The sequence below is a fragment of the Sulfitobacter aestuariivivens genome (assembly GCF_014763045.1).
Lineage (GTDB): Bacteria > Pseudomonadota > Alphaproteobacteria > Rhodobacterales > Rhodobacteraceae > Sulfitobacter > Sulfitobacter aestuariivivens.
On the sequence record NZ_JACTAG010000002.1, the window covers coordinates 165666 to 220899 of the forward strand.

Here is a 55234-nt window from a genome sequence, read left to right on the forward strand (position 1 = left end):
TTGCATCCACGTCCCACAACGACAGCGCCAACTGCACGTTGGGTGGTGCCCTGTAGCTTTCCGAAAACCGGATATGGCGACGACGCTCGCGCTGACCACGGCCTGTCCACATCTCGCCGCCGTCTTCGTAGTCTGAGAACAGGACAACTTCGCCACTGTCCACGCCTACCGTGTGACTACGCAACTTCCTCATCTCAGAATTGTTTTTCTCAATGCCTCAACCCGCTTACGTAAAGTCTAGGTCGGAACCGGGCCAAGGGGAAGAGGCCATGCCCGCGGGCGAAGTTTTGGGCGGAAGATATGGTCTTGACGTCTGGTCGCCGGCGGAATTCTGCAGCTTGCAGTTGCATGTACGTACCCTGCCGCCTTAGCCTTGGGTAATTTGGTCTCCCACAGAACCGGAAAGGCGTCTGGATGTTTCGCACCCTCATCCGCATGTTGCTTGTGCTGCTGGTCCTCGCGATTGGCTATCTGCTGTTCTGGCCGGTGCCCGTCGCACCGGTGGCCTGGCAGGCCCCGAAAAGCACGGGCTACACGGGGGCCTATGTGCCCAATACCGCACTCGCCGATCTGCAAAAGCAGGCCATTCTTGGCCGTCACGGGCCCGAAGACGCAGCGATTTCCTCAAACGGAACCATCTATATCACCACCGAAGGCGGCGATGTTCTGGCCCGCAGCCCCGAGGGAAACATGATGGTTCATGCAGAAACTCAGGGCCGACCGCTGGGGATCGAGGTCGACCCGGACGGGGTGGTCTGGGTGGCCGACGCCTATCTGGGGCTGACCCGGATCGGGCCGGATGGGCCAAAAGTCGTCGCATCCCAAACAGTCGAAGGCGACCCGATACGTTATGCCAACAGCCTGGATTTCGCGCCCGACGGGGCGGTCTGGTTCTCGGATGCCTCGACGAAATTTGGCGCCAGAGAATGGGGCGGCACCCTGCAAGCCTCCTATCTTGAGATTCTCGAGCACGGATCAACCGGGCGCCTGCTGCGCTACGATCCCGCGACGGGCGATACAGCGGTCATGCTCGAAGGGATCAGCTTTGCAAATGGCGTGGCCATGGGGCCGACGGGGGAATGGCTGCTGTTCGTAGAGACAGGCGCCTATGCGGTGCGGCGACTTTGGATCGCCGGGGAACGCGCGGGCGAGGTCGAGGACGTGCTGACTAACCTCCCCGGTTTTCCCGACAACATCAAACGCGACACACAGGGCGGTTTTTTGCTGGGCCTCGTCTCCCGGCGTGCGCCAGCTGCCGATTTGGCGGCGCCCTACCCCTTCCTGCGCAAAATTTTGCAACGGCTTCCAGTGGCGTGGCGGCCCAAGGCGGTCAGCTACGGCTTCATCCTGCACCTTGACGAAACGGGACGTGTGACCAAGACATGGCAAGACCCGTCAGCAGGCTATCCGCTGACCACCGGGGCCGTGCGCGCGGTAGACGGGGGACTTTGGGTGACGTCCCTGAGTGCGGATTGGTTGGGACGTTGGGACGCGCGGTAACTCGAGCGATTTCGGCAAGCCGGAACGATCGCTCTTGTTCTGCTGCATATGACTGCCGCGCAAACAGAGCTGCCATTTGCATGACAATGGCTAAGGAGTGCTTTCAGAAAGGCTCCAACCGAACAACAGCTTTTGCCCATTATCGAGACTTACTTGATATTAACATTCATCCGGTCCACATATAGCAACGGAGACAAGCAACATGGCAGAACGCAAGAACGAAAAGGCTCAAGGCAAGAAGGTCGTGTTGGGCACCTACCAAGTTGCACGCGAGTCGAAGTCTGGTCAGGACATGGTGACAAAAGCGATGCCGCGACGCTCATTCAGTGGGGTTGACGCCAAGACGGATGTTGTTTCTGAGAAAAAGAGCGACCTTGCGGTCATCAAGGAAAGCTTGTCGCAAGCTGAAATGGACAAACTGATTGAGCTGGCCGGCGACGATATTCAAGACGTTCTGGACAGGCTCAAAGATCGTTAATGCCTCTATATCAGGTAACTTGGCGTGATACGCTAAGCGTTTACCGACGCGCAATGAAAGTCGATGACCCATTGCCCTATATCTTGAACGAGGACGCCATTCGTGGGGCCATAGCGCGGCCCTACGCAGAGTTTGCCGGGGTAGCACCTTATCCGACTCTTCACGAAAAGGCCGCCGCGCTAATGCACGGCGTTGCCAACGCACACGGTTTCGCTGATGGCAATAAGCGTACAGCTGTTTTGCTTACGTTGGTATTCATACGTGCAAGCGGCTATGAAATGGAACCTGCCGCAAGAGCAAAATTGGATGACGTTGTGGTCGATCTTGTGACCGGCGACCGCTCCCAAGAAAGCGTCGCGTTCTGGTTGAAAATCGTGGTTACATGAGCCGCCAACTGTCTATTGCAAGCTACCGAGCCGTAAGCAGCCTTAAGCATTGATCACTACGGGTTCAAAGCCGCCAAGCGAAGCATGAAATGAAAAAAGGCCCCGCCAAAGCGGGGCCTTCAATCTCTCAGTCAGCCAGCACTTACTGTCGCGCCGACAACCCGATCTCGTCGCCCATCGCGACCATGTCGGCCATCAGCTTGGCGGCGTCATCCACCGGGCCGGGCTCATTCTGGAAATTCTCCTGCGCCTTGGAGTAGAGGTTCTTGGCCTCTTCCATCATCTCGTCCATGTGCTCTTGCGTCATGTCGCCCTTGGGCAACGCGCGCTCTGCCAGCACCGAAATCCCACGACTGCTGATCTCGGCAAAACCGCCGGTCACGACATAGTCCATCGTGCCTTCCGGCCCCTCGACCTTCAGCACACCAGGACGCAACGTCGTGATGACCGGTGCATGGTCGGCCATGGCCGTCATGTCACCCTCAGCACCCGGAATAAGGACGCTGGTGGCCTCGGTTGAGGCCAGCCGCCGTTCCGGCGACACCAGATCGAATTGAAACGTGTCTGCCATTGGGTCTGCTCCTTAGGCTGCGTCTGCGGCCATTTGCTCGGCTTTCGCCTTCACTTCGTCGATGCCGCCCACCATGTAGAACGCACCTTCGGGCAGGTGGTCATATTCACCGGCCACGACCGCCTTGAAGCTTTCGATGGTATCGGCCAGCGGGACCTGCACACCGTCAGAACCGGTGAACACTTTCGCCACGTCGAACGGCTGAGACAGGAAGCGCTGGATCTTCCGGGCACGGGCCACGGTCAGTTTGTCCTCTTCGCTCAGTTCGTCCATCCCGAGAATCGCGATGATGTCCTGAAGCGACTTGTAACGCTGCAGGATCCCCTGAACGTCGCGGGCCACCTGATAGTGCTCTTCACCCACAACAGCCGGGTCCATCAGACGCGATGTGGAATCCAAAGGGTCCACCGCAGGGTAGATGCCCAATTCGGAAATCGCACGGGACAGAACCGTTGTCGCATCAAGGTGCGCAAAGGACGTCGCTGGCGCAGGGTCGGTAAGGTCGTCCGCGGGGACATAAACCGCTTGCACGGAAGTAATCGAACCGGCCTTTGTGGAGGTAATGCGTTCCTGCATCGCGCCCATGTCGGTGGCCAGCGTCGGCTGGTAGCCCACAGCGGAAGGGATACGACCCAGCAGAGCGGACACTTCGGACCCGGCCTGCGTGAAGCGGAAGATGTTGTCGACAAAGAACAGAACGTCGGTACCGGACTGGTCGCGGAACTGTTCGGCCAGTGTCAGGCCTGTCAACGCCACACGCATACGCGCACCGGGAGGTTCGTTCATCTGACCGTAAACCAGCGCCACTTTGGACTCTGTCAGGTTGTCAGGCACGATCACGCCGGACTCGATCATCTCGTGGTAAAGGTCGTTGCCCTCACGGGTCCGTTCACCCACGCCCGCGAACACGGAAAAGCCCGAGTGCACTTTGGCGATGTTGTTGATCAACTCCATGATCAGAACAGTCTTGCCCACGCCGGCACCGCCGAAGAGGCCAATCTTGCCGCCCTTGGCATAAGGCGCCAGCAGGTCGATCACCTTGATGCCGGTTTCCAGTACTTCGGATGTGGTGGACTGCTCTGCGAACTCAGGCGCGTCTGCGTGGATCGAGCGATGCTCGTCCGCCTCGACGGGGCCTTTTTCGTCCACGGGCTCACCCACGACGTTCATGATCCGGCCCAGTGTGGGGTTGCCCACGGGGATCGAGATCGGCCCGGCGGTGTCAGTGACCTTTTGACCGCGCACGAGCCCTTCGGTGGCGTCCATCGCAATGGCGCGCACGGTGTTTTCGCCAAGGTGCTGAGCCACTTCAAGGATCAGCGTCTTGCCGTTGTTGTCTGTGGTCAGCGCGTTGAGGATCTCCGGCAGGTTTTCCTCGAACTGCACGTCAACGACAGCGCCGATGACCTGGGTGATTTTGCCGACTGCGTTTGCCATGTCGTTTCTCCGATTTGTCTTACAGCGCTTCCGCGCCGGAAATGATTTCGATCAGCTCGTTTGTAATGACGGCCTGACGGGAGCGGTTGAATTGGATCGTCAGGTTGTCGATCATTTCGCCCGCGTTGCGTGTCGCGTTGTCCATTGCAGACATCCGTGCGCCTTGTTCAGACGCGCCGTTTTCCAACAGCCCCGAGAAGATCGCCGTGGCCACGCCACGCGGCAACAGATCCGCAAGGATCGCTTCTTCGCTGGGTTCATAGTCGAACACGGTTGATACCGCATCGCCCTCTTCCGCGCCGTCCTCAAAGGATGCGGGGATGATTTGGTGCGCTGTCGGGATCTGGGTGACGACGTTCTGAAACTTGGAATAGAACAGTGTCGCCACGTCAAACTCACCGGCGTCAAAGCGGCTCAGGATGTCCTTGGCTATGCCCTGCGCATCGGCATAGCCGACACGCTTAACATCGGTCAGGTCAACATGCCCGATCAGGTGATCGCCAAAGTCGCGTTTCATCTGATCGCGACCCTTCTTGCCAACGGTCAGGATTTTCAGTTCCTTGCCCTCGGCCAGAAGCTTCCTCGCGCGTTCCTTGGCCAGCTTCACGATATTGGTGTTGAAACCACCGCAAAGCCCGCGTTCAGACGTCAGGACGACCAACAGTTGCACCTTGTCCGACCCGGTGCCCGACAAAAGCTTGGGCGCGCTGTCGCTGTCGCCCACCGATGCCGCCAGCCCTGCCATCACGGCATTGAACCGCTCCGTGTAGGGCCGCGAGGCTTCTGCCGCTTCCTGCGCACGGCGCAGTTTCGCGGCGGCAACCATCTGCATCGCCTTGGTGATCTTGCGCGTGGATTTCACGCTCTCGATCCGGTTTTTAAGGTCCTTGAGACTTGGCATTTGCCTATCTCTCCTTAGCTGAAGTCAGAGGCGAACGAGTCGACGGCGGCCTTCAGTTTATCGGCAGCGTCGTCCTTGATCTTGGGGTCCTCATTGGTGATCCAATCCAGCACATCCTTGTGCTTGGACCGCATGTGGTTCAGCAGACCGTCCTCGAAACGCTTCACGTCCTTCACAGCCACCTTGTCGAGATAGCCGTTCACACCCGCAAAGATGACAACAACGATTTCGGCATTGGTCAGCGGCGAATACTGCGGCTGCTTCATCAGCTCGGTCAGACGCGCACCCCGGTTCAGCAACTGCTGGGTCGAGGCGTCCAGGTCGGACCCGAACTGGGCGAACGCGGCCATCTCGCGGTACTGCGCCAGCGACAGCTTCACCGGACCTGCAACTGACGACATCGCCTTGGTCTGGGCGCTTGAGCCCACACGCGACACCGACAGACCGGTGTTCACGGCAGGACGGATGCCCTGGAAGAACAATTCCGTCTCAAGGAAGATCTGGCCATCGGTGATCGAAATCACGTTAGTCGGAATAAACGCCGACACGTCGCCACCTTGGGTTTCAATGATCGGCAGCGCCGTCAGAGAGCCATTGCCCGCATCATCGCCCAGCTTCGCGGAACGCTCCAGCAGGCGGGAGTGCAGATAGAAAACGTCGCCCGGATAGGCTTCGCGGCCCGGCGGGCGGCGCAGCAGCAAGGACATCTGACGATAGGACACAGCCTGCTTGGAAAGGTCATCATAGACGATCAGCGCATGGCGGCCGTTGTCGCGGAAATGCTCTGCCATCGCGGTCGCTGAATAAGGTGCCAGGAACTGCATAGGCGCAGGTTCGGACGCGGTCGCGGCCACAACGATGGAATAGTCAATCGCGCCGCTCTCTTCGAGACGCTTGACCAGCTGCGCCACAGTGGAACGCTTCTGACCGATGGCGACATAGACACAATAAAGCTTCTTGCTCTCGTCGTCGCCTGCGTCGTCGTTATACGATTTCTGGTTCAGGATCGCGTCCAGCGCCACAGCGGTCTTGCCGGTCTGACGGTCGCCAATGATCAGCTCACGCTGGCCACGGCCGATCGGGATCATGCTGTCCACAGCCTTAAGGCCGGTTGCCATGGGCTCGTGCACGGATTTACGCGGGATGATGCCCGGCGCCTTAACGTCGGCCACGCCGCGCTTTGTCGCGCCGATGGGGCCCTTGCCGTCAATCGGGTTGCCCAGACCGTCGACAACGCGGCCCAGCAGTTCGTCACCGATCGGCACGTCCACGATAGAGTTGGTACGCTTGACGGTGTCGCCTTCTTTAATATCGCGGTCGGAACCGAAGATCACGACGCCCACGTTGTCGGCCTCGAGGTTCAGGGCCATGCCCTGAATGCCACCGGGAAATTCGACCATTTCACCGGCCTGGACATTGTCCAGCCCGTAAACGCGCGCAATACCGTCACCGACGGACAGCACCCGGCCCACTTCGGCCACTTCTGCTTCCTGACCAAAGTTCTTGATCTGGTCTTTCAGGATCGCAGAAATCTCTGCAGCTTGGATACCCATTTATCCGACCTCTTTCATTGCATTCTGGAGGGAATTGAGCTTCGCGCGGATCGACGTATCGATCATCTTGGAGCCCACTTTAACGATCAAACCACCGATAAGGCTTTCATCGACGGTTTCATTGATGGTGACAGTCTTGCCTGTCGTCGCTTTCAGCGACTTGGCAAGTTTTTCCGACTGCGCCTTGGTCAGCGCCTTGGCAGAGGTGACCTCTGCCGCGATCTCGCCCTTGTCCTCGGAAATGGCGTCGCGCAGGGCGCGCACCAGCGCGGGCAGCACGAACAGACGGCGCTTGGACGCCATCAGCTTCAGCGTATTGGCCATGGTCTCGCTCAGGCCCATCTTGGCGGCGATGGCGGCAATGGCACCGGACTGCTGTCCACGTGTATATATAGGAGACTGGATGAGGGCGCGAAAATCATCGCTGTTGGCAAGCGCGTCCTGCAAGGCATCCAGATCGCCCTCAAGCGCTTTGACGGTGTTGGACTCTTTGGCAATCTCATAGACCGCAGATGCGTATCGTTGAGCGATGCCGGTGGAGATCGAAGCTGGTTCGGACACGTCCATCCTCTCGTATCAGTCTTGCCGGACTGCGCGCAAAGTCGCGTCACCCAGCGTGTTGGCGCGGCTTGAAGGTATTCAAGACGTCTAAATCAGGGGCGATGTAGCAGAGAGGTTCCCTGCCCGCAACACAGTATAGTGCGGCGATGTGATGCGGCGAGAGGTTTAATTACAAGGGCTTTACGTGCACAGGTCGCGATGGGGCCCGTCCCTCTGTCTGCCAAGCCCGGCATTTTGTTCACTATCTGGCGAATCTGCTGCATTGCGACCCGGTACCGCCGCCAGGCGATCTTTGCGTTCTTGGCCCCTGAGATAAGACCACAATAAGGCAACTTATACGGGAATGAGGCGACATTCCCATCGGACCAAGGAACAATTGACAGCCCGATTTTGCATTGTTTCGTGTTAGCGCCCCAAACATGGCTGAAATTTGACTTAAATCAGGCATCCGCCCAGACAGGGATCGTAAATGTTTTTTGGTGTAATGATGTCTGTTCTTTTTTCTATTTACGTTCTTGGCTTGTCTTCTGTGATGTTGATCACCGACCCCGCTGATTCCGACACGGCCATCTGAACTCCTCTTCATCGTCAATTATATGCCTGAATGTTGCGATAGGCTTTGAGGGATCCGGCGTTGCCGGTGGTGAATTCAAAGAGGAATCCGTCGCATGTCACCCTTTCTGCTTCTCGGTTTGATGGCGCTTGGCCTCTCCTTGCCGCACTTCGTCAACGACGATGATCTGGACGACACCGATACCCAAGAACCAACCGACCCCGCCGAGACGATTGTAGGCACCGCAGGCGATGATGCCTTGGTGGCCCTTGATAACCAGATCCTGAATGGGTTGGACGGCAACGATATCCTCAGCACAGATGATCTTGCGGGTGCCGCGACCCTGGACGGCGGCCTTGGGACCGACACGTTGACCGGGTCAGGCACCGACATCCTGCTTGCGGGCGGCGGCGGCGCCGATGTCCTTACCTTGGAAACCGCATTCGATCCGGCGACCGAGGTTTCTTCCAGCGCAAACGGCGGGGACGGCGACGATACGATCACAGCGACCGGCATTGGCGGCAGCGTCGACGGCGGCGGCGCGGATGACGTCATCAGTGTGCAAGGAGCTTTTGAGACCATCACCGGCGGCAATGGCGATGATACCATTGTATCAGACAGCGCCGACTTCGGCGGCGGCACCCCGGTCGACGGCGGGGCCGGAAATGACGACATCACCATTTCAGACAACGCCGGCACAGGGTTCAGCACACAGATCAATGGCGGGGACGGGAACGACGCGATCCGCTCGATGGTCCTGTGGGGCGACGCTACCAGCGCAGACGTGCTGACGGGCGGTGCTGGAGCTGACAGCTTTACCGTGGGCTTTATCCAATTAGGCGCCAATGACGGCACCCTTGGTCAGGTTATGGAAATCACCGACTTCGATCCGGCCGAAGACCAACTGGCAATTGATCTGTCAGGCTTCGACATCTTCGGCGACGACAACAGCGCCCTCAATTCCCTGAACTTCGATCTGTTGGAACGGGCCGATGGCACCGGAACCGACCTTGTCTTCACCGTGCAGAACGGCGCTGCGACCGGCGATCTGACAGGAAACATTTTCCTGTCCAATGCCACTGGCATCGACCCGGCCGCAATTGTCTTCACGATAGCTGACGCGGCCTGACCCGGCATCCAACGAGCAACGGCAGCCCGCTTATAACAGGTCCTCTTCCTCATCCAGAATGGACAGCCCCAGCGCCTCCATTCCGGCCTCAAGATGGTCAGCAAAAAGAGGCGTTCCAATCAGGTAATCGGCGGTGGGTGTATTGGCCTCCTGCCGGGCCGTCATCAGGGCCTCGGCCAGATCGTCAGGCTCAAAACTGCCGCGTCCGATCCACATCACTGCAATCAGGCTTTGCTGTTCTTCTTCGTTCAGCGTTTCAAGAAAGCCGCGCAGTTCGTTTTCCGCCCGGTCGACCTCGTGACCGTAAAGAATGACCTGAGCGACCTTATGGGTAGGAATATCAAGCATGGGTCGCGTCCTCTTGTTCTGCGCCCCCTGTCTGGCACGCAAGCCGCCGCAAAACATTGAGACAGATCAAACAGCCCGACAGTCCGGCGAAACAATTCCCTCAAAAAGACCCAATTGTTGCCCCCATTCGCCTCAGAACAGCCGGAAAGCGCCGCCATACGGGAACAAGTTATCTAAAAAGGCCCGCGTAAATGCGGCCAATAAGCGAGGATGCAGCAGTGCTATCAATTGGAATTATCGCGCTCCTGGTTGGAGCGATCGCCATGGGCGGCGGCGGCGACGATGACGTCGAATTCGAAGAAGTCCCCGTGACACCAGAACCCGAAGACGATGCCGTCAATACAGGCAACTCCGACGCCGAGGCCCTGTCGCTGGTCGCAGCAGACCGTGCGGACGGCTCGGTGGTCGACAGTCAGTCAGTGGTCGCGCAGGGCCCCACATTCGATGAAGAGGACGAACGCGACTATATCGTACGTCCCTACGCAACCGGGGCATCGGAATTCGATATTGGCTATGATCCCGATATCTCTTTCCGGCTCGATCTTGTCACCGACATCAGCTCCGCAAATGTCGGACTGAACACCGACATCGGATCGCATCATCAGGAAGTGGACGTCAACCACGAGCAGTCGCTTGCTGCGGATGGCGCGGTCATATCCGAAACGACCATCACCCCGATCTACGCAGGTGCAACCGACATCACCTACGAAGTCACACCCGATCAGATTGGCCAGCACGCTGCGTTCATCGACCTCAGCAATCCCGGCCACACGCTGAACTTCGAATTCGGTGCCGGGCTCACCGGCAACCTCCACATGTTCACCGAAGCGACCACCTACGACGGGGCGAACTCCGGCACGGGCACCGAACAGACGATGTATCTCATCCACACGCCAGACAGCGTCACGGGGCTCACGGAAGCCGAAGCGCGCGATATCATCGCGGGCGACGGTGCGACAGAGGACGGCATGACGCTGGTTGCGGAAATCTATCTGGGCGGTGACACACTGACGATCGCTGGCAATGACATCGTGGTACGCGACTTCATGAACGAGACCCCGACGATCAGCAGTAACGTCGCATTCACCTCGACCGAACCATTGGCGGTATCGCAAATCAATGGCGTCACCGACGGCGGTACGACAGGTGACACCGGCGGCGTCCCACTGGTCGACACAACAGGCGGCGACACAACTGGCGGCGGGACCGGGAACCCCCTGATCACCGATCTGATCAACGGCGATCTGGCAAACCCGGGCGGCCTGACGGCAGAAGAGCTGGCAGAACTCGACGCCATTCTTCAAGGCCTGGGTGTCACGAACCCATTGGCCCTCGGCTTCTGATCAGACGCCCCCTGAATACCTCGAAACACGCACGGCACCGCAGACAGTCTCTGCGGTGCCGTTTCGTTTGACCACTAACTTTTCCCAATGGATCCCCGTCGCAGCCACGCTCACACCGGCTTGGCCTTGGGCGAGGTCACCCCTTCCAGCACCCCGATCGCGCGCCGCGCCGGCGTTCGCTTGACTATTCCCTTGGGCGGATAGACCAGCTTGGTAGCCTCCACCATAAAGGCGCCGCCCGCCATCATGGTCGGCATATAGCGCCCCACCCGTTCGAACACGCCCGCCGCCTGCATCCACAGCTTCTTTTGCGACGGAAACTGGTAAAGCGCACCGACATGCCGTTCCGGCAGGAACTGATGCTTGCGCAACTGCATGTCCAGTTGCCCCGGCGAATAGGGCCGACCGTATCCGAACGGCGTCCGGTCCCGCCGCGCCCACAAACCCGCCCGGTTGGGCACGATGAAAATCACCTTCCCGCCCGGCCCCAGCACCCGCCAGCATTCCTCCAACAGATCCGACGGGCGCTCGGATGTCTCCAGCCCGTGCAGCATCACCAGCTTGTCCACATGCCCGGTCTCCAGCGGCCACAGGGTCTCTTCACACAGAACGGAGGTATTGGGCATCCCCGCGGGCCAGGGCATCACGCCCTGTGGCCCCGGCATCAGTTGCACAACCCGGCGCGCCTCTTTGAGATAGGGCCGCAGCAGGGGTGCAGCGAAACCAAAGCCCACCACGGTCTGGCCCTGCGCCTCTGGCCACAACTCAAGCAACCGGGTCCGCAACGACTTCTGCGCCGCCCGACCCAAGGCCGAGCGATAATAAAAATTTCGCAAGTCCAGCACATCAAGGTGCATCGCGGGTCCCTTCAGAACGGTTCACCGAGACCACTCTAGGGCCACGTGGCCAACAGCGCCACAACGATAACCGGTGCCCGGCAAACGCCGCTACTTGTTCAGTTCTGAGATAACAGACTGGAGGTAGCGCACAGCCCTCAGCCTTGCCGATGACGTCATGCGCTCAAGGTCGACCGTCACGGAAAAGCCGGTCCCGTCCTTGTGCAGGATGCTGCGGGACGCCGTGTCGCCGGCGTAAATAGCCGTCGCCGCAAACGTGCGGATGGGATGCTTGAAACCCTTCATCTCCACCGGCGCGCGTTCCTCCACCGAAAGCCACTCCCCGACCAGCGAATATGTTTCTGCCGAAAGCAGGATCCCGCCCGGGTCACATTCGGCCTCAAGCCTTGCCGCGAGGTTCACCTCCCGTCCGATCGCCGTGTAATCCATCCGCTCTTCCGATCCGAAGTTGCCCACCGTGCAATACCCGGTGTTGATGCCGATGCGCGACCGGAACGGGCGATCGATCAGGCCCTTGCCCTGCCAGCTTTTCTGCAGCGCATCCAGTCTACGCTGCATCTCAATGGCCATGCGCACACAGGCGGCGGCGTCTTCCTGCGCGCCGCGGCTGTCGGGTTCGCCAAAGTAGAGCATCATCGCATCGCCGATAAACTTGTCGAAATACGCGCCGTGTTTTTGCGCGATCCGCGACATTTCCGACAGATAGGTGTTCAACAGATGGGTCAGTTCCTCGGCCTCGAGCTGATCGGTGATTTCGGAGAAATCGACGATGTCCGAGAAAAATACAGTGAGCTTGCGCCGACGGGATGCGATTGCCGCCTGCCGATCACCTTCGATGATCGAATCGTAAAGTTGCGGTGGCATGTATTTGGCCAACTGCCGCGATACGTTTTCAAGCGTCTCATTTGCGTCCCGCATCTGGTTCAGCAGATGCAGGTTGTCCAGCGCGATGTTGGCCTGCGCCGCAAAGGTGTTGAGGATCTCGAACTGTTCCTTGTCCAGACTGCCGGTGGAATGCCGCAACACCGACAGCGCGCCCACGGTCTGCCCCCCTTGAGAGATCGGCGTCATCGTCACCGCGCGAAAGCCAGAGGCAAGAAAATTCCCTGCGCCAATCCGAAAACGATCCTGCACTGCTGCAACATCCGGCAGATCAAGCGCCTTTCCCTCCAGAATGACATGACCATGGATGGTTTCGGGATGTAGTGGCGCGGGGAACCGTCGCCGCCACGCCTCGACCCCGGCAGGCTCCGGTCCCGAAATTGACCCCAGAATCAGGTTGTCGCCTTCCCGCAATCCAATGCTGATCGTTGAGCGCGGAAACAGCTTCTGCCCGGCGTGTACGATCGCATCAAAGACCGGTCGCGCGTCCCTTGGAGAGCTGCTGATCACATCGAGTATTTCCGCCGTCGCAGACTGGCGGTCCAGCGCTTCCGCCAGACGCGCCTTCAGATGGGTCAACACGCTCGGACCATCCTCTGGTTCGGCTTGATTGTCGTGCGGTCCGGTGGGGTTCAAGGGATGCGACATCGCGCCTCGCAAATGGATCGTCCGCCAAGGGGGCACCCCGAGTATAGCTGAATTTTCCATCTCGTGCACAAGATCGCAGCGTGGCGGTTTCCACGATCCGGCCCATTGCCCTCGCGGCACGGGTTTGCCAGTCTGTCACGATACCCTCGCAAACCGGAGCCGCACGCCATGTCCCACGACCTTGTCACCATTCCCTGCCTGAGCGACAATTACGCGTATCTGCTGCGCTGCAGTGAGACCGGCGACGTCGCCTGCATTGATGTGCCAGAGGCCGGCCCGATCAAGGCTGCCCTTGCTGAACATGGCTGGACTTTGTCTCAGGTCTGGCTGACCCATCACCACTGGGATCACGTCGATGGGCTGGCAGATTTGCTTGCCGATCATCCGGCTGCGGTTGTTGGCGCCAAAGCCGACGCGCATCGGTTGCCAGAATTGAACGTATCGGTCTCCGAAGGGGATACCGTCACCCTCGGCGCACTTGAGGCGCAGATCATCGACGTCTCCGGCCACACCGTCGGCCACATCGCCTTCCATGTCCCCAAAGCGCACGCTGGCTTCACTGCAGACAGCCTGATGGCACTGGGGTGCGGGCGCCTGTTCGAGGGCACGCCTGCCCAGATGTGGGACAGCCTGCAGAAGATGATGAATTGGCCTGCGGATACGATGATCTGCTCAGGCCATGAATACACTGCCAGCAATGCCAAGTTTGCCCTGACGGTTGATCCTGAAAACACCGACCTTATATCAAGGGCTCAAGACATTGATGCCGCCCGCGCGGCAGGCAAACCCACCGTTCCCAGCGAACTGTCAACCGAGCTGAAAACCAATCCCTTTCTGCGCCCCGCCGATCCGGCCATTCGCGCACATCTGGGGATGCAAACCGCCACCGACGCAGAAGTCTTTGCAGAAATTCGCAAACGCAAAGACGACTTCTGACAGCGTATTTCATGGTCAAAATGTCCCGCTCACGGCAAATGTGAGCGGAATTGACCAAAAAACGCTTGAAGATGCCCGGTGATCAACCAAACTCTAATACTATGAGGCCATGGTCGACACCGGGGGCCGCTATCCCGCTGACACCCGTTCGACCCCGAATGAAAAGGAGCACGCGCCGTGCCTTCATTCTCGACAACACTTGAGCAGGCAATCCATGCAGCTTTGGCGCTGGCCAATGCCCGCCGTCACGAATTCGCCACGCTGGAACATCTCCTGCTGGCCCTGATCGACGAACCCGATGCGGTGCAGGTGATGAAAGCCTGCTCGGTCGACATCTCTGAACTGCGCGACACACTGGTGGAGTTCGTGGACGAGGACCTTAGCAATCTGGTCACTGACGTGGACGGCTCCGAAGCTGTGCCCACCGCAGCTTTCCAGCGGGTCATCCAGCGCGCGGCCATTCACGTGCAGTCTTCGGGGCGTACCGAAGTCACAGGCGCAAATGTTTTGGTCGCCATCTTTGCAGAGCGGGAAAGCAACGCGGCCTACTTCCTGCAGGAACAGGACATGACCCGCTATGACGCGGTCAACTACATCGCCCATGGCGTCGCCAAGGACCCCGCCTTTGGCGAAGCACGTCCCGTCGCCGGCGCCCCCGAAACCGAAGAAGAGGCGCAAGGCGTCACCGAAGGCGAGAAAAAGGAATCCGCACTCGACAAATACTGCGTGGATCTGAACGCCAAGTCCCGCGAGGGTGGCATCGACCCCCTCATCGGGCGCGACGAAGAGGTGGAGCGGTGCATCCAGGTGCTTTGCCGCCGCCGTAAGAACAACCCGCTTCTGGTGGGCGATCCGGGCGTGGGCAAGACCGCCATCGCCGAAGGGCTCGCGCGCAAGGTCGTGTCGGGCGAAACCCCCGAAGTGCTGGAAAACACCACCATCTACTCGCTCGACATGGGCGCACTGTTGGCCGGTACCCGGTACCGCGGCGATTTTGAGGAACGTCTCAAGGCCGTTGTGACCGAACTGGAAGAACACGAAGATGCGGTGCTCTTCATCGACGAGATCCACACCGTTATCGGTGCCGGTGCGACGTCCGGCGGCGCGATGGACGCTTCCAACCTGCTCAAGCCTGCTCTTCAGGGTGGCAAACTGCGCACCATGGGCTCCACCACCTACAAGGAATTCCGCCAGCACTTTGAAAAAGACCGCGCGCTGTCGCGCCGGTTCCAGAAGATCGACGTGAACGAACCTTCCGTCGATGACGCTGTGAAAATCCTGCGCGGCCTCAAGCCCTATTTTGAGGATCACCACAGCGTCAAATACACCTCGGATGCCATCAAGACCTCCGTGGAACTGGCCAGCCGCTACATCAACGACCGCAAGCTGCCGGACAGCGCCATCGACGTGATCGATGAAGCGGGCGCAGCCCAGCATCTGGTGGTCGCCTCCAAACGCCGCAAAACCATCGGCACTAAAGAAGTCGAAGCTGTCGTTGCCAAGATCGCCCGCATCCCGCCCAAGAATGTCTCCAAGGATGACGTGGTGGTCCTGAAAGACCTCGAAAAGTCGCTCAAACGCGTCGTCTTTGGTCAGGACAAGGCCATCGAAGCCCTGTCATCGGCGATCAAACTGGCGCGCGCAGGCCTGCGTGAGCCGGAAAAGCCCATCGGCAACTACCTCTTCGCGGGCCCGACCGGCGTGGGTAAAACCGAAGTGGCAAAACAGCTGGCCGATACGCTGGGCGTCGAACTGCTGCGCTTTGACATGTCGGAATACATGGAGAAACACGCAGTCTCCCGCCTTATCGGTGCCCCTCCGGGCTACGTGGGCTTTGACCAGGGCGGCATGCTGACTGACGGCGTCGACCAGCATCCGCACTGCGTGCTGCTGCTGGACGAGATGGAAAAAGCGCACCCGGATGTCTACAACATACTGCTGCAGGTCATGGACCACGGCAAACTGACGGATCACAACGGGCGCACCGTTGATTTCCGCAACGTGGTGCTGATCATGACCTCCAACGCCGGTGCCGCAGAGCAGGCGAAAGAGGCCATCGGCTTTGGACGCGATCGTCGCACAGGCGAAGATACTGCTGCCATCGAACGCACTTTCACGCCGGAGTTCCGCAACCGTCTGGATGCGGTGATCTCCTTCTCGGCCCTGCCGAAAAACGTGATCCTGCGCGTGGTCGAAAAGTTCGTGCTGCAGCTCGAGGCCCAGCTGATGGACCGCAACGTCACGATCGAGCTCAGCAAGAAAGCCGCCGAATGGCTGGCTGACAAGGGCTATGACGACAAAATGGGCGCGCGCCCCCTGGGCCGCGTGATCCAGGAACACATCAAGAAACCACTCGCCGAAGAATTGCTCTTTGGCAAGCTGGCAAAAGGTGGGGTCGTCAAGGTTGGCGTCAAGAAGGGCGATCTGGATCTCGAAATCCTCGGTCTTGAGAAAAAGCGCCTGTCGGGTAACAAGCCGCCCCTGCTCACCGCAGACTGATGCGCAGGGCCCTGATGGCCCTGGCACTTGCCTCCGCCAGCCCTGTGCTGGCGGAGGCGCCAACGCTCGCATCACCCATCGATTGCGATCTCACCGAGACCTGCTTTATCCTGCAATACATGGATCACGACCCGGGGTCCGGGGCCTCGGATTTTCGCTGTTCCCCCCTCAGTTACGACACCCATTCAGGCACGGACTTCGCCCTGCCCTCCGACGCGATGATGCAGGCGGGCGTGGATGTGCTGGCCTCTGCGCCCGGCACAGTCGTTGGCATCCGCGATGGCATGCCGGACACCGGCCTCACGGCCGACACCGCCGCGCAGATCGCCGGCCGCGAATGCGGCAATGGCGTCCGTCTGGATCATGGCGGCGGCTGGACGACGCAGTACTGCCATCTCAAGCAGGGCACCATCGCTGTGCAACCCGGCGACATTATCGAAACGGGCGCAATACTCGGCCAGGTCGGCCAATCTGGCCGCGCCGAATTTCCCCATGTCCATCTCAGCCTTGAAAAAGACGGGCAGGACGTCGACCCCTATGATCCGGACGGCGACATCACCTGCGGCGCGCCCGGTACAGATACCCTCTGGGCCACCGCGCCGCCCTACCGCCCCGGCGGGCTGATCACGCTTGGCTTTGCCGACCACGTACCCGAATACACCGCCATCAAGGCGGGTACGGCAGACCATAGCGACCTGACCAAAACCGCCCCCGCGCTAGTCATCTGGAGCTACAATTTCGGCATCCGCGCCGGTGATATTCTGCAGCTTGACCTCACCGGCCCCGACGGTCCCGTCATCGCGAGGGACATTACACTGGACCGCACGCAGGCCCTGAATTTCCGCGCGATCGGCAAGAAACGCCGCACCGCCGAATGGCCCGCAGGAACCTATACCGGCACCGCCACATTGATCCGCGCAGAACAGCAAATCGAAAAAAAGCAGATCACCCTGACCCTCCGGTGATTCTGTGCGGGGTCAAGGATGCCGAAGGCACCGGGCCTTGCCCGGCTTGTCCTTGAGGGCGCACGGAATCGCCCCCACCCTCGAAAAGGTGACTTGAGGATCACAATGATCCCTCAAGCACCTCTCAGCACAGGATCAGAAACCTGCCACCCGCACACACGCTTGACATGAAGGGCTCACATCCGCCTTGCAGGCCAGAAAAAGCAGTCACGCCGCAGGCGTGTCCGCCAGATCACTTCTCGGTAAATTTCAGTTCAATCCGCCGGTTTTGCGCGCGCGCCTCGTCGCTGTCGCCCAAAGCCACGGGCTGATACTGCCCAAAGCCGTTCGCGGCCAGCCGGTCCGGCGGAATGCCCAGCGCGCCGATCATGTATTTCACCACCGACAGCGCCCGCGCCTGGCTCAATTCCCAGTTGTCGACAAATTCGCCAAGGCCCGAAAGCGGCACGTTATCCGTATGCCCGTCCACGCGAATGACCCAGTTGATCTCAGGCGGAATATCGTCGGCCACGGCACTCAGAATACGCGCGACCTTGGCAATTTCCGCCTCACCATCCTCTGACAGGACCGCACCGCCGGGGGGAAACAGCACCTCAGAGGAAAACACAAAACGGTCGCCTTCGATCCGCACGCCGTCCTGATTTCCCAACACATCGCGCAACCGGCCAAAGAACTCGGACCGGTACTGCTCCAGATCCTTGGCCTGTTCTTCCAGCCGCTTGCGCTCTGCCGCCTCCAGCTCTGCGCGGCGGCTCTGTTCGGCGGCCACCCGCGCCAGGGCAGTGTTCAGCTCGGATCCCAGCGATTGCAACTGCACATCCTTGGCCGCATCCCGCGCCGCGGCGTCATCCAGCAGCGACTGCAGTTCACCCAACTGTGTGCGCAACGCGGCCACCTGTTGGTTCAACAGCTCCGTCTGGCGCTGCGCCTCGGCGCTGATCGCCTTTTCCCCCGCCAGCGCTTCCTGCGCTGAGGCCAGCAGGGCCGCGCGCTTCTCGGCTTCGGTCGTCTGATCCTCCGCCAGCGTTTGCGCGGCCAGCTTGGCCGCCAGAGCCAGCCGCAACTGTTCGCGCAACGCCTCGCGGTCCGTGGTCAGCGTGATATCAGCCGCCTCCAACTGCGCCTCAAGTGCTGCAATGTCGCGCCGCGCCTGTACCAGAGCCGCCGCCAGGGAATCGCGGTCCGTGGCCAGCGCAGCCTGTTCGTCTTCCGCCGCCCCCAATTGCGCCTGCAACGCCACCAACCGCCCCTGTGCCTCTTCCAATGCCTGCGCGGTTTGGTCACGATCCCCGCTCAGCACGGCTTGGGTCTCGGCGGCCGCGTTCAGTTGCGCGGTCAGCCCGACGATTTCCTGCCGCGCGTCATCCAGATCCGCGCGCAGCGTGTCACGATCTTCTGTCAGGCTGGTCTGCACCTCGGCCAGTCGCGCCTGCAGGCTGATGATCTCGGCCCGGGCGTCACTCAGATCCTCTTGCGCAACTGCCCCCGTCTGCGCGCGTTGCTCTGCCGATTGCAAGCTCAGCAGGGCCGCCGCCAACTGCGCATCCAACTGATCCTCTGCCGCCCGCGCCGCCGCCAGCAAGGTCAGCGTATCCTCGGCCTCCTGCCGCTGCCGCTCCAGCGCCAGCGTCATCGCCGTCAGTTCCGCATCGGCATCCTCAAGTCGCGCGCGTAACGCTTCAGCCGCCGCAGCCTCGGTCAGGCGCGCGGTCTCTTCTGCGCTCAACGCCTCGGCCGTCTGCGCAAGCTGCGCCTCCGTTTCTGCATTGCGCGCACGTAGGTCTGCCACCAGCGCATCCAGCGCCTCGCGGCGGGCTGCGGCCAGACGCGCAGCTTCTTCCTGTGCATCGACCTCATCACGCGCGGACGCCAGCGCCAGATCAAGCGCTTCCTGCGCGCTCAACAGCTCGGCCTGCCGGGTCTCCAGCCCCTCAATCTGCAACCGCGCATCATCGCGCTGCGCCAGCAGCCCCGCCACCTGCGCCTCAAACCCGGTGATCCGCGCCGCAGCGGCATCCAGCGCTGCTGCCTGGGCATCGCGCTCTGACGTCAGTGAAGCAATCAATGCCGCCTGCTGCGCTGCCTCATCCCGCGCATTGGAAAGCGAGGCATTCAGCGCGCCCAATCGCTGTTCAAGCTGCGCATTGTCGCGTTCCTCCAGCCCCAGCGCCTGCGCCAATGCCGCAACTTCGCCCGCCAGAGTGTCCAACTCTGTTTCCTGTCCGGTGATCCGTTCGGTCAAAACAAACTGTACGATCATGAAAATCGTCAGCACGAACATCAGCACCAGCAACAGCCCGGTCATTGCGTCCACGAAGCCAGGCCAGATGGAGCTTTGAAACCGTGAACCTGTGCGTCGCGACAGCGCCATGTTCAGGACAGTCCGTCATCCGGCGCGTCAGGGCTCGTTACGCGGAATGTACGCGGCTGGCCCTGCGATTCACGCGCGCCCGACATGGCCTTGGCCAAAAGCGAAATGTCATTGCGCAATTCCGCCATCGTCTCCTGCCGGCCTGCGGAAATCTCTTCGAGGATGCGCAGCATCTGGACATCGATCGATCGCAGCCGCATCCGGCTTTCTGCGTCAATCCCCTCGCCTTCGACGCGCGCTTCAAGCGCCCCGATCATACGTTCCTGCCCTTCGGCAATCTGTGACAGCGCGGCGGCCATGCCCCGGTTCGTTTCTGGGTCCGATTGCAGTTCCATCCGGGTGGTCATGCGATCCACGGCATCGGCCAGCTTGCCCAGCTTTTCATCGACAATTGCACGGCTGACATCCGACTGTGTCAGCATCTGTGTCAGGCTCTCCATCTGCTCAGCCATGTGATCGACGACAGAGGCCATGATCTGCTGTTCGCCCGTGGCATCATCGCCCGCCGAAAAGCCCACCCGCGTGATCGAACTCAGCCAGTCTTCCAATTCCTGATAAAACCGGTTCTGCCCATGGCCCGCAAAAAGTTCCAGCAGACCCACAACCAGCGATCCCGCAAGACCGAGCAGCGACGATCCAAAGGCAACGCCCATTCCGCCCAGCTGCGCCTCAAGCCCCGTCATCAACCGGGTGAAAACCGCAACGCCACCCTCACCTTCCGAAGGCGCAAGGCTGCGGATTGTGTCCACCACCGCCGGAACAGTCGTGGCCAGTCCGTAAAACGTTCCCAAAAGGCCAAGGAAAATCAGCATGTTGACGATATAGCGCGTGATCTCGCGCGCTTCGTCTATTCGCGTACCAACGGAATCAAGGATCGACCGCGTCGAACTTGAACTGACCTGCATCCGCGCGCCACGGGCACGCAGCAAGGCCGCCAACGGGGCCAGCATCGTGGGCGCGGTGGTGTCCGGGTCTGGCGTATCCGACACAAAGTTTTCGATCCAGCGCACCGACCCGACCAGTTGCACCACTTGATAAAAACAGGCGACCACACCGATCACAAACACCATCAGAATGACGCCGTTCAGCCAGGGGTTCGGCGCAAAGATCGGCCAGACCGACGGCAGTGCTAGAAACGCGCCCGCACCCGTCAACGCCAGCACGATCAGCATCAGCGAAATCTGCCGCACAGGTTGTGAGAATTGTGTCCGTGATTTTTGGTCTGGCTGCGCCATGCGGCCTTGCTCCTGACCCTTATGCCTGCTCTGCATTCAGCTTATACGTAAAAGATCACAAAGCCCAAGTTTTTATGACGCCAGCGCCTGCACGCGCGCATGTAACCATTCAAGGGCTGGATCATGCAAACCGACCTCCCTGAGATGGTTCGCCGTGTTGTAAAGATATTCCGTATTTGGCCCCCGTCCGCCGACCGCCCGTGCAATGATCTGCGCCTGTTCTTCCAGCGGCAGCCCCCCGCAATACTGCACGTGCTCTTCGTCGATCACATAGACCACGGCTGTCACATCGCGCCCGTCGCTCAGGTGTACGGTCAGCTCTTTTTCTACGTAGGCAGACGAAATCAGTTCACGTTCGCGAAGATAGTCCAGTGTCGCGGCTTCGCTGCCCGGTGCCACCCGCAGCGCCATGCCTTCGCAGGCCTGTTCGGGTTGTTCATCCAGCGCCAGAACCAGCCCCGGATGATCCTCGGTGCCCCGGTGGTGGATCGACCGCATGCAAAACGACCGCGCATAGCCGGGCAGTGTCGCAATCACACCCTCTGAAACCTCGAAGCCGGGGTTCCACAACAGGCTGCCATACCCAAAGACCCACATTGTCATCGCGCTGCTCCTTTTGATCCGGTAAACCGCATCAACCGCCCAAGGGAAAGGGGTTTTCGATCTATGCGCTGGCTGATCCGATTGTGCATTGTCCTTGTCGTGCTGTGGTGCGCGTGGTGGGCCCTTGCCAGCTACGGGGCAAGCACAGGGGCAGAGCGTCTGTTTGCCAGCAAGGCGGGCGACGGCTGGCGTGCGACAATCAGCCAGTCCGGCTTTCCGTTCCGGATCCAGACCCGATTGCAGAACCTGCGCCTGACCGATCCGGCGACAACGACTGTCGTGACACTCGATCAGGCCAGTGTCAGCGCGCCAACTTACTGGCCGGGGTTCGTGACTCTCGATCTGCCGCAAAGCCCGATCACGCTCGAAACGCCCGCCAGCGATGTGATGTTTGAGGGTGCGGATACGCAGGCCGGGGTACGCGTGACGCCCGGCGCGACCCTCAGCCTGCAGGAAGCCCGTATCGTCAGCGCAGACTGGCTCCTGCGCATCGGCGACGCCGTTGTGGTCGAAGCACAGGATCTCAACATCAGCGCCGTGCAAGACGCGCAGGACGCCCAGCGCTACGACATCGCGATCAGTGCCGAAGACCTGACCCCCGGCCCGCTGCTGCGAAGCCTGATCGCTCTGCCCGACGATTGGCCCGATACCTTCGAAAGCCTGCTGGCCGAGGCCGCGGTCACCTTCGACAAGCCGCTCGACCGTTTTGCCACCGAAGGCACGCCACCGCGCGCCCGGGTCGTGGAACTGCACGACATGGCCATTTCATGGGGCCCCGTAGCGCTTACCGCGCAGGGGATTATCCAGCTCAGCGACACCGGGCAACCCGACGGCGAAATCGAAATCCAGCTCTCTCAATGGCCCCGCCTGCTGGATCTGGCCGAAAGCTCGGGCGTCCTGCCCGCTGCCGTCCGGCGGCAATCAGAACTGATGTTCCGCGCGCTTGGCAACCTCGCCGGAGACCCCGAAGACCTCGATCTCACGCTGACCTTCGCCCAAGGCCGCATGGCTCTTGGACCGATTGATCTGGGCCCGGCTCCGGAATTCTATCTGCAATAGGTGCCAGAGCGGTAGCGCGCGGTGTCAAAGTGAAAATGATCACGATGAAATCTGTCCGCATTTGGCCCCAAAACAGTCCCGAAAGGGCCGCAGGCCTCTTTGTGCATCTTACGTAAAGCTTTGGAATAACTGCGGTTGTTCCAGCCCTGCAGCACGCTGACTTCGGCCCCATTCTGCAGGCGGAACCCGGAAATATCTATCGCACGACCCTTGCCATGCTCCGATATCTTGGCGCCTTTTCGGTTGTTGCGGGTGCGGCAGGCGTAATGCGCGGCGACCTTGACGGATTTCAGACCACCCCCCTTGCGCGACATCGCCGGTTTGGCTGACCGCTCCATCCAGGATTTCAGCGCCCCGGCCGTCCGACAATCCATCACCGCCCCCGTGCTCAGCGGAATCCCCGCAACCGACTTGACCCTTACCGCATTTTCAATGCCACACCCCTTGATGCGCCCCGGCACCCGGCCCACGACCTCTCCCTGAATGGCCAGATCACCACAAATTGCCCCTTTTTCGCGCAGTCGCCGCTGCGCACGGGCCTCTTTCTCGACCTTTCGGGACCTGAAAAGCGGACGCAGGGATTTGAACAAGCCACCGCGATCCCGGGCACGGTCAGACGCAGTATCGCGCGCGGGCTGAGCGATGGCGCCCGACGGCGCGACGTCAACCGGCTGCAGGGCCGCTTCGCCACCGCGCAGCACCGGCCGCAGGCTGTCTCGGGGTCCTTGGGCGCCTGCACTGCCAGCGGCAATCAGCAACACCAAAAGGGCCCCCGCTGCTCTCACTTCTTTGCGCCCCGGCCAAAGTTCGGTGCATCCGTATCCTGCCCCGCCTCGATAATCCCGCGCCGAATGGCTCGCGTGCGTGTAAAGTAAGCGTGCAGATGATCGCCGTCGCCCTGCCGGATCGCGCGCTGAAGGGCAAAAAGCTCTTCTGTAAAGCGGCCCAGAATTTCCAGCGTCGCCTCTTTGTTGCTCAGAAAAACATCGCGCCACATGGTCGGATCCGAGGCCGCGATGCGCGTGAAATCGCGAAAACCGGCGGCGGAATATTTGATCACTTCGCCGTCCGTCACCCTTCGTAGATCATCGGCCACGCCCACCATCGTGTAGGCAATCAGGTGCGGTGCATGGCTGGTCACGGCCAGCACCAGATCATGATGATCCGGTCCCGTCTCTTCGACATTGGCGCCAAGACTTTCCCAAAAGCTGCGCAGGCGGGCAATGGCGTCTGGATCGGTGCCCTCGACCGGGACCAACAGTGTCCAGCGATTGTCAAAGAGTTCGGCAAATCCGGAACGGGGGCCGGAATGCTCTGTGCCGGCAAGCGGATGGCCGGGGACAAAGTGTACGCCTTCGGGCAAGTGCGGCGCAACGGCAGCGATGACCTCGCTCTTGACCGATCCCACGTCCGTGACCGTGGCACCGGGCTTGAGCGCGTCCGCCATTTCCGCAGCGACTGCTCCCATCACACCAACCGGAACGCAGAGCACCACCAGATCCGCGTCCGTCACTGCGTCTGTCAGCGTGTCGCAGACCCGGTCACAAAGACCAATCTCACGCGCGATATCCCGGGTCTCGGAGGATCGGGCAAAGCCTGTCACCTCGCCCTCAAAGCCTGCGCGCTTCAGGGCCCAATACATCGACGAGGCGATCAATCCCAACCCAATAAGGGCCACACGGCCATAAGGCTCAGTCATTGCTGGGTTCCTCCCCCGCCTTGAACCGGCGTACGGCGTGAACGACACGGCGACACGACGCTTCGTCGCCCACGGTGACCCGCAGGCAGTGCGGCAAATTATAGCTGCCAACCGGACGCACCAACAGGCCATGCGATTGCAGAAAGGCATCGCAGGCCTGCGCTTCGCCCGCATCGGCAAACCGGGCCAGGACGAAATTCGCGCAAGAGACATCCGACGGCACACCAATCTCGGCCAGGGCATCAGACAGCCAGACCCGCCACTTTGCATTTTCTGCCCGGCAATGATCCACGTAAGCCTGATCGCGCACAGCCGCTTCGGCAGCTTCCAATGCGGCCTGGGTCACGTTGAAAGGCCCGCGCAGGCGCTGAAGCACATCAATGATGTCCTTCGGGCCATAGCCCCAGCCGACGCGCAGCCCCCCCAACCCGTAGATCTTGGAAAAGGTGCGGGTCATCACGACGTTCTGCCGTGTTTCCACCAGCGCGGCCCCTCCATCAAATCCGTCGACATATTCGGCGTAGGCGCCATCCAGCACCAACAGGGCCTGCGGCGGCAGCCCATCCGCTAGCTTGGCCACTTCGGCTGCGGATATCATTGTGCCTGTGGGGTTGTTGGGATTGGCCATGAAGACCAGCGCGGTATTTTCCGTGCAGGCGGCCAGCAGGGCGTCCACATCTGTCACACGCTCGCGTTCCCTGACTTCGACTGGGGTCGCCCCGGCGGCAAGGGCGTTGATGCGGTACATGCCGAACCCGTGTTCGGTGAACACCACCTCCCGGCCCGGCCCGGCGTAGGCCTGACACAGGAAATTGATCACCTCGTCGGATCCGGATCCGATGATGATCCGGTCCGCGTCCAGCTTGTGCACCTCGGCAATGGCCTGACGCAGGGCTGTGTGATCCGAGGACGGATAGCGGTGCAGGCTCAACCCGGCGTGGCGGTAAGCCTTGATCGCTTTTTCGGACGGCCCGAGCGGGTTCTCGTTCGAGCTGAGCTTGATCACATTGTCATGGCCCGCCACATGAGATTTGCCGCCCTGATAAAGCGCAATATCCATGATGCCCGGCTGCGGCGTGATCTTGTTCATGTCAGCATCCCTCTGATCGCTGCGCACCTTCTAGCGGCGCGCAGGCAAGGAGGCCAGCCCGCCGTTGACGTGGCCTTACGCGGGCAGGCAGGCCTCCAAGGCGGTTTTCACTTTTTCAGGCCAAGGGATCGAAATGTGCTTGTCCAGATCCGACGCCGCGAGCACCTGCGTGCTGGACCACCGTTTTTCTCCTTTGCAGCTGATGTCGTGGTGAATGGTCATGGAGGACCGTCCCACCTTGAGCACCGTGACCGCGAAGGTCAGCTCTTCCCCAAAGAAAGACGGGCTGGAGAAATCCGAGGAGATATGCACCGTTGGCGTGCCCCAGCGTTCCTTCCAGATGATTTCGTGCCAGGGAAAGCCAAGATGCAGCCAGAATTCTTCGTTCACACCGTTCAGGATGTTGAGATACGAGGGAAAGTAAGCGGTGCCGGAAATGTCGCAATCGCCGAAATTCAGCATTCGGGTGGTGGTGAATGGCATTTTCATTGGCGCGCTCCTTGGGGCGATCGGGGTTGAAGCGTGATACTGTTGCTGGGCTGAGATGCAAGAGCCGTTTGTCTGATGGCTGGGCTGGGCGTAGAGCCAAGGCGCTCGGAAAGGGGCGGCGCATGCCAGAAGGCGTGGTTTATTCAAAGGGTGAGTCGCTTGTGAAGGGGAGGTCCTTAGATTTGGTGAGGTTCTTCCAAATGCTGAGGTCCTTCCAAATGGTGAGGGCCTTCCAAATGGCGAGGTCCTTCTAAATGGCGAGGTCCTTCAAAAGGGCGAAGTCCTTCCAAATGGCAAGGTCCTTCCAAATGGCGAGGTCGTTCCAAATGGCGAGGTCGTTCCAAATGGCGAGGTCGTTCCAAATGGCGAGGTCGTTCCAAATGGCGAGGTCGTTCCAAATGGCGAGGTCGTTCCAAAGACGACATGTCGTATTTGACATGTCGTCTTTGGTATCGGCAGCGCGCAGGGACACGACGGCCGATCCCTTTTTTGACAGGCGGCTTTGACAGTGCTCTGGAACTTCTGCCTTTGATCAAAAATGACACGTTCCGACGGCTCAACTTTCCAGAAGGGAGCGCCCCTCTGACCCGCGCAGATCGGGCGCTGCGTTTTGTCGCCAGGCGAACCCAGGTTGCACCCTACCCAATCAAGCCTCTTCGCTCATGGCATGGCCCGCATATGGAAAATGATCCCACAAAGGGAAATCTCAACGGTTCATTAACTCCTCTGGGGTATCACCAACGACGACATGTCAATAACGACATGTCATCAAGATGCGCGCCGCGCGCATAAACGCCGACCCCAGTACGGAAAGGCTCCCACCGGATGCTGATCTACCGACCGGACAAATTCGAAGGTGCCTTTCGGGCCCTGGATGGCGCCTCACTTTGGGCCTACCTCCAAGAAGAAAAAACCATCTTGCGCATGGAAACGGCGACTTATCTCGGCCGCCCCGCCATTGAACCTCTGTCGCCGGATCTGCTTGATCGCTTCGGTTCCCGCGTCGCCCATCATCAGAAAAAGCAGATGATCGGGCATATGACGCGCCAGGTGTTAGAGGCACGCGGTTTCAGGCTCGACCGTAGCGGTGTGCGCATCAAACGTCCGGGGAACATATTCTTCAGTGGCAGCCGTTACCGTCACCCCGACCAATAACGCAAAGGGCCGCACCTTACGGCACGGCCCTCTTAGCGGGTGTAGCGACGAACTTTAGTTCTTCGCGTAGAATTCCACGACGAGGTTCGGCTCCATCATGACCGGGTACGGCACATCGCCGGTGCCGGGCGTACGCACGAATGTCGCCGTCATCTTGGAGTGGTCGGCCTCGATGTAATCGGGCACATCGCGCTCGGGCAGCTGTGTGGCCTCGAGCAGTGCCGCCATCTGCTTGGAACGGTCACGGACCTCAATCACATCACCCTCTTTAACGCGGTACGAGGGAATGTTCACTTTCTTGCCGTTCACCCGGACATGGCCATGGTTCACGAACTGGCGGGCGGCAAAAACGGTGGCCACGAACTTGGCGCGGTAGACAACCGCGTCCAGACGCCGTTCCAGCAGACCAATCAGGTTCTCACCGGTGTCGCCTTTGACACGCTCGGCTTCACCGTAGATGCGGCGAAACTGCTTTTCGGTCAGATCGCCATAGTAGCCCTTGAGCTTCTGCTTGGCGCGTAGCTGGATGCCGAAATCGGACAGCTTGCCCTTGCGACGCTGGCCGTGCTGGCCGGGGCCATATTCGCGGCGGTTGACGGGGGATTTCGGACGGCCCCAGATGTTCTCGCCCATCCGGCGGTCGAGTTTGTGCTTGGCAGCGGTGCGTTTGGTCACGGCTGTTCTCCTTTAAGTTATAAAGGGCGTTGTCCTCTGGGTTTCCCCCGACAGGCATCCCCTTGCGGGGGCCACCAACACCAATGAAGCCGCGCTTATACGGGGGTTCGGCCCCGTGTCAATGGGGTCAGGCGCCCGCAATGTCGCTATTCTTTGCCACCCCGCCCCATGCCCGCACAGAACGCATGCCGATGGCAAGTCACGATGTGATCGTTGACCAACCCACAGGCCTCCATCCAGGCATAGACGATGGTGGGTCCGCAAAACTTGAAACCGGCCTTTTTGAGGTCCTTTGACACCTGCTCTGACAGCACCGTCTTTGGGGGCACATCCGCTTGAGTCTCAAAGCTATTTTGCAGGGGCACCCCGTCCACGTAGCGCCACATGAATTGGTCAAACCCGCCACGCTCTTCAACATCGATCCATGCGCGCGCATTCGTGATCGTCGCATCGATCTTGCCCCGGTGCCGAATAATGCCTTCGTCTTGCAACAGGCGCGAAACCTCGGCCTCGCCCCATCCGGCAACCACATGCGGATCAAACCCCTCGAACGCCGCCCGAAAGTTCTCCCTCTTTTTGAGAATCGTGATCCAGCTCAACCCCGCCTGAAACCCATCCAGGATCAGCTTTTCCCACAGCGCGCGGCTGTCGTACTCGGGCACGCCCCACTCGGTATCATGGTAGGTAACGTAAATCGGTTCCGGCCCGGCCCAGCCACAACGCTCCATCTTGTTCTCCAAAACCCATGCACAAAACGCGCCAATTATCCATAAATCAGCCGATTAACACCTGATTATGGACTTATGCGCCAATGTGGTCCGGACGCAAACAAGAGTGTATCGCCGTGGCCAACCAATTGAAACGCAGATTTGTCGATACCCCCGTGGCCTTGCAAAGCCCACTCAACCACGCCGTCAATCAGCGCGACCGATCTGTGCTGCAAATGGTGCGTGATGCGGTGCGGCACAAACAGACACTGCTGGCCTACCAGCCGGTGATGCTGGCGCAAAACCCCGATCGCGTCGCCTTTCACGAGGGGCTGATGCGTCTGCTTGATGAAACCGGCCGCATCATCCCGGCCGCAGATTTCATGCCGGTGATCGAAGACAATGAACTGGGCCGCGACATCGATGTGCTGGCCCTGCGCATGGGGCTGATGACGCTGCAGCAAAATCCCGACCTGCGCCTGTCGATCAACATGTCCGCCCGCTCCATCGGATATCGGGCGTGGAATGACACGATGCGCCGGTTCATGAAACGCGATGCCACCCTGGGGGAACGGCTGATTTTGGAAATCACTGAAAGTTCGGCCATGCAGGTGCCCGAAATTGTCGCTGATTTCATGGCGGAAATGCAGGAATTCGGCGTCTGTTTTGCGCTGGACGACTTTGGCGCGGGGCAGACGGCTATCCGGTACTTCAGGGATTTTTTCTTTGACCTGCTCAAGATCGACGGACAATTTGTCAGAGGCATCGCGCAGGACGCGGACAACCGCGCGCTGATGGGCGCAATGCTGTCGATCGCAAAACACTTCGACATGCTGGTGGTGGCGGAATCGGTGGAAAACCCACAGGATGCCGCCGTTCTGGCCGATATGGGGGTCGATTGTCTGCAGGGATACTACTTCTCTGCGCCGACAACACGGCCCGCGTGGCTGCGCAGCGCCCGGCGCCAGGCAGCAGGATAGCTTACTGCCGGCCAAGCCACCTTTCGCCCCCGTCACAGAACCCTCAGTTGCCGCAGCGCAGCGATTGCAGTATATCCGCCTCAGAAGGCGGGGGAGTCGCAGCATGCCGTGTGCTGTGCGCGACACAAGTTTCCCTGCCAATTAGGTAGAGGAAACCATCCATGACCAATGTCGTCATCGCATCCGCCGCCCGAACTGCCGTTGGCAGCTTTGGTGGGTCTTTCGCAAACACGCCCGCCCATGATCTGGGTGCCGCCGTGCTGAAAGAAATCGTCGCCCGTGCAGGTGTTGACGCAAGCGAAGTCAGCGAGACGATTCTCGGTCAGGTGCTGACCGCCGCTCAGGGCCAGAACCCTGCCCGTCAGGCCCACATCAATGCCGGCCTTCCACAGGAATCTGCTGCCTGGTCGATCAATCAGGTCTGCGGCTCCGGATTGCGCGCCGTCGCCCTTGGCGCACAGCACATTCAGCTGGGTGATGCCGACATCGTCGCCGCCGGTGGTCAGGAAAACATGACCATGTCCCCCCATGCCCAGGCCATGCGCGCCGGTCAAAAGATGGGCGACATGAAACTGATCGACACCATGATCAAGGACGGCCTCTGGGATGCTTTCAACGGCTATCATATGGGCCAGACGGCTGAAAACGTCGCCGAGAAGTGGCAGATCAGCCGCGACGCGCAGGACGAATTCGCCGTTGGATCACAAAACAAGGCGGAAGCGGCCCAGAAAGCGGGCAAATTCGCCGACGAAATCGTCGCCTACACCGTGCCCAACCGCAAGGGCGACATCACCGTCGACAGCGATGAATACATTCGCCACGGCGCCAATATCGAAGCAATGCAAATGATGCGGCCCGCTTTTACAAAGGACGGCTCAGTTACCGCCGCCAACGCCTCCGGTCTCAATGACGGCGCGGCAGGTGCCTTGTTGATGAGCATAGATGAGGCCGAAAAGCGCGGCATCGAGCCGCTGGCGCGCATCGCCTCCTACGCCACCGCAGGCCTTGATCCATCGATCATGGGCGTCGGCCCGATCTATGCGTCGCGCAAGGCGCTGGAAAAGGCAGGCTGGAAAGCCGAAGACCTTGACCTGGTCGAAGCCAACGAAGCTTTCGCAGCCCAAGCCTGTGCTGTGAACAAGGACATGGGCTGGGATCCGGCGATTGTGAACGTGAACGGCGGCGCCATCGCCATCGGCCACCCCATCGGCGCCTCCGGGGCACGTATCCTCAACACGCTTCTCTTCGAAATGAAACGCCGCGACGCCAAAAAAGGTCTCGCCACCCTGTGCATCGGCGGCGGTATGGGTGTTGCCATGTGCCTCGAACGGCCCTAAAAGCCACATCGGGCGCGCAATAATCTTGCGCGCCCACCGCTCGCCAAGAAATAACATTACCTGACCAAATTGGAGGACCCCATGTCCCGAGTAGCCCTTGTCACCGGAGGCAGCCGCGGAATCGGCGCCGCCATCTCGAAAGAACTCAAAGACGCAGGCTATACCGTTGCCGCCACCTACGCGGGCAACGACGAAGCCGCCGCCGCCTTTACCGAAGAGACAGGCATCAAGACCTATAAGTGGAACGTCGCCGATTACGACAGTTCCAAAGAGGGCCTTGCACAGGTCGAAGCCGACCTCGGCCCGATCGAAGTCATCGTGGCGAACGCAGGCATCACCCGTGACGCGCCCTTCCACAAGATGACGCCCGAACAATGGCATCAGGTCATCGATACCAACCTCACTGGTGTCTTCAATACGGTCCACCCGATCTGGCCCGGTATGCGCGAGCGCAAGTTTGGCCGTATCGTCGTGATCTCCTCGATCAACGGCCAGAAAGGTCAGTTCGCACAAGTGAACTATGCCGCGACCAAAGCGGGCGATCTGGGCATCGTGAAATCACTGGCCCAGGAAGGCGCGCGCGCAGGCATTACCGCCAACGCAATCTGCCCCGGCTACATCGGCACGGACATGGTTATGGCAGTGCCAGAAAAGGTCCGCGAAAGCATCATTGCGCAGATCCCTGCGGGCCGTCTCGGAGAGCCCGAGGAAATCGCGCGCTGCGTGAAATTCCTGGTGGCGGATGATGCGGGCTTTGTCAATGGCTCAACAATTTCGGCCAACGGCGCGCAGTTTTTCGTCTGAACACCGGCGCGATACCGACAGAATACCGACGTTATACCGACGTCGCAAAAAGGGCCGGATCACAGGATCCGGCCCTTTCGCGTCTCGTAAGAACGTCGCGATCGTTCAGCGGGACGTCGGTGCAAAAAGCCAGCCCCAAACGTTTGCCATCGCGCGGCTCCGGGCCTCATGGGCATCCTGCATGGCGCGGCGGGTGTCGGGGTTTGTGCTTGCTTCAAACATGGCGGGGTCCTTTCGGGGATTGTTCAGTATCACTTGATTGATTTGAATATGACCCTTGCATAGCCAGTTGACAAACGAGACTTTTCAAACCTTCAGTTAAGCTGTACTTAACTGAATATGTCAGACCGATTGCCTCCCCTCACCGCCCTGCGCGCCTTCGACGCGGCCGCCCGGCACATGTCCTTTGCACAAGCCGCAGCGGAATTGAACGTAACCCCCGCCGCCCTCAGCTTTCAGATCAAGTCCCTCGAAGAACACCTGGGCGCCCCGCTCTTTCACCGCCTCAACCGCGCTGTAACCCTCACCGACGCCGGCCGCGCTCTGTCCCCCGACACTCAAGCCGCCTTTGAGCGTCTGAGCGCCGGATGGCGGGCCGCGCTGCGCACGCAGGACCACCAGACGTTGACCGTGACAGCCGGCCCTGCGTTTACCGCCAAGTGGCTGGCCCCGCGCCTTTTTGACTTTGCGCAGGCGCATCCGGAAATCGAATTGCGCTTTTCGGCCAGCTTGCGGATCATGGATTTCAACCGTGATAACATTGATGTGGCGATCCGGTTCGGAACCGGCCCGGACAAGGGGCTCTATTCCCTGCCCTTGGCCGAAGAATGGGTGGTCCCTGTCATGGTCCCCGAACTGGCGGCGACCTATGGTGGCCTTCAGGCACTTGCCCAAGCGCCCCTGATCCATGACCAATCCATAGATTTTCTGAAGCCAGACGTGAACTGGGGGGCGTGGTTTACGGCCATGGGGATGGATGCGCCGCCCCGCAGCGGCCCCAGCTTCAGCCAGGCCGATCATGCCATTGATGCCGCCCTGGCCGGGGTCGGCGTCGCATTGGGACGCCGCGCGCTGGTGATCAAGGATCTTGCCGAAGGCCGCCTTGTCGCCCCTTTTCCACACGCACTGCCGGTCAATGGGCGCTTCCGGTTCATCTGTCCCGAAGGGATGCAGGACCGGCCACAAATTGATGCCTTCAAGAATTGGATATTGCAGGAGATCGATAAACTGTCAGATACAGCCAATAGTTTCGAGATGTTGGAGCCCGACGTGACATGACCCGATCCCGCGCGACGGCCGTTGGTTTTGTCGCAGTCCTGCTTTGGGCATTGCTGGCGCTTTTTACGGTCGGATCCAGCCCAACCCCGCCGCTGTTGCTGAATGCCCTCTGCTTTGCAATTGGTGGCACACTGGGATTGATCTGGATCGCGATCACAGGATCGCTGGCAGCTTTGCGGCAGGTGCCGTTGCGGGTCTATATCTTTGGCACATTTGGTCTTTTTGGCTATCACGCGCTCTACTTTTCAGCGCTGCGCCTCGCGCCCGCGGCCGAAGCGGGGCTCATTGCCTATCTCTGGCCGTTACTGATCGTTCTCTTTTCAGGTCTTTTGCCGGGCGAGCGGCTGCGCTGGGGTCATCTGTTAGGCGCGTGCCTTGGATTTGCGGGCGCCGCGCTGATCATCACCGGTGGGGGCGTGGGGCTGTCACCTCAGCATTTTCCGGGCTATCTGCTGGCCGTCCTTTGCGCGCTGACCTGGTCGGGTTATTCCGTGCTGTCGCGCCTTGTTGGTACGGCACCAACGGCCACGGTGGCGGTATTTTGCATTGCCAGCGCCGCCCTGTCACTTCCGTTGCATTTGATGTTCGAGGAAACTGTGCTCCCTACCACGGCATTGGGTTGGGCCGCGATTGCGGGCCTCGGCCTTGGACCAGTTGGGCTGGCTTTCTATGTTTGGGATATCGGGGTCAAACAAGGCGATATTCAGCTTCTGGGCACAAGCTCGTACGCTGCCCCGCTGCTCTCAACGCTGGTTCTGGTTCTTTTTGGGGTGGCCGCCCCCAACAGTACGCTGATCTGGGCGGCGCTTTTGATTACGGGCGGCGCCGGCTTTGCCGCGCGCGCATCCGCTAAAGGGTCTGCCGTCTAACTCGACAGCCTCGTAATCTCCTCTTTGAGGCGAAGCTTCTCTTTCTTCATGGTCGCCACTTCCAGATCATCAATGCCGGGGGAACGTTGCGCCATTTCGACTGCGTCGCTCAGTTCGGTGTGCTTGCGCTTCAGAGTCTCCAGATGTGCGTTCAAAGCCATGTAATCCTCCTTGATGATATGGGTGTCCTAAGGGAACCACGTTTGCGTTCCCAAGTCACGCTGCCGTGCAGCGATATCACTTAAAATGTGATTGAATTGCTAAAATTCAAGCGCGGCGGCATCGCGGAGCACGGATCGCACCATCGGGGTATAGTCATCCACCGCGTCATCAAGATGCGCCGCCCCTTCATGCATGACAAGTGGTGCAAGCAGGCGGAATTGTCCGCGTCGGTTCTTGAAAGCGCGCAGGATCACCCTGTCAGCCGCCCGTCCGTGACGGGCCGCGAGGGGCAAAACCGCGATCGACCCCAAGTCTTTCGGCATGGCACGCAAGAGATCCGGCAACCGCTCTGCCCGGTGAATGAATGTCGCACAGCCGTTGGGCTTTAGGCGCTTTCCTGCAATCCGAACCCAGTCGGCCAGTGGTGTCTGCGCCCCATGCGCCGCCTCGCGTGCGCTGTCTGCCGAAGGGCGGGATGCTGCGCGATCGAAATAGGGCGGGTTGGCCATCAGGTGATCAAACTGCCGTTCCCTTATCGACAGAGGCAAGTCGTTGATATCGGCCTCCACCACCTCCAGCGCCGGTCCGTTACGTGCCGCAAGCGACGCATACGCGGCGTCCCGTTCGACCCCTGTCAAGGTCAACCCGGGCACACGCGCGCCAAGGCAGAGCATCGCCGCCCCAGCGCCACAGCCAAGATCAAGAACAGATTGACCGGTTGATGCCGGAACGGCGGCAGCAAGCAAAACTGCATCGATCCCTGCCCGATACCCTTTACGCGGCTGCCATAGCTTAACCTTGCCGCCCAAATAGGCGTCTTGCGTCAAATCGTCCCGGGCGTCTTTGATCACAGGCCCAGCGGGATATCATTATCCAGCAATACCTTCACCGCAGCCGCATGATCATCCGGCCGCACCATCAACCGACGGGGGAAAATCCCGATGCCGCCTTCCAGCACGCTCATGTTTACGTCCTGCTCGAAGCAGGCTATATCCTCGCCTTCAAGGAGCGCTGTGGCAAAGGCGATGATGGTGATGTCGGTGCTGCGCAAAAGTTCCTGCATATCAACGATGTAGGGGAACTCGCCCCCCTTTGTCGAGCCTTGGACCCAGAGATGTTGACGAAAAACGACGCCCAAGCCAAACCGCATGACCGCCTCGCGACCTATTTGTCTGCAGATATGACAGCCGTTGGTACTCTGATTGCTGAACGGATGGCCTCTGAACATGCGCCGCGTATCCCCGAGGTAACCGCGCATCTCGTTGGCGCAGGGGGCAAACGCCTGCGGCCCATGCTGACACTCGCGGCGGCACGGCTGTGTGGCTACAATGGCCCCTACCACGTGCATCTGGCCGCCACCGTTGAATTCATTCACACCGCCACGCTTCTGCATGACGACGTGGTCGATGAAAGCCGCCAGCGGCGCGGGCGGCCAACGGCAAATTTGCTGTGGGACAACCAGTCATCGGTGTTGGTCGGCGATTATCTTTTCGCACGCAGCTTTCAGTTGATGACCGAACCCGGGTCGATGCGGGTCATGAAGATCCTGTCAAACGCAGCCGCGACCATTGCTGAAGGCGAAGTGCTGCAGTTGACAGCTGCCAACAACCTGGCGACGGACGAAAGCATCTATCTGCAGGTCGTACGCGGCAAGACCGCCGCGCTTTTCTCTGCCGCTACCGAAGTGGGCGGGGTGATCGCAGATGCGCCTGAGGATAGGGTCAAGGCGCTCTTTGCATATGGTGATGCGCTGGGAATTGCGTTTCAGATCGCAGATGATCTGCTGGATTATCGCGGTGACGCGGGCAGCACCGGCAAGAACATTGGCGACGATTTTCGCGAGGGTAAGCTGACGCTGCCGGTGATCAAGGCCGTCGCACAGGCCAACGCCCAAGAACGCGCCTTTTGGGCGCGCACCATCGAAAAGGGTCAGCAGGACGAAGCGGATCTTGATCAGGCGCTGACCCTGATGGATAAACATGGCACACTGGATGCAACTGAATCCGATGCACGTGCCTGGGCGGACAAGGCGAAATCGGCCCTGTCCCCTCTGCCTGAACACGAGCTGAAAGAAACCCTTGCCGATCTGGCCGATTACGTCGTCAGCAGGCTGAGCTAAAGCGGCTTTGGCGCCACCAGATCCTGACCGGTCAGCGTGCTGGATCTGACCCACCAGTCTGGACGACAGGCTATGACCGCCTCTGCTGCCTGATCGGCCTCGTCCCGCGCCCCGTAAAGCCCGAAACACGTCGCCCCAGACCCTGACATTCGCGCCAGCCTGCACCCTTGAGTGTCGCCGATCCGGGTCAGCACGTCTTCAATATTTGGCACAAGCGTGATCGCGGGTGCCTGTAAATCATTTCGCTGGGCCTGCAGCCAATCCATCAGTGTGACCGCCGTAAGCGGGTCAGATAGCGCCGTCATCGGGGCGTTCACCCTGTCTTGCAACGCGGCAAAGACCTTTGGCGTGCTGACCGCCACACCCGGATTAACCAGCACTGCGTGCAAGACCGGGAAATCCTTGATCGGGGCAATCTTTTCGCCGAAACCCTGCACTCTCGCTGGCTCTGACAGCACACACATCGGCACGTCCGCCCCGATCTGAAATAAGGCGTCGGTATCTTCGCGTCCCGGCGCGTCCTGCCTCTGTCGCTTTGTCCAAGTACGCAAAGCCTTCATGGCCCGATAGGCCGCCGCCGCATCTGCCGATCCCCCACCAATTCCAGAAGCGACAGGCAAATGTTTCTCCAGGTCGATAGACAGCGCCTCATCCTGCGTCCAGAACCTTGCCGCGACCTTCCTGAGGATATTGTCATCCGATGCTGGCACCCCGGCGCGCCCGGGGCCCGTCACACGCAGGGCGCTACCTCTTTCGGTGTGCAGCGTCACGCGGTCGCCAATATCAGCAAACGCCACCAAGGTATCCAGTAAATGATAGCCGTTTTCATGCTGACCGGTCACATGAAGCGCCAGGTTTATCTTGGCGGGCGCAAAGCTTGTGACCGCAAAGCCTTTACGCACCATCAGCCGTCATTCGCCACTTTCAGGGGCGCGGCACCCTCTTGCTCCAGCACAACATCAAGCCCCACCTCGATCTTGCGCCGGATGCGCTCAGGATCGGCCTCGCCATCAATCGCGTCCGGGTCGATGAACGACAGCGCTCGCCGCCACTGAAATTCGGCCTCGCGGTCGCGCCCCACGGCCCAGTACACATCGCCAAGATGATCATTGACCACCGGATCAACAGGCAACAGCTGAACCGCCTTTTCCATCTGCACAACAGCTTCCTCGTAACGTCCCAGACGATAAAAGACCCACCCCAGACTATCGACGATATACCCCGAATCCGGGCTTGCCTTGACCGCGCGCTCAATCATATCCAACGCCTCGTCCAGATTGCGCTGCTCTTCCACCAGCGAATACCCCAGATAGTTCAGCACCTGCGGTTGCTCTGGATTAAGCTCAAGCGCTGCGCGGAAATCCTCTTCTGCGCGGATAATATCGCCAGAGCGCTCAAATGCGATGCCGCGCGAGTAATACAAGACCCAGCTTACCTGCGCTTGCGGGGCTACTCGTTCAATCGCGCGGTCATAGGCGGCGATGGCCCCTGCGAAATCATCCTCGCTCCGCAAGACATCGCCCAGAGTGGAATGCACGACGGCCAGCTCGCCATGACTGCGCGCCAGTTGCTCCAGCACCTCGACCGCCTGGTCCAGCCGGTCCGAACGGCGCAGCGCCCCTGCCCGGCCAAGCTCAGCAGCATGATAGGCCGGATTGTCAGCGGCAATGGCTTTGTATTCGGCAATCGCCAAATCGTACTGGCCCAAATTCTCCAACAGGTTCGCCGTCAGAAGCAGGGCATCCACGTGATCGGGCCGGATGAACCGCGCGGCGCGAGAATACAGCAGCACATAATAATCACCTGCAGATTCACTGCGCAAAACGGCCGCAAAGGTGAACAACACCTCCGCAATGCCATCCCGCGCGTCCCGCACCTGATCGAACGGTGCCAGGTCACCCGCCTCAAATCCGGCGATCAGCGCGTCCAGCTCAGGATCGGTGCCGCCGGGAAAGCTGGCGTTAATCAGGCGCACGGCCTCATCGAACTTACCAAGCTGCGCCAGTATCCTGGCAAAGGATATCGCACCGCGCCTGGTCTGCGCCGCCGCGCCTGCGGCGTCCGAGGCGAAAATCGCTTCCGCCCCTTCAAAGTCACCCACTGACGCAAGGGCCAGTGCCTTATGATACATGACGAACCCCTTGATACCGGGTTCTTCGCTCAGCGTATCAAACGCGGCCAGCGATTTTGTGACATCACCGGTTCCAAGATACGCCCAGGCCTTGACCAGTCCGTCTACCCAGGGGCCGATGCCCGCTGTGCCTGTCTCGCGGGCAAGGATCGCATCAAAGTCCTCCTCGGCAGCCAGATGCGAGGTCAGGATCAGATGCGCCACATGACTGTTTTGTCCGCTGGCCTCCATCTGCCGCGCCAAAGGCACGGACCGCTCAATGCGGCCCAGCGACAGATACGACAATGCGGCACTTTCCATCAGTTCGGGGTTCTTGGTATCGCGCGCCAGCGCTTCGGTATAATACCGTGCCGCCTCTGCGTAATCGCTGCGCACTGCGGCGTGGCGGCCTGCCAGATACGCCCCCGATGCCGTCTCGGCCACCAGCGGCCCCGCGATACTCGCCGCGACAATCGCCGCCAACACTTGCCTGATCATCTTCTGAACCCGCCTCATCTTGCTCCGGCAAACGGTATCAGACCCAACGGCAAGGGCAATCCCGCCCACGCCAAAGTGAGCGGATTTCCCCTTTCACCCTTGTTGAAATACCTTGGGGGTTTGGGGGCAAAGCCCCCATCAGAAAGTAAGATCGCACGCGGCAAAGCCGCCCGCTCAGAGCACCGCAGAAACAAAACTACATATTGGGATAGTTCGGGCCGTCCCCGCCCTGCGGCGTCGTCCAGACAATGTTCTGGCTGGGGTCCTTGATGTCACAGGTCTTGCAATGCACGCAGTTCTGAAAGTTGATGACAAAGCGCGCGTCCTTGCCCTCCTCTTCGACGAACTCATACACGCCCGCCGGACAGTACCGCGCAGAAGGGCCGGCATATTCCGGCAGGTTTACTGACACCGGCACATCTGGATCTTTCAGCGTCAGGTGCGCCGGTTGGCTTTCCTCATGATTGGTAAAGCTGAAGGCGACATTGGTCAGCCGGTCAAAACTCAGCGTCCCGTCAGGTTTGGGGTAGTCAATCGGCTTGTGCTTGGAGGCCTTCTCGGTCGCCTCAGCATCGGATTTACCATGCGCCAGCGTCCCAAACACGGAAAAGCCCAGCGTATTGCACCACATGTCAAATCCGCCAAAGGCGAGCGACGCCGTGAGCCCCCACTTCGACCACATCGGTTTGACATTGCGCACCTTCTTGAGATCCGCACCAATTGCGCCAGTGCGCACATCGTTCTCGTAGGCTGTCAGCTCATCGCCCGATCTGTCCGCTTTGATCGCGGCCATCGCCGCCTCAGCGGCGGCCTTGCCCGATAGCATGGCGTTGTGGTTTCCCTTGATGCGCGGCACGTTGACCATACCAACAGAGCAGCCCAGCAACGCCACACCCGGGGCCACCATCTTGGGCATCGACTGATATCCGCCTTCCGTGATCGCCCGTGCGCCATAGGCCACACGCTTGCCGCCTTTCAGCAGCTCGGCCACCATCGGATGATGCTTGAAGCGCTGGAACTCCATGTAGGGGAATACATGCGGGTTCTTGTAGCCCAAGTGCACCACAAAACCCACATAAACCTGATTGTTCTCAAGATGATAGATGAAGGATCCGCCGCCTGCATTCTTGTTCAGCGGCCAGCCCATCGTGTGCGTGACAGAGCCTTCGCGGTGCTTGTCCGGGTCGATCTCCCAGATCTCCTTCATGCCAAGGCCGTACTTCTGTGGCTCCTTGCCCTCATCTAGCGCGTACTTGGCGATCACCTGTTTGGACAGGCTGCCGCGCACCCCTTCCGACAGGAAAACGTATTTGCCGTGCAATTCCATTCCCGGCTCGGTGTTTTCTCCGATGGATCCGTCCGCCTCCAGTCCGAAGACCCCTGCAACGACGCCTTTGACTTCACCATTGTCGCCATACACCATTTCAGAGCAGGCCATTCCGGGGAAAATCTCGACGCCCAGTTCCTCCGCCTGTTCTGCCATCCAACGACAGACGTTGCCCATCGAAACGATGTAGTTGCCGTGGTTGCTCATCAGGGGTGGCATGGGGAAGTTTGGCACCCGCAGCTGACCCGCTTCGCCTAACATATAGAATTTGTCTTCTTTGACGGGCACGTTCAAAGGGGCGCCCTTTTCCTTCCAGTCAGGTATCAACGCATCCAGCCCACACGGATCAAGCACCGCGCCCGACAGAATATGGGCGCCAACTTCTGAGCCCTTCTCAAGCACGACGACATTGCAGTCCGGATCAAGCTGCTTGAGGCGGATCGCTGCCGACAGGCCTGCAGGCCCCGCCCCGACGATCACTACGTCATATTCCATCGTTTCGCGTTCAATCTCGGCCATGTGCAGCCCCCCTAACAGGCGTAAAGTCAAGTTAAGTGTGGCTAAACCAAGGGATTGCGCTTTGCAATCAGGACGGGGCGTAAAAATCCCCCAGCCACATCGTACCTGACGAAGAGTGTGCCGGTGATGCAACTTGTGGCATGACACGGCATTATCAACCTGCAAGCAGGACATTGCGCCCGTGCCCTTCCCGCCATCCGATACAAAATACCCCGTTATCTTGCCAGACGGCAGCGCCCATACCGGGACGGTTTTCCTTTCAGCGGCGATTGATCACCCGCGCATCTCGGCGGGGGCCTATTCCTATGCCAGCGCTTTTGATCCGCCCGAGGACTGGTCCGCGCGACTGGCCCCCTATCTCTTTGATTTCAGCCCTGAGCGTCTGGACATCGGTTCGTTCTGTCAGATTGCCGATGGTGCGGTATTCATCACCGCGTCGGCTAATCACCGCTTTGACGGTATTTCGTCCTACCCCTTCGCGATATTTGACGACGCGTCGAACGACGGGCGACCCTCCATGCCCGCGCCCGGCAAGGACACGGTGATTGGCCACGATGTCTGGATAGGACAGGGTGCCCGCATTCTGCCGGGTGTCACACTGGGGAACGGCGTGATCGTTGGCGCGGGCGCTGTAGTCTGTGCGGATGTGCCAGATTATTGCATCGTTGCCGGCAATCCGGCACGCATCATCAGGCGGCGCTTTTCCCCCTCCGATGCTGCTGCTCTTTGCGAGATTGCCTGGTGGCGCTGGCCCATCGAAGACATTCTTGCCAACGAACAGGAAATATCAGGCGCTGACATTTCCGCATTACGGACTGTCGCTGCACGATACTAGGTTTTCACCCAGACCCAAGCCCGAATGCAGGACAAAATGCGACGTGCGACATCTCGTCATCAGGCGGCAAAATTGCCAGCAACAGGTGATGGTTAATATATGCGTATGCATTTAAATGGGTCCTTTTCTACCGTCTTTCAGTCACGTCGCGCTTGAAATCGGCGCATTTCGAACGATCTTGTTGCTTTCTAGCATAAAGTGTGAGGCCATGGATCAGATCAATTTTAACGCTTGGATCGACAGAACCGAGACGTTTTCAGGCGCCATCTCCGAACAGACGGCGAAACAAATCCATACGGTGCTGGGCAAAGCCGCATCGGCGCCGTTGGCGGACGGGTCGCCCCTACCGTCTTTGTGGCACTGGTTTGCCTTTCCCTCTGCATTCCCGGCAACGGATCTGCACGAAGACGGCAACGGGCAGATAAGTGAACTGATCCCCCCAATGGGTCAAAACAGGCGTGTCAGCACCGAAGGGCACCTGGAGTTCATCCAGCCACTGAAAGTGGGCGAAACGTTGGGCAGGTCAACGCAGGTGGCCAACGTCGAGCGTTTTGGCGATGGAGAAAAAGAACGATTCCGGATCAGTCTTGATCACCAAATCCATGGGGATGCCGGGCTTTGCGTCCTTGAAAGACAGCAGATCGACTATCTGCCGATCCCGGGTGACGAACCTGACATTGCGCTTCAAACAGTGCCTTGCGGCCTTGATATCGACGAGCCTTACAGCCTGTCGACGCCTCTTCTGTTTCGGTACTCTGCCCTGACCTTCAACGCGCATCGGATTCACTACGACCTGCCTTATGCACAGAACATCGAAAAGTACCCCGATATTGTCGTGCAGCCCCAGTTACAGGCCAACCTGTTGATGGACCTTGCCACGCGACATCGGGGCAGTGCGCCGATGTTCTTTTCCTACCGGAACCTGCACCCGCTATTTTCACGAGACGCGCTGCGGTTGCAGGTCGTCCGGCACGCCCCGGAAGAGTGGCACTTGTATTCGGTCGTCGACGATCGGCACCCGTGCATGCAGGCCACCGCGATCTGGGAGGACTAAGCAACAATCGGCCTCGTCCAGGGGGACTAGGGGTCAGGTTGCCGCGAAATAATCTTCGTCAGAGCGCATGTTCCTGCCAATGCGTCATACCGGACAGCCGTCGCATAGTTGAATTATCCCGATACTCGGCGCCGAACCCTCTTGATCCCTGCTGCAATTACGACTACCCCAAGCCCCGGCACAGGGGTTTAGCTCAGTTGGTAGAGCATCGGTCTCCAAAACCGAGGGTCGTGGGTTCGAGTCCCTCAGCCCCTGCCAGCCAAACCATCAAATTGCATCCTTCTTCAATCGATCGAAAGCGCGCGGGTCGTCACCGTTTGTGCCTTTTGTGTCTGTTCCCACTCATGCAGCAGCGCCGCACCCGCACCTTTGAAATCCGCCTCTTGCGTCGCCAGGTGCTCAATTCGGTCCAGCCTGAAGTGGCGCAGCCCTTTGCGCAATTCACACCACGCCGCAATCATCACAGCATCAACATAATAGATCAGCACAAGTGGCCAGATTACCCGCTTTGTTGCGGCGCCTGATCCGTCCACATAGCGGATCGCCAGCTTGCGCTCTTCGCGGATGGCCGCACGGAGGTGACCCAGATCGACGGTGCTTATCTCGTCCAGGCCCCAGCTTGACGTGACCAGGCGTCGGGTGCCCGGTGCCACGGCCTGAAGCTTGCGCGATGCCCGCCCGGCTGCGCGCCAGAGCCCCGGATCGCCTGTGCGCGCGATAAGGCTGAGCCCCACGGCAATCGCCTCGGCCTCTTCAACCTCAAGATTGATCGGCGGCAGGTCGTACCCCTTGCGCATGACATAGCCAACACCAGCCTCGCCCAGAATGGGGGTCTGCATGGCCTGCAAACTGGCGATATCGCGATAAATCGTGCGCTCCGACACTTCCAGCACCTGTGCCATCTGCTGCGCCCGCACCGGTTTTTCAGCCGCGCGTAGAATTTGGATGATTTCGAAAAGGCGGCTGGATTTCGACATGGGCATCCTTTTTTGTGCCCACCCTACACTCCTGACAAGCTGATGTCAGGAGGGATCGATTAGACGACCCTGACCCAATCAGGACATCTCATGACCTCGCTTGCCACTAACCAACGCAATACAGGCGCTCTGCTTGTCGTTCTTTCGGCGGTCGTCTTCAGCACCGCCGGCATCTTCACCAAAAGCGTGACGGCGGACGCCTGGCAGGTAATCTTTTGGCGGGGACTGACAGCAGCAGCCTTTACGTTGTTTTATCTACTGTTGCGCGGACGGCTGGGGTCAGAAATCCGGGCTTTCGGGATCCCAGCGCTGTTGGTGGTCGGGTTGGGCGCAGCGGGCAGCGCCGCCTTTGTGACGTCATTCAAGCTGACATCGGTGGCCAATGTTGCGTTAATCTATGGCGCTGCGCCATTTCTGGCGGCAGGTCTGTCGTGGGCACTGACCCGGGAACGCCCCACCCGGACGGTTATGATTGCAAGTGTTGCAGGATTTTCCGGCGTAGCACTTATTGTGTCTGGCTCTTTGGGTGGCGGTACATTGGCGGGCGACGCGCTGGCCCTATTCATGACAGCAATGCTGGCAGGGATCATGGTGATTTATCGCAGGTTCCCTGCTACGACGGCGGCGCTTCCAGCGGCGCTCTCATCCATTGTTCTCTTGCCCATTGCCGCACGATTTTCTGATCCGATGCAAACTGTACTCGCTGAGATACCGACGCTTGCGGCATTCGGACTGGTCTTTGCTGTCGCGTCTGTCACGCTGTCGGAAGGCGCGCGTCGCCTGCCAGCAGCCGAGACCGCGCTTTTGTCCACGCTTGAGTTGCCCCTCGCCCCGGTCCTCGCACTTATCATTCTCAGCGAGGCCCCACCTCTGACCACGGTCGCCGGCGGACTGATCGTTCTCATTTCCGTGGTTTGGTCGCAGCGCCGCACATCCAATGTCGCGACGACGAGAAGCCACACTTCCGCCACAAAAACGCCGCCGAACGGTCCGATCTCTGCGGTATCCCTGCGGGCAACGCGTGAGAGAGACGACAATGACAGCAAATCCAAAGACTGAACAACCGTCCCCGGCCGACGATCTTGACCCCAATTCTCTGGCGGCCATTCGCAACCTTTTGGCGCGCGAAGACAGCGCCAAGGTGGCCAGTCCCGCTGTTGAACCGGCCATTAAGAACCCCGAAGTCGAAACCACGGAGCCTGCGATGGACGCAACTGGTCCCGACGCTGTAGCAGACGACGAAAATCGCGCCCCTGACGCAGTCGATGAGCCGGAAGCCGATCTCGAAAACACAGTCGTGGCCCTGGTCGCGAGACAACCCGCTCCGACTGAAGCGGCACCAAAGGATGTGGTTCACAAGGTCATAGCGGATCAAAAGAAGGCTGAAGGCAAAATTGCGGGTCTTGTGGCACGCCTCAAATCCCGCATCACCGGATACCGACCCAAGCCAAAGCATATCCTGATCACCGGCAGTCTGTTGCTGGTTTACTTCCGCCCTTGGCTGGTTTTGGGGCTGTTCTTCCTGTTGGCCTTCATCTTCGTCGGCATCTTGCTGATCCTCGGCTATGACGGGTTTTGGCGGCGCACGATGGCCATCGCGCGATGGCACGCCCGGCGTAGCCCATCACGATCCGCAGAATTGCACCGCCGTCTGGATAATTTCGCCATGCGGTTTGACGCATTTCTTGATCGGTTCCCCGAAGGATCTGTGGATGGCCTGTATCTGCCAGACTTTGGCGATATCGCAGAAGCAGAGGCGCGCCATGACGCGGCACTGGACCGACGGTTGTCCGGTTTGCGCGAATCTGACGCCTGATCCACCTCGCATGCAGGGTTGAAACCACCGCAGACTGCCGTTACATCGCGATCAGGCAGCAAGGGATACCGCAGGCATGGCCATCACAAATCCGTTCCAGTTTCTTCAGCAAGTACGTGCTGAGGTTGCCAAGGTCGTCTGGCCCACCCGCCGCGAGGTGATGCTGACCACTGTGATGGTGTTCATTCTGGCGGCCCTCACTGCGATTTTCTTCGCAATCGTGGACATTCTGATCCGTGGTGGCCTGCAAACAGTGCTGAACTTTTTCGGCTAAATCGCCATTTGCCAAAAATCGCAGGTCTGACTTGAAACCAGTCGGGTTGAGCGGTATTGCGCAGTTCCGAGCAAGACAGGCGTGCGGCGATTCGAGTTGCGCGCCGATTTTTTATCAGGCGAGGCCAGAACAAGCTCTGGAATCGCATCACAGATCAGGTGTGACGGGCAAGCGCCCCGACGGCACCCCAAGCAGAGGCCTTTAGCGAGATGGCAAAACGGTGGTATTCGGTCAGTGTCCTGTCGAACTTTGAGAAAAAGATCGCAGAGCAAATCCGTCAGTCCGTTGAGGATCAAAGCCTCGGGGATCAGATCGACGAAGTGCTGGTGCCCACCGAAGAAGTGATCGAGGTCCGCCGCGGCAAGAAGGTCACGACAGAGCGTCGCTTTATGCCCGGATACGTTCTGGTGCACATGGAAATGTCCGATCAGGGTTACCACCTGATCAACTCCATCAACCGTGTTACCGGTTTTCTGGGCCCGCAAGGCCGCCCCATGCCGATGCGCGACGCCGAGGTCGAAGCCATCCTGGGCCGTGTCGCCGAAGGCGAAGAGGCACCGCGCACGCTGATCCATTTCGAAATCGGCGAGAAGGTCAAAGTGGCCGATGGCCCGTTCGAGGACTTCGATGGTATGGTCGAGGAAGTCGACGACGAGAACCAGCGCCTCAAGGTGACGGTATCGATCTTTGGACGTGAGACCCCGGTCGAGCTGGAGTTTACACAGGTTTCCAAGCAGGGCTGATCCAGGGCAATCCTGTCAGATCGTTCTGTTAGCCGCCTACCGATGGGCTGTTATCAGTTACCTGTCTGCTGACGTCCGGCAAAGCGCCACAGCGCGACGCCGAATAGAATGCTCCAGACCACGCAGATCAATCCAAGGCCCCGTTCCCACAGCCCATCCCATTCGGTTGGAAGCATGAAAAAGACGGGCGCGCCGACGATCCACAGTCCAAAGCATGTCCAGGATGACCAGCCAAGCCAGTCACCAAAGCGCGGGCTTTCAAGCGCGAGCAGCGCAAAGACAGCCGCGAAAAGCGCGCCCAGTGCGTAGACGACGTAAACATGGATCACGACGCCTTCGTTGTCACCGTCCCCATATTCGTTGCGCGCGCCGATGATGATCACGCAGACCGCCAGCAGGATCAGCGCCAGCGTCAGACCCGACCACCGCGTAGCACCATTGTGCAGATGCGCGGCCCCCAGGCTGAGCGCGCACAAAGCTGCGGCAAATCCATAAAGTGCGACATCCTGAATGATCTCAAAGCGTCCGGCACCCAGGTCGCTGATTGTATCGGCGACAAAATCGTGCCCCGGCACAACGATGGACCCGACGATGTTTCCCGCTACAGCCAAAACTGCCCCCACAACCGCAACAACGGCCAGAAGGCGCAAAAATCCAGGTGCCAGAAATTGATGCGGATCTTGGGGCATGGGGCGCCTCGTACAGTGGAACTACGCCCTCTAAACGCATGAAAGGCTCATTGGGTCCGGTTAATCAGAGGTCCGGGGCCGATCCCCCATCAGATATCGTGGTCCTGGCCCATTTTTCGCGGCCTGATCCGCCGGATTGTAAAGCGCGCAATTCTCAAGGCTCAGACAACCACACCCGATGCAGCCATCCAGATTGTCCCGCAGCCGCGTCAAGGTGTCGATCCGCTGATCAAGTGCGGCCCGAAATCCCGCGCTGATGCGGGCCCAATCGGCCTTGGTCGGAGTACGCCCGCCCGGCAAGAGGTCCAGCTCTGCCTTGATCTGTGGCAATGTGAATCCAAATTGCTGGGCGACCATCACGAAACTCAATCGCCGGATGTCCGCACGCTCGAACCGCCGCTGCCCCCCCGAATTGCGCCATGGATCGATCAACCCCTGCGCTTCGTAATACCGGATCGCAGACACTGCCAGCCCGGTCCGTTTGGCCAATGCCCCGATCGTCAGCCCGTCGTTTACGGCCATTCTGCCTCCAAATTTTTTCCTTGACCTAAAGTTAGGTTTAGCAATTACGGTCGCAAAAGGTCAACAGAAAGGACATGTCATGCCCGCAATATTTGAACACGCAAACATCACAGTCTCTGATCCGGCTGCAACGGCGGCCTGGATGGAGAAGCTCTTTGGCTGGCACCTGCGCTGGGAAGGGGGCGCCATTGCTGGTGGACATACCAAGCACGTGGGCACAGACAGCCAATATGTGGCACTCTATACGCCGGGTACTGCGACGCATTCCAATGGCTCGAGCTATGAAACGACAGGCGGCCTCAATCATCTTGCAGTCGTGGTGGATGATTTGGACGCGACCGAAGCTGCGATAAAGACCCACGGTTTCAAGACCGGCAACCACGCCGATTATGAACCCGGTCGTAGGTTCTACTTCCACGACGACGACGGTATTGAATACGAGGTCGTGCAGTACGATTGAGTTGCGCGTCGCTATGCTTTGGGGCAGGAAACGCCTGAGTGTGCATCCTGAACCCAAAGGGCTCACGCGCCCCAAGAGCGCCAAGAATGGAAATGCGCGTCAGCGCGCCGTTTAACAGCGTGCAAGTGCACCACATGCGCGCCCTGACGCCGATTTTACAAAGCAGATCCTCTTGCATTTAACATGCGCTTTGGGTCAGGTATCCTGAAAGACAACTGAAATGGCCGCGCCCGGGCTTTGCCTTGGCGCGGCACTGCTTACGGGGTGTGCCCAATGGAAAAAATCCCGATGACCCGCGCCGGTCACACAGCTCTTGAGACCGAACTCAAGCACCTGAAATCCAACGAGCGGCCCGCCATCATCAAGGCGATTGCCGAAGCGCGCGAGCATGGCGATCTGTCAGAAAATGCAGAGTATCATTCCGCCAAGGAAAAGCAGTCCTTCATCGAAGGGCGCATCAAAGAGCTTGAGGGCGTCATCTCTCTGGCGGATGTGATCGATCCTTCCAAACTTTCCGGCGCGATCAAGTTCGGGGCAAAAGTCACGCTGGTGGATGAGGACACGGATGAGGAAAAAACCTATCAGATCGTCGGCGAATATGAGGCCAAGATCGAGGACGGGCTATTGAACATCAAATCCCCCATCGCGCGTGCGCTGATCGGCAAAGAAGAAGGTGACAGCGTCGAGGTGCGCACCCCAGGGGGCGAGAAATCCTACGAGGTTCTCAATATCGTTTATGAATAACCGGGGCCCACGTGATGTCTGACACGGCGCAGGACGCACCGCAAAGGGTCGCTGACCCCCGCACCACGGTTGCATCGGATGGCAGCGGCGTCTCTGCGCGGCCAACACCCTTGGGCATCTATGACAAGCCGAGACCCGGCGGGGTGACGGAGATCGAGATCGTTGCCGTCGCGCTTTCCGCGGTGTGGCTGGTGGGCGCAATCATCTTTTTCCTGCTTCAACCCGAAGATCCCAACCCGCAGGAGGGTGAGGGCGGATTGCGGTTCTTGATGACCATGCTGGCAATCTTCATGCCTGTGGCAATGATCTGGGTTGCCGCAACTGCAGCCCGTGCCAGCCGCGTGATGCGCGAGGAAAGCCAGCGGTTGCAAACAGCCATCGATGGCATTCGGCAGGCCTATATCGCTCAGGCCCAGGGGGCTGCGATCCGGCCCGAACCCTCTGTGGCGCGCAAGCTTGATGAAATCGCCGCCGCTGCGAAAAAAACCGAAACTGCGCTGGCAACATTCCAAAGCCGACGCGAAGAATCATCGCGGCCGCCACCACAGCCGGCTGAGGTGTCAGGTGAAGATCAGCCGACACTCGCCCTTGGCACTCAGGCCGCAGACATGGCACCGCTGCTGAGTACAGAAGATTTCATTCGTGCGCTCAATTTTCCCGAAACGGCGGAGGATGAGTTGGGCTTTGCCGCTTTGCGTCGCGCGCTCAAGGATCGTTCTGCCAGCCAGCTTATTCAGGCTGCACAGGATGTGCTGACCCTGCTAAGCCAGGACGGTATCTATATGGACGATTTGCGCCCGGACCGGGCCCGGCCAGAAATCTGGCGCCAATTTGCCGGCGGTGCGCGCGGACGTTCCATAGCGCCACTGGGCGGCATTCGGGATCGCTCCTCTTTGACGCTCACAAATGCGCGGATGAAGCAGGATCCGATCTTTCGCGATGCAGCGCATCACTTTCTGCGCCGGTTTGACAAAAGCTTTGCCGAATTTGAGAGCACGGCATCCGATGGCGAAATCTCGGCTCTTGCCGACACGCGGACGGCACGGGCGTTCATGTTATTGGGCAGGGTCGCCGGCACCTTTGACTAGGAATGATGCCGCGCCGCCCCCTTCCCCATTTTCGCCGTAGATCAAGGTTTCCTCCGATGCTGCAAAGAACGATTGCCCGCAAAATGTGAATTCTTGCCAAAGCTGCTGAATCGCTTCCCAATTGATCAGGCTCTAGTATATCATATGTTATAACCTTTTGAACAAACGGCGAACAATGAGCGAAGACTCCTCAAATCTGCAGGGTATTGTGACGAACTTGCAGCCCCCGACGGCATCAAGCCCGCTTGTGCGCAAGCTTGGGTCGCTTTGCCTTTTGTCCGAAGAGGAGATCAGTTTTCTTGAAGGATGGCAAAATAACACGATCGACGTGGAGGCAGGTGTAGACTTCTTTGTCGAAGGCACTGAACGGAAAACCACCTTCATAATGCTGGAGGGCTGGTCGATCCGCTACACCGTGCTCAGCAATGGACGCCGTCAAATCCTTAGCTATGCGTTGCCTGGTGACATTCTGGGCCTGCATATCAATTTCAACGCCAAGGCGACCTATAGCGCCGCCGCGCTAAGCACGTCACGCCTTGCGGTCGTCGACCCCCGGCGGATTCTTGAGATTTATCAGAAGTTCCCAATCCTGGCGTCGGGCCTTAGCTGGGCCACTGCCCGGGAATTCGCGATCCTAGGCGATCAGACAGTTCGTCTGGGGCGTCTTTCGGCCAAGGCGCGGCTGGCCCATTTGCTGCTCGAGCTTTGGCACCGGCTCGAGTTGATTGGGAACAACGAGGGCAATTGGCTGCAACTGCCAATGACCCAATCTGATCTGGCGGATACGCTGGGCCTTAGCCTCGTGCATACCAACCGCAGCATGGCTGCCCTGCGCAAAAGCGGGTTGGTATCGATGACGAAGAACCACATCAAGCTCGAAAACATCGACGCGCTGGTCCAGATGGCAGAGTTCAATCCCGACCATCTGGCCGAATTCAGCATCTAACAGTCGATCAATTCGGTCCCATCATCACTTTTTTTTTGGTGATCCGGTTTAGCCGCCATTCGGAAGTGGCGGCAGTTGGCGCAGATACAGCACCACCGCGTCCAAATCATTCTCAGTCATTGCCGCATAATGCGGATATCCCATCGGCGGCAACATTCTGGATCCATCCGGGCGGATACCTTGGGTTATCATGGCTTTGATGTCCTCATCAGAATAGCCTGCCAACCCGTCTTGGTGTGTCGTGAGGTTCGGTGACACAGAGGTGCCCCACGGGCCGTGAAATTCAAAGCCGCCGACACCAAGGTGCGTGTCGAACATTGGCCCCTTGTCGCCCATCGGCGTGTGGCATTCGATGCAGTGCGCGACCGGACCAGCAAGGTATTCCCCGTACTCAACACTAACCGCCTGAGGAGGGGCTGAGACGCTTTCAATTGGTGGGCCGTAGGCAGGCGGAAGCGGAATATTGTAGGTCGAGTACGGTGTTTCGTTCTGGCTGGCAGGCACAGTACGCAGGAACGCCACAATCGAGTAAAGATCATCATCCGACAAGCCCCGGTAAAGGCCAATGGGCATCGGAGGGCCGATCACGGACCCGTCTGGCCGTATCCCCTCGCGGATGGCGCGTGCCAGTTCCTCATCGCTCCAATCGGCGACGCGCGCACCGGGCGTGATGTTCACTGCCCAAGCCTCAAATGCGGGATTCTTTTCAACAAGGAAACCGCCCAATTCGTTGGTCATATCCGGGCCGTTGGCTGTTTTGGGAGTATGGCAATTCCCGCACCCTGCAGGGCCGCGCACCAGATATTCGCCGCGCTCGACCGAAGGCTCGGCATGCACCGCCAATGCTGTGAAAGACACGATAAAAGCATTTATTATCATACGCATAGGTCATCTCTCTAATTCGTTTCTGGGATAATAAACTACCGATTAATGATCTCACCATACCCGCTAGGGGAAAAATACAGCAAGCAAATTCAATAAAGGGGCCAGCACACCCGCACGCTCAGAAGGGTCACTTAAGACGCTGGGCCTGGCGGCTTTTCTGCATTTATGGTGCCGCGCCGGGCGCGTATTTCAGGTGCCAAAACTGCCAAAGGGGATAAACCGAACCACGTCACCTGCACTGACCTGCATTGCGGCCTCTGGAAGTTCAACCAGCCCTTCTGCCCAGCTCAGCCCACTGATGCGCCCTGACCCTTCGGAGGCAAAGACCTCAGCCCGGCCTGCGCGGATACGCGCGCGCAAGTACTCCCGCCGGCCCGCCTTTTTCCGTTTGTCAAAAGCGGCAGGCACGTCAAAACCCTGCGGCTCTTCCCAGTCAGCCCCGGCCAGAAGCCCCAATGCCGGGCGCGCGAAAATCAATGTGCAGACCATCGCAGCCACGGGGTTACCAGGCAGCCCAAAGACCGGCACCCCCTGCCACATACCGAGCGCCAGCGGTCGTCCCGGTTTGATCGCAATGCGCCAAAGCGCCATCGCGCCAGCGGCGTCCAGTACCGCTGAGACGTGGTCTTCGTCCCCTGCCGACGCGCCGCCGCTTGTGACAATCGCATCAACTTTGTTCGCTGCGGAATCAAGTCGCGCACGCAAGGCGTCAGCGTCATCGCCCACCCGCCCCAAATCGATGGGAACATGGCCAAACTGTCGGATCATGGCCAGCAGCATCGGACGATTGGCGTCGAAAATCTGTCCCGGCGCAGCCTTCTGCCCCGCGTCGACCAATTCATCACCCGTGGACAACACACCGACCTTGAGCCGCTTGCGCACCCGCACCTGCGACACACCGGTCGCTGTCAACAACGCCAGATCAGCCGCCGCCATCCGCCTGCCCGCCTGCAAGATCTCTGCACCTGCGACGACATCCTCTCCGGCCTTGCGGGTATTGGCACCTGCCTTGATCGGGCCTTGAAAATGGATCGCGCCTGCACGCACAGTGACGTCCTCTTGCAGGATCACCGTGTCAACGCCTGCGGGCAAAGCAGCCCCGGTGAGCACCCGGATTGCCTGGCCCGCCGGAACTGCCCCCGGTGCATCACCGGCGGCCGCCCGCCCCTGTACCAGTGGTAAGACCTGCGCCCCTGCGGGCCGCCCGCCGGCAAAACCATAGCCATCTACAGCCGTGTTCGGCAGCGGCGGATTGGCCCGGCGGGCAAAGCTCGTTGCCGCACTGATGCGTCCCAACGCATCAGCCGTATCGACGGTTTCCTGCCCGGTCACGGGCGATAACCTTGATCGCAACAGCTCCATAGCCTCATCAACTGGCGTCCAGTGCACGCCGGTCGGCAACGCAAAACAATCATTGCGCAAAGGTGCCGGGGTGCCCCTCAACAGCCGCTCAAATCCCAATCCAAAAATCCAGCCTTCCTCCGGGGCATTCACATCCAGGATTTGCGTGAGAGTCTCGGCCGAAAGTGCCGCAACCTGGCGCGCAATTTCTGCGACCTGCCAGGCATCTTTGATTGTTCCCGATGGTGCGGGACCAACCGTCAGAGATGGCCATATTTCGACAATCGCAATTGGTGCGCTTAATGGTTCAAACGGCCAGACAGCGGCATCGAAACGGCGCCGCAAACGCGACAGCACAGGCAGACCCATGAAGACTTGCGAGCCGACCGCCCCCGCCCCGGCCATTTGCCAGCAGGTAAATGCGCCTTTGGCCTGTCCCTCGGCCAGACGGCGTTCGGGGAACGGATTCACATACCCATCCTTGCGCCGGGGCAATCCGGGGACATCACGTTTCAGGCCATTGGCCCAGAACGGACCCTTCCCCCCCACCAGATCACGATTGATCTGCCCGGCCAGATCAAAGCGATTGTTGGCATCCGGGGCGTCGTCAATTTGCTCGGCGAACCAGTCCCACAGGGCCAGAGGATCGCCCTGCCCCGTCAATGCTGCGCAAAAACCTGTCGGATACCCAAACGGAAAATCAAAACCCGCCAACACCCGCCGCCCGGCTGCAAGCTCGTCTTCAAGGAACGCGCCAATCCAGTCTTCGGCTATCTTCCTATTGCGCAGATAGACAGGGTCTTCCACCGTTTCACCCCGCGCGACACCGGCCCAGATCGCATCCGCCTTGGGAACAGCACCGCGATCGTTCCCCCCCGACCAGTCAACCATCAAAACCGTGTCGAACCCGCTCACAGCCCCACCTCTGCCAGGATAAAGTCGGCGATGGCGGCAGTGTCATTGAGATCAAAAACCGGCCGGTCCAGATCAAGCGGCGTGTCACTTGCCACTGCCCGCACAGTGGCATCACCCGGCGCAATCAGGGGGTTCCCAGTGGCAAAGCGATGCGCCTCGACTTTGAGATGTGCGTCGCGCTTGTACCCTTCGATCAGCACCAGATCGACGGGTCTGAGGCGGGTCAGTAGCGCCTCAAGAGTGGGTTCCTCCTGGGCACGTAATTCCTGCAACAGGGCCACGCGGTTTCGCGAGGCCAGCAATACCTCAGAGGCACCCGCAATTCGGTGGCGATAACTGTCCTTGCCCTCGTGATCCACATCGAATGAATGGTGGGCGTGTTTGACGGTGGACACGCTGAAGCCGCGCCCGGTGATCTCTGTCACCAGCCTTTCCATCAGACCGGTCTTGCCCGCGTTTTTCCAGCCGACGACACCATAGAGCCTCATATCATCGCCTCTGCCCGCGCCAGGTCATCGGGCGTGTTGACGTTGAAAAACGCAGCCTCGTCCGGAAAAAGTGCGGTGCGCCCTCCGTGCTGGTCGGTCCAGGCAACAACCTTGCGTACGCCACTGCGCAGGGCTGCTCGCAGGTCATGCCGCAGTGTCACCGGCCACAATCCAAAGGTCGGATGCCGGGCGGTGCCGCGCTTGGGGTCCGGAGTGACCGCAAGAGCAAGAGGTGCCGCCATACCCTCGCTTGCCAAAAGAAGTCGCGGCACGAGATCACAGGGGAAAAATGGCGTATCTGCCGCCGCTGTCACGATACAATCCGCCCCGCGCTCCGCCGCCCAGTCGAGCCCCGCAAGTACGCCCGCCAGGGGACCGGCATAGCCGTCTATGCTGTCAGCAATGACAGGCAGCCCCAGATCGGCAAAGCGGGCCGGATCGCCATTGGCGTTAAGCGCGAATTTGTCCACCTGCGGTGCCAGTCGCGCAATCACGGAGGACATCAGCGTCCCACCTCCAAGCCGCAAGAGACCCTTGTCACCGCCACCCATCCGCGTGGCCAGCCCGCCTGCCAGAATCACACCATGAGGCTGTTTCAACGCGCTCATGCGCTTCCCTTTCGGCCCGATTTGCGCGGTTCTTCGGCCACTGAAGCGGGATCTGCGTCGCGTACAAGTCTATCTTCACCGCTGAGACAAACGAACCGTTGCCCGCGTAGCCGCCCAATCAGGGTAAGTCCCACGCTCTGTGCAATTTCCACCCCCCATGCAGTAAAGCCAGAGCGAGAGGCGAGCACCGGAATGCCCATCATCGCGGTCTTGATC

Annotated in this window: 59 protein-coding genes and 1 tRNA gene (2 of these 60 only partly in view); 27 read left to right on the forward strand and 33 right to left on the reverse strand. The window is 59.7% G+C overall.

The genetic code is table 11. The annotated features are described in order from the left end of the window. Positions 1 to 193, reverse strand: the 5' portion of a protein-coding gene (locus tag H9Q16_RS10570) for an H-type lectin domain-containing protein (RefSeq protein WP_191075400.1). Its footprint begins 158 nt before the window's first position; only the first 193 of its 351 coding nucleotides appear in the window; it begins with the start codon at positions 191 to 193; its stop codon lies beyond the left edge, outside the window. A gap of 221 nt (positions 194 to 414) precedes the next feature. Here H9Q16_RS10570 and H9Q16_RS10575 point away from each other — a divergent pair, with 221 nt between their 5' ends. The 3 genes from H9Q16_RS10575 to H9Q16_RS10585 all read left to right on the forward strand — a co-directional run bounded on the left by H9Q16_RS10575 (position 415) and on the right by H9Q16_RS10585 (position 2364). Continuing rightward, positions 415 to 1500 carry an SMP-30/gluconolactonase/LRE family protein gene (locus tag H9Q16_RS10575; RefSeq protein ID WP_191075401.1) on the forward strand — a complete coding sequence of 362 codons (1086 nt, stop codon included), beginning with the start codon at positions 415 to 417 and terminating at the stop codon, positions 1498 to 1500. Positions 1501 to 1702: 202 nt separating this feature from the next. Beyond that, positions 1703 to 1978 (forward strand): hypothetical protein, encoded by a 276-nt coding sequence (locus H9Q16_RS10580; RefSeq protein ID WP_191075402.1) that lies wholly within the window; start codon positions 1703 to 1705, stop codon positions 1976 to 1978. A 53-nt stretch (positions 1979 to 2031) separates the two neighbouring features. Beyond that, positions 2032 to 2364 carry a type II toxin-antitoxin system death-on-curing family toxin gene (locus tag H9Q16_RS10585; protein ID WP_191075403.1) on the forward strand — a complete coding sequence of 111 codons (333 nt, stop codon included), beginning with the start codon at positions 2032 to 2034 and terminating at the stop codon, positions 2362 to 2364. A 142-nt stretch (positions 2365 to 2506) separates the two neighbouring features. Here the strand turns inward: H9Q16_RS10585 and H9Q16_RS10590 are convergent, their stop codons facing one another. The 5 genes from H9Q16_RS10590 to H9Q16_RS10610 are packed head-to-tail and all read right to left on the reverse strand — an operon-like array spanning position 2507 to position 7387. Beyond that, entirely contained in the window at positions 2507 to 2935 is a 429-nt protein-coding gene (locus H9Q16_RS10590; RefSeq protein ID WP_191075404.1) for a F0F1 ATP synthase subunit epsilon, read from the reverse strand. Between the two features lie 12 nt (positions 2936 to 2947). Continuing rightward, positions 2948 to 4372, reverse strand: a complete 1425-nt coding sequence (gene atpD / locus H9Q16_RS10595) for a F0F1 ATP synthase subunit beta (protein WP_191075405.1) — start codon at positions 4370 to 4372, stop codon at positions 2948 to 2950. 19 nt (positions 4373 to 4391) lie between these two features. After that, a complete protein-coding gene (locus tag H9Q16_RS10600; protein WP_191075406.1) occupies positions 4392 to 5273 on the reverse strand; it encodes a F0F1 ATP synthase subunit gamma in 882 nt (293 codons plus the stop codon). Between the two features lie 14 nt (positions 5274 to 5287). Beyond that, positions 5288 to 6826 carry a F0F1 ATP synthase subunit alpha gene (atpA, locus tag H9Q16_RS10605; protein ID WP_191075407.1) on the reverse strand — a complete coding sequence of 513 codons (1539 nt, stop codon included), beginning with the start codon at positions 6824 to 6826 and terminating at the stop codon, positions 5288 to 5290. Continuing rightward, on the reverse strand, positions 6827 to 7387 hold the full coding sequence (locus H9Q16_RS10610) for a F0F1 ATP synthase subunit delta (RefSeq protein WP_191075408.1): 561 nt from the start codon (positions 7385 to 7387) through the stop codon (positions 6827 to 6829). Positions 7388 to 8055: 668 nt separating this feature from the next. On the opposite strand from H9Q16_RS10610, the gene H9Q16_RS10615 reads away from it, so the two are divergent. Further along, on the forward strand, positions 8056 to 9069 hold the full coding sequence (locus H9Q16_RS10615; RefSeq protein ID WP_191075409.1) for a calcium-binding protein: 1014 nt from the start codon (positions 8056 to 8058) through the stop codon (positions 9067 to 9069). Positions 9070 to 9099: 30 nt separating this feature from the next. Here H9Q16_RS10615 and H9Q16_RS10620 read toward each other — a convergent pair whose 3' ends face one another. Beyond that, on the reverse strand, positions 9100 to 9417 hold the full coding sequence (locus H9Q16_RS10620; protein ID WP_191075410.1) for a DUF3775 domain-containing protein: 318 nt from the start codon (positions 9415 to 9417) through the stop codon (positions 9100 to 9102). A 191-nt stretch (positions 9418 to 9608) separates the two neighbouring features. On the opposite strand from H9Q16_RS10620, the gene H9Q16_RS10625 reads away from it, so the two are divergent. After that, a complete protein-coding gene (locus tag H9Q16_RS10625) occupies positions 9609 to 10760 on the forward strand; it encodes a hypothetical protein (RefSeq protein ID WP_191075411.1) in 1152 nt (383 codons plus the stop codon). Positions 10761 to 10870: 110 nt separating this feature from the next. On the opposite strand, the gene H9Q16_RS10630 is transcribed toward H9Q16_RS10625, so the two are convergent. Together H9Q16_RS10630 and H9Q16_RS10635 are read right to left on the reverse strand one after the other, a co-directional pair. Then, the gene (locus tag H9Q16_RS10630; RefSeq protein WP_191075412.1) at positions 10871 to 11617 is read right to left on the reverse strand and encodes a class I SAM-dependent methyltransferase; all 747 of its coding nucleotides are present in this window, start codon (positions 11615 to 11617) and stop codon (positions 10871 to 10873) included. A gap of 90 nt (positions 11618 to 11707) precedes the next feature. After that, positions 11708 to 13147, reverse strand: coding sequence for an adenylate/guanylate cyclase domain-containing protein (locus H9Q16_RS10635; RefSeq protein WP_191075413.1), 1440 nt, complete (start codon positions 13145 to 13147; stop codon positions 11708 to 11710). A 168-nt stretch (positions 13148 to 13315) separates the two neighbouring features. Between H9Q16_RS10635 and gloB the strand changes: the two genes are divergently transcribed. The 3 genes from gloB (at position 13316) to H9Q16_RS10650 (ending at position 17547) form a co-directional block, all read left to right on the forward strand. Then, positions 13316 to 14083: a hydroxyacylglutathione hydrolase gene (gloB, locus tag H9Q16_RS10640; protein ID WP_191075414.1), complete on the forward strand. Its 768-nt coding sequence runs from the start codon at positions 13316 to 13318 to the stop codon at positions 14081 to 14083. Positions 14084 to 14260: 177 nt separating this feature from the next. Further along, positions 14261 to 16582 (forward strand): ATP-dependent Clp protease ATP-binding subunit ClpA, encoded by a 2322-nt coding sequence (gene clpA, locus H9Q16_RS10645; RefSeq protein ID WP_191075415.1) that lies wholly within the window; start codon positions 14261 to 14263, stop codon positions 16580 to 16582. Positions 16583 to 16596: 14 nt separating this feature from the next. Continuing rightward, on the forward strand, positions 16597 to 17547 hold the full coding sequence (locus H9Q16_RS10650; protein ID WP_246455707.1) for a M23 family metallopeptidase: 951 nt from the start codon (positions 16597 to 16599) through the stop codon (positions 17545 to 17547). A 232-nt stretch (positions 17548 to 17779) separates the two neighbouring features. Here the strand turns inward: H9Q16_RS10650 and H9Q16_RS10655 are convergent, their stop codons facing one another. From H9Q16_RS10655 to H9Q16_RS10665, 3 genes are all read right to left on the reverse strand, one after another. After that, positions 17780 to 19918 (reverse strand): peptidoglycan -binding protein, encoded by a 2139-nt coding sequence (locus H9Q16_RS10655; RefSeq protein WP_191075417.1) that lies wholly within the window; start codon positions 19916 to 19918, stop codon positions 17780 to 17782. 2 nt (positions 19919 to 19920) lie between these two features. Next, the gene (locus H9Q16_RS10660; protein WP_191075418.1) at positions 19921 to 21153 is read right to left on the reverse strand and encodes a biopolymer transporter ExbB; all 1233 of its coding nucleotides are present in this window, start codon (positions 21151 to 21153) and stop codon (positions 19921 to 19923) included. A 72-nt stretch (positions 21154 to 21225) separates the two neighbouring features. After that, positions 21226 to 21756 carry a gamma-glutamylcyclotransferase gene (locus H9Q16_RS10665; protein WP_191075419.1) on the reverse strand — a complete coding sequence of 177 codons (531 nt, stop codon included), beginning with the start codon at positions 21754 to 21756 and terminating at the stop codon, positions 21226 to 21228. 63 nt (positions 21757 to 21819) lie between these two features. On the opposite strand from H9Q16_RS10665, the gene H9Q16_RS10670 reads away from it, so the two are divergent. Further along, the gene (locus tag H9Q16_RS10670; RefSeq protein WP_191075420.1) at positions 21820 to 22815 is read left to right on the forward strand and encodes a DUF2125 domain-containing protein; all 996 of its coding nucleotides are present in this window, start codon (positions 21820 to 21822) and stop codon (positions 22813 to 22815) included. Here the strand turns inward: H9Q16_RS10670 and H9Q16_RS10675 are convergent. The 5 genes from H9Q16_RS10675 to H9Q16_RS10695 form a co-directional block, all read right to left on the reverse strand. Next, on the reverse strand, positions 22803 to 23576 hold the full coding sequence (locus H9Q16_RS10675) for an extensin-like domain-containing protein (RefSeq protein ID WP_343067829.1): 774 nt from the start codon (positions 23574 to 23576) through the stop codon (positions 22803 to 22805). The genes H9Q16_RS10670 and H9Q16_RS10675 overlap by 13 nt on opposite strands. A gap of 20 nt (positions 23577 to 23596) precedes the next feature. Continuing rightward, positions 23597 to 24514: a prephenate/arogenate dehydrogenase family protein gene (locus H9Q16_RS10680; protein ID WP_191075422.1), complete on the reverse strand. Its 918-nt coding sequence runs from the start codon at positions 24512 to 24514 to the stop codon at positions 23597 to 23599. Then, on the reverse strand, positions 24507 to 25604 hold the full coding sequence (hisC, locus tag H9Q16_RS10685) for a histidinol-phosphate transaminase (RefSeq protein WP_191075423.1): 1098 nt from the start codon (positions 25602 to 25604) through the stop codon (positions 24507 to 24509). Before hisC ends, H9Q16_RS10680 begins: the two co-directional genes overlap by 8 nt. Positions 25605 to 25679: 75 nt before the next feature. Further along, on the reverse strand, positions 25680 to 26093 hold the full coding sequence (locus H9Q16_RS10690) for an acyl-CoA thioesterase (protein ID WP_216859401.1): 414 nt from the start codon (positions 26091 to 26093) through the stop codon (positions 25680 to 25682). Between the two features lie 250 nt (positions 26094 to 26343). After that, positions 26344 to 26565, reverse strand: a complete 222-nt coding sequence (locus H9Q16_RS10695) for a hypothetical protein (protein ID WP_191075424.1) — start codon at positions 26563 to 26565, stop codon at positions 26344 to 26346. A gap of 353 nt (positions 26566 to 26918) precedes the next feature. On the opposite strand from H9Q16_RS10695, the gene H9Q16_RS10700 reads away from it, so the two are divergent. Next, complete coding sequence (locus tag H9Q16_RS10700) at positions 26919 to 27248, forward strand: hypothetical protein (protein ID WP_191075425.1); 330 nt, start codon at positions 26919 to 26921, stop codon at positions 27246 to 27248. Positions 27249 to 27302: 54 nt separating this feature from the next. Here the strand turns inward: H9Q16_RS10700 and rpsD are convergent, their stop codons facing one another. Continuing rightward, a complete protein-coding gene (gene rpsD, locus H9Q16_RS10705) occupies positions 27303 to 27923 on the reverse strand; it encodes a 30S ribosomal protein S4 (protein ID WP_191075426.1) in 621 nt (206 codons plus the stop codon). Between the two features lie 146 nt (positions 27924 to 28069). Beyond that, positions 28070 to 28651, reverse strand: a complete 582-nt coding sequence (locus H9Q16_RS10710) for a DNA-3-methyladenine glycosylase I (protein WP_191075427.1) — start codon at positions 28649 to 28651, stop codon at positions 28070 to 28072. A gap of 116 nt (positions 28652 to 28767) precedes the next feature. Between H9Q16_RS10710 and H9Q16_RS10715 the strand changes: the two genes are divergently transcribed. The 5 genes from H9Q16_RS10715 to yddG all read left to right on the forward strand — a co-directional run bounded on the left by H9Q16_RS10715 (position 28768) and on the right by yddG (position 33898). After that, complete coding sequence (locus H9Q16_RS10715; protein ID WP_343067830.1) at positions 28768 to 29610, forward strand: EAL domain-containing protein; 843 nt, start codon at positions 28768 to 28770, stop codon at positions 29608 to 29610. Between the two features lie 161 nt (positions 29611 to 29771). Continuing rightward, positions 29772 to 30947 carry an acetyl-CoA C-acetyltransferase gene (locus H9Q16_RS10720; RefSeq protein ID WP_191075429.1) on the forward strand — a complete coding sequence of 392 codons (1176 nt, stop codon included), beginning with the start codon at positions 29772 to 29774 and terminating at the stop codon, positions 30945 to 30947. A gap of 81 nt (positions 30948 to 31028) precedes the next feature. Next, positions 31029 to 31751, forward strand: a complete 723-nt coding sequence (gene phbB / locus H9Q16_RS10725; RefSeq protein ID WP_191075430.1) for an acetoacetyl-CoA reductase — start codon at positions 31029 to 31031, stop codon at positions 31749 to 31751. Between the two features lie 339 nt (positions 31752 to 32090). Next, positions 32091 to 33029: a transcriptional regulator GcvA gene (locus tag H9Q16_RS10730; protein ID WP_191075431.1), complete on the forward strand. Its 939-nt coding sequence runs from the start codon at positions 32091 to 32093 to the stop codon at positions 33027 to 33029. After that, positions 33026 to 33898 (forward strand): aromatic amino acid exporter YddG, encoded by an 873-nt coding sequence (gene yddG / locus H9Q16_RS10735; protein WP_191075432.1) that lies wholly within the window; start codon positions 33026 to 33028, stop codon positions 33896 to 33898. The genes H9Q16_RS10730 and yddG overlap by 4 nt, the downstream gene beginning before the upstream one ends. Here the strand turns inward: yddG and H9Q16_RS10740 are convergent. From H9Q16_RS10740 to H9Q16_RS10750, 3 genes are all read right to left on the reverse strand, one after another. After that, the gene (locus H9Q16_RS10740) at positions 33895 to 34059 is read right to left on the reverse strand and encodes a YdcH family protein (RefSeq protein WP_191075433.1); all 165 of its coding nucleotides are present in this window, start codon (positions 34057 to 34059) and stop codon (positions 33895 to 33897) included. The two genes, yddG and H9Q16_RS10740, sit on opposite strands and share 4 nt — an antisense overlap. Positions 34060 to 34158: 99 nt before the next feature. After that, a complete protein-coding gene (locus H9Q16_RS10745) occupies positions 34159 to 34911 on the reverse strand; it encodes a methyltransferase (RefSeq protein ID WP_191075434.1) in 753 nt (250 codons plus the stop codon). After that, complete coding sequence (locus tag H9Q16_RS10750; protein WP_191075435.1) at positions 34908 to 35123, reverse strand: putative signal transducing protein; 216 nt, start codon at positions 35121 to 35123, stop codon at positions 34908 to 34910. The genes H9Q16_RS10745 and H9Q16_RS10750 overlap by 4 nt, the downstream gene beginning before the upstream one ends. A 150-nt stretch (positions 35124 to 35273) precedes the next feature. Here H9Q16_RS10750 and H9Q16_RS10755 point away from each other — a divergent pair, with 150 nt between their 5' ends. Then, a complete protein-coding gene (locus H9Q16_RS10755) occupies positions 35274 to 36179 on the forward strand; it encodes a polyprenyl synthetase family protein (RefSeq protein WP_425507709.1) in 906 nt (301 codons plus the stop codon). Here H9Q16_RS10755 and H9Q16_RS10760 read toward each other — a convergent pair. The 3 genes from H9Q16_RS10760 to H9Q16_RS10770 form a co-directional block, all read right to left on the reverse strand. Then, positions 36176 to 37084, reverse strand: a complete 909-nt coding sequence (locus H9Q16_RS10760) for a 4-(cytidine 5'-diphospho)-2-C-methyl-D-erythritol kinase (protein WP_191075437.1) — start codon at positions 37082 to 37084, stop codon at positions 36176 to 36178. The two genes, H9Q16_RS10755 and H9Q16_RS10760, sit on opposite strands and share 4 nt — an antisense overlap. Further along, positions 37084 to 38805, reverse strand: coding sequence for a tetratricopeptide repeat protein (locus H9Q16_RS10765; protein ID WP_246455708.1), 1722 nt, complete (start codon positions 38803 to 38805; stop codon positions 37084 to 37086). Before H9Q16_RS10765 ends, H9Q16_RS10760 begins: the two co-directional genes overlap by 1 nt. A gap of 178 nt (positions 38806 to 38983) precedes the next feature. After that, positions 38984 to 40633, reverse strand: coding sequence for an electron transfer flavoprotein-ubiquinone oxidoreductase (locus H9Q16_RS10770; protein ID WP_191075438.1), 1650 nt, complete (start codon positions 40631 to 40633; stop codon positions 38984 to 38986). 181 nt (positions 40634 to 40814) lie between these two features. Here H9Q16_RS10770 and H9Q16_RS20635 point away from each other — a divergent pair, with 181 nt between their 5' ends. The 3 genes from H9Q16_RS20635 (at position 40815) to H9Q16_RS10785 (ending at position 42780) form a co-directional block, all read left to right on the forward strand. Then, positions 40815 to 41468 (forward strand): CatB-related O-acetyltransferase, encoded by a 654-nt coding sequence (locus H9Q16_RS20635; RefSeq protein ID WP_343067831.1) that lies wholly within the window; start codon positions 40815 to 40817, stop codon positions 41466 to 41468. Positions 41469 to 41676: 208 nt separating this feature from the next. Then, positions 41677 to 42522: an HTD2 family dehydratase gene (locus H9Q16_RS10780; protein WP_191075439.1), complete on the forward strand. Its 846-nt coding sequence runs from the start codon at positions 41677 to 41679 to the stop codon at positions 42520 to 42522. Between the two features lie 182 nt (positions 42523 to 42704). Then, positions 42705 to 42780: transfer RNA gene (locus H9Q16_RS10785), tRNA-Trp, on the forward strand. A 26-nt stretch (positions 42781 to 42806) separates the two neighbouring features. Here H9Q16_RS10785 and H9Q16_RS10790 read toward each other — a convergent pair. Then, entirely contained in the window at positions 42807 to 43499 is a 693-nt protein-coding gene (locus H9Q16_RS10790; protein ID WP_191075440.1) for a helix-turn-helix transcriptional regulator, read from the reverse strand. A 90-nt stretch (positions 43500 to 43589) separates the two neighbouring features. On the opposite strand from H9Q16_RS10790, the gene H9Q16_RS10795 reads away from it, so the two are divergent. From H9Q16_RS10795 to nusG, 4 genes are all read left to right on the forward strand, one after another. Further along, positions 43590 to 44558 (forward strand): DMT family transporter, encoded by a 969-nt coding sequence (locus H9Q16_RS10795; protein WP_191075441.1) that lies wholly within the window; start codon positions 43590 to 43592, stop codon positions 44556 to 44558. Continuing rightward, on the forward strand, positions 44536 to 45315 hold the full coding sequence (locus tag H9Q16_RS10800; RefSeq protein WP_191075442.1) for a hypothetical protein: 780 nt from the start codon (positions 44536 to 44538) through the stop codon (positions 45313 to 45315). Before H9Q16_RS10795 ends, H9Q16_RS10800 begins: the two co-directional genes overlap by 23 nt. 76 nt (positions 45316 to 45391) lie before the next feature. Then, a complete protein-coding gene (secE, locus tag H9Q16_RS10805) occupies positions 45392 to 45589 on the forward strand; it encodes a preprotein translocase subunit SecE (RefSeq protein WP_191075443.1) in 198 nt (65 codons plus the stop codon). Between the two features lie 209 nt (positions 45590 to 45798). Next, positions 45799 to 46332: a transcription termination/antitermination protein NusG gene (gene nusG, locus H9Q16_RS10810; protein WP_191075444.1), complete on the forward strand. Its 534-nt coding sequence runs from the start codon at positions 45799 to 45801 to the stop codon at positions 46330 to 46332. A gap of 53 nt (positions 46333 to 46385) precedes the next feature. Here nusG and H9Q16_RS10815 read toward each other — a convergent pair whose 3' ends face one another. Both H9Q16_RS10815 and soxR read right to left on the reverse strand, forming a co-directional pair. Then, the gene (locus tag H9Q16_RS10815; RefSeq protein WP_191075445.1) at positions 46386 to 47021 is read right to left on the reverse strand and encodes a DUF998 domain-containing protein; all 636 of its coding nucleotides are present in this window, start codon (positions 47019 to 47021) and stop codon (positions 46386 to 46388) included. A gap of 60 nt (positions 47022 to 47081) precedes the next feature. Continuing rightward, a complete protein-coding gene (gene soxR, locus H9Q16_RS10820) occupies positions 47082 to 47543 on the reverse strand; it encodes a redox-sensitive transcriptional activator SoxR (protein WP_191075446.1) in 462 nt (153 codons plus the stop codon). A 79-nt stretch (positions 47544 to 47622) separates the two neighbouring features. On the opposite strand from soxR, the gene H9Q16_RS10825 reads away from it, so the two are divergent. The 4 genes from H9Q16_RS10825 (at position 47623) to H9Q16_RS10840 (ending at position 50781) form a co-directional block, all read left to right on the forward strand. Continuing rightward, positions 47623 to 48003 (forward strand): VOC family protein, encoded by a 381-nt coding sequence (locus tag H9Q16_RS10825; protein WP_191075447.1) that lies wholly within the window; start codon positions 47623 to 47625, stop codon positions 48001 to 48003. Between the two features lie 273 nt (positions 48004 to 48276). Beyond that, positions 48277 to 48747 (forward strand): transcription elongation factor GreA, encoded by a 471-nt coding sequence (gene greA, locus H9Q16_RS10830; protein ID WP_191075448.1) that lies wholly within the window; start codon positions 48277 to 48279, stop codon positions 48745 to 48747. Positions 48748 to 48761: 14 nt separating this feature from the next. Beyond that, positions 48762 to 49835, forward strand: coding sequence for a hypothetical protein (locus H9Q16_RS10835; protein ID WP_246455709.1), 1074 nt, complete (start codon positions 48762 to 48764; stop codon positions 49833 to 49835). A gap of 175 nt (positions 49836 to 50010) precedes the next feature. After that, positions 50011 to 50781: a Crp/Fnr family transcriptional regulator gene (locus H9Q16_RS10840; protein WP_191075449.1), complete on the forward strand. Its 771-nt coding sequence runs from the start codon at positions 50011 to 50013 to the stop codon at positions 50779 to 50781. Positions 50782 to 50829: 48 nt separating this feature from the next. On the opposite strand, the gene H9Q16_RS10845 is transcribed toward H9Q16_RS10840, so the two are convergent. The 5 genes from H9Q16_RS10845 to H9Q16_RS10865 all read right to left on the reverse strand — a co-directional run. Further along, a complete protein-coding gene (locus tag H9Q16_RS10845; RefSeq protein WP_191075450.1) occupies positions 50830 to 51666 on the reverse strand; it encodes a c-type cytochrome in 837 nt (278 codons plus the stop codon). A 189-nt stretch (positions 51667 to 51855) separates the two neighbouring features. Further along, a complete protein-coding gene (locus H9Q16_RS10850; RefSeq protein WP_343067832.1) occupies positions 51856 to 53922 on the reverse strand; it encodes a molybdopterin-binding protein in 2067 nt (688 codons plus the stop codon). Then, on the reverse strand, positions 53919 to 54410 hold the full coding sequence (mobB, locus tag H9Q16_RS10855) for a molybdopterin-guanine dinucleotide biosynthesis protein B (RefSeq protein ID WP_191075451.1): 492 nt from the start codon (positions 54408 to 54410) through the stop codon (positions 53919 to 53921). Before mobB ends, H9Q16_RS10850 begins: the two co-directional genes overlap by 4 nt. Further along, positions 54407 to 55009, reverse strand: coding sequence for a molybdenum cofactor guanylyltransferase MobA (gene mobA, locus H9Q16_RS10860; RefSeq protein WP_191076780.1), 603 nt, complete (start codon positions 55007 to 55009; stop codon positions 54407 to 54409). Before mobA ends, mobB begins: the two co-directional genes overlap by 4 nt. Before the next feature lie 5 nt (positions 55010 to 55014). Beyond that, positions 55015 to 55234, reverse strand: partial view of a formate dehydrogenase accessory sulfurtransferase FdhD gene (locus H9Q16_RS10865; RefSeq protein ID WP_191076781.1) — the final stretch only. The gene runs 668 nt beyond the window's last position; the window shows 220 of its 888 coding nt (coding positions 669-888); its start codon lies off the right edge, out of view; it ends in the stop codon at positions 55015 to 55017.

Bases quoted from the DNA above. Each gene is read 5' to 3' on its own strand.
- H9Q16_RS10575 (WP_191075401.1), top strand. From the start codon at position 415: ATGTTTCGCACCCTCATCCGCATGTTGCTTGTGCTGCTGGTCCTCGCG.
- H9Q16_RS10580 (WP_191075402.1), top strand. From the start codon at position 1,703: ATGGCAGAACGCAAGAACGAAAAGGCTCAAGGCAAGAAGGTCGTGTTG.
- H9Q16_RS10585 (WP_191075403.1), top strand. From the start codon at position 2,032: ATGAAAGTCGATGACCCATTGCCCTATATCTTGAACGAGGACGCCATT.
- H9Q16_RS10590 (WP_191075404.1), bottom strand. From the start codon at position 2,935: ATGGCAGACACGTTTCAATTCGATCTGGTGTCGCCGGAACGGCGGCTG.
- atpD (WP_191075405.1), bottom strand. From the start codon at position 4,372: ATGGCAAACGCAGTCGGCAAAATCACCCAGGTCATCGGCGCTGTCGTT.
- H9Q16_RS10600 (WP_191075406.1), bottom strand. From the start codon at position 5,273: ATGCCAAGTCTCAAGGACCTTAAAAACCGGATCGAGAGCGTGAAATCC.
- atpA (WP_191075407.1), bottom strand. From the start codon at position 6,826: ATGGGTATCCAAGCTGCAGAGATTTCTGCGATCCTGAAAGACCAGATC.
- H9Q16_RS10615 (WP_191075409.1), top strand. From the start codon at position 8,056: ATGTCACCCTTTCTGCTTCTCGGTTTGATGGCGCTTGGCCTCTCCTTG.
- H9Q16_RS10620 (WP_191075410.1), bottom strand. From the start codon at position 9,417: ATGCTTGATATTCCTACCCATAAGGTCGCTCAGGTCATTCTTTACGGT.
- H9Q16_RS10625 (WP_191075411.1), top strand. From the start codon at position 9,609: ATGCGGCCAATAAGCGAGGATGCAGCAGTGCTATCAATTGGAATTATC.
- H9Q16_RS10630 (WP_191075412.1), bottom strand. From the start codon at position 11,617: ATGCACCTTGATGTGCTGGACTTGCGAAATTTTTATTATCGCTCGGCC.
- H9Q16_RS10635 (WP_191075413.1), bottom strand. From the start codon at position 13,147: ATGTCGCATCCCTTGAACCCCACCGGACCGCACGACAATCAAGCCGAA.
- gloB (WP_191075414.1), top strand. From the start codon at position 13,316: ATGTCCCACGACCTTGTCACCATTCCCTGCCTGAGCGACAATTACGCG.
- H9Q16_RS10650 (WP_246455707.1), top strand. From the start codon at position 16,597: ATGGCCCTGGCACTTGCCTCCGCCAGCCCTGTGCTGGCGGAGGCGCCA.
- H9Q16_RS10655 (WP_191075417.1), bottom strand. From the start codon at position 19,918: ATGGCGCTGTCGCGACGCACAGGTTCACGGTTTCAAAGCTCCATCTGG.
- H9Q16_RS10660 (WP_191075418.1), bottom strand. From the start codon at position 21,153: ATGGCGCAGCCAGACCAAAAATCACGGACACAATTCTCACAACCTGTG.
- H9Q16_RS10665 (WP_191075419.1), bottom strand. From the start codon at position 21,756: ATGACAATGTGGGTCTTTGGGTATGGCAGCCTGTTGTGGAACCCCGGC.
- H9Q16_RS10670 (WP_191075420.1), top strand. From the start codon at position 21,820: ATGCGCTGGCTGATCCGATTGTGCATTGTCCTTGTCGTGCTGTGGTGC.
- H9Q16_RS10680 (WP_191075422.1), bottom strand. From the start codon at position 24,514: ATGACTGAGCCTTATGGCCGTGTGGCCCTTATTGGGTTGGGATTGATC.
- hisC (WP_191075423.1), bottom strand. From the start codon at position 25,604: ATGAACAAGATCACGCCGCAGCCGGGCATCATGGATATTGCGCTTTAT.
- H9Q16_RS10690 (WP_216859401.1), bottom strand. From the start codon at position 26,093: ATGAAAATGCCATTCACCACCACCCGAATGCTGAATTTCGGCGATTGC.
- H9Q16_RS10700 (WP_191075425.1), top strand. From the start codon at position 26,919: ATGCTGATCTACCGACCGGACAAATTCGAAGGTGCCTTTCGGGCCCTG.
- H9Q16_RS10710 (WP_191075427.1), bottom strand. From the start codon at position 28,651: ATGGAGCGTTGTGGCTGGGCCGGGCCGGAACCGATTTACGTTACCTAC.
- H9Q16_RS10720 (WP_191075429.1), top strand. From the start codon at position 29,772: ATGACCAATGTCGTCATCGCATCCGCCGCCCGAACTGCCGTTGGCAGC.
- phbB (WP_191075430.1), top strand. From the start codon at position 31,029: ATGTCCCGAGTAGCCCTTGTCACCGGAGGCAGCCGCGGAATCGGCGCC.
- H9Q16_RS10730 (WP_191075431.1), top strand. From the start codon at position 32,091: ATGTCAGACCGATTGCCTCCCCTCACCGCCCTGCGCGCCTTCGACGCG.
- yddG (WP_191075432.1), top strand. From the start codon at position 33,026: ATGACCCGATCCCGCGCGACGGCCGTTGGTTTTGTCGCAGTCCTGCTT.
- H9Q16_RS10740 (WP_191075433.1), bottom strand. From the start codon at position 34,059: ATGGCTTTGAACGCACATCTGGAGACTCTGAAGCGCAAGCACACCGAA.
- H9Q16_RS10750 (WP_191075435.1), bottom strand. From the start codon at position 35,123: ATGCAGGAACTTTTGCGCAGCACCGACATCACCATCATCGCCTTTGCC.
- H9Q16_RS10755 (WP_425507709.1), top strand. From the start codon at position 35,274: ATGGCCTCTGAACATGCGCCGCGTATCCCCGAGGTAACCGCGCATCTC.
- H9Q16_RS10760 (WP_191075437.1), bottom strand. From the start codon at position 37,084: ATGGTGCGTAAAGGCTTTGCGGTCACAAGCTTTGCGCCCGCCAAGATA.
- H9Q16_RS10765 (WP_246455708.1), bottom strand. From the start codon at position 38,805: ATGAGGCGGGTTCAGAAGATGATCAGGCAAGTGTTGGCGGCGATTGTC.
- H9Q16_RS10770 (WP_191075438.1), bottom strand. From the start codon at position 40,633: ATGGCCGAGATTGAACGCGAAACGATGGAATATGACGTAGTGATCGTC.
- H9Q16_RS10780 (WP_191075439.1), top strand. From the start codon at position 41,677: ATGGATCAGATCAATTTTAACGCTTGGATCGACAGAACCGAGACGTTT.
- H9Q16_RS10790 (WP_191075440.1), bottom strand. From the start codon at position 43,499: ATGTCGAAATCCAGCCGCCTTTTCGAAATCATCCAAATTCTACGCGCG.
- H9Q16_RS10795 (WP_191075441.1), top strand. From the start codon at position 43,590: ATGACCTCGCTTGCCACTAACCAACGCAATACAGGCGCTCTGCTTGTC.
- H9Q16_RS10800 (WP_191075442.1), top strand. From the start codon at position 44,536: ATGACAGCAAATCCAAAGACTGAACAACCGTCCCCGGCCGACGATCTT.
- secE (WP_191075443.1), top strand. From the start codon at position 45,392: ATGGCCATCACAAATCCGTTCCAGTTTCTTCAGCAAGTACGTGCTGAG.
- nusG (WP_191075444.1), top strand. From the start codon at position 45,799: ATGGCAAAACGGTGGTATTCGGTCAGTGTCCTGTCGAACTTTGAGAAA.
- H9Q16_RS10815 (WP_191075445.1), bottom strand. From the start codon at position 47,021: ATGCCCCAAGATCCGCATCAATTTCTGGCACCTGGATTTTTGCGCCTT.
- soxR (WP_191075446.1), bottom strand. From the start codon at position 47,543: ATGGCCGTAAACGACGGGCTGACGATCGGGGCATTGGCCAAACGGACC.
- H9Q16_RS10825 (WP_191075447.1), top strand. From the start codon at position 47,623: ATGCCCGCAATATTTGAACACGCAAACATCACAGTCTCTGATCCGGCT.
- greA (WP_191075448.1), top strand. From the start codon at position 48,277: ATGGAAAAAATCCCGATGACCCGCGCCGGTCACACAGCTCTTGAGACC.
- H9Q16_RS10835 (WP_246455709.1), top strand. From the start codon at position 48,762: ATGTCTGACACGGCGCAGGACGCACCGCAAAGGGTCGCTGACCCCCGC.
- H9Q16_RS10840 (WP_191075449.1), top strand. From the start codon at position 50,011: ATGAGCGAAGACTCCTCAAATCTGCAGGGTATTGTGACGAACTTGCAG.
- H9Q16_RS10845 (WP_191075450.1), bottom strand. From the start codon at position 51,666: ATGCGTATGATAATAAATGCTTTTATCGTGTCTTTCACAGCATTGGCG.
- mobB (WP_191075451.1), bottom strand. From the start codon at position 54,410: ATGAGGCTCTATGGTGTCGTCGGCTGGAAAAACGCGGGCAAGACCGGT.